Raw genomic sequence first — 57,671 nt, 5'->3', positions numbered from 1 at the left:
GCACGAATGACGATGGAAAACATCAATTATGCGCCGATGCTTTTCGAAGTGGCTGAGGAATTCTTTAACAGGGAAAAGTATAAAGCGGCGGCATTATTGTATGAATGCGTGGCTGAAAGTGAAAAGTTCCAGCATTCTGAAAGGCTTGCATTATGCCAATATCGGCTCTTTGTTATGGAGTTAAGTGACAATGTCGAAGCTAATCTAAAGCTGGCAGTATCTTTTGAGCATTATATTGATAGGTTAGAGGATGAATATCAATTAGACGCTTATAGAAAGCTTATTAATGTGAATATCTCTTTTCAGCGGTGGGACACGGTGGAAGTCCTGGCTAGAAAAATGGGTCATAAAGCAAGACTACAATATAAGAACAACTGTGAAATCGTAAATAAGGATAGCGGACAGGAAAAGCCCATAATTTTTTATATCCTCTATTCATTTCTAATTCAAGCGAGTATCCGTCGTGAAGCGGGGAACTTTGAGGAAGCATTAGATTATTTGTCCATGTATGAAAACCCGGATTGGATAAAGGCACCTTCCGAACAGGAAAAAATCGTTATCATTCAGTTTAAAGAATGGGCAACAGTGAATCGATATTTATACAGGTTAATGTCCGGAGACTCTGACGTTCTTTCTGAATATGTAAACTATGTTGAATCCAGACCAGATGAGATTTTTACTGCCTTGTGTAATATTGTTGTAGCAGCAAATCGACATCGCTTCAACATAGATCATATTTTGGAGCTATTTCAGGAGTATCAGACTTATAAACCACAAAGAAACCAACTTGGCAAGATAAGTGAGCAAGTGACGATGAACCAATACGCTCGCCTCCTTACAGAGCTAGGTATATACTATTTGAACTCCAAAAAATTTGATCGTGGTTTAGCTTTTATTGTGGATAGTTTGGAGTATTCAATAAGAATCAAAAGCGACAGAGGGATGCTGCGGTGCATGGGGATCTTCGAGCAGTTTCGTCAGTATTCTTCCCAGGAAATACAGAAACGGTACAATGATTTGATTAGCGATGTCCAAAAATTATCCGTGTATGCTTGGAGCCCTCAAGTGTGAGGGGAAATGCTCATCAATAGATTTTTCTGGGGGTGTTGTTACTTGGAAACGACAGCCACGATTCGCGGAGAAATAGCTAGATATTTGCAAGAGCACGGTCTGACGATTAATCAGTTTGCGAAAATATCAAAAATTAACAGTGGATCTTTAAGCGGCATACTCAATGGAAACCGTCCAATGTCAATGAATCAACTGGATCAGATCACCTCCTGTATTGGATTTAAGGAAGGTCACTTTTACGATAAATACATTTTTGAATGTATATTTCATGCTACTCCTGACTGGAGGCGACTAGGAGCTTTTCTTGAACGATGTGCAGAGTTAGATAAGCTGGATTGCTTACAATTAGCTGCTCGAATGGCAATGGAAAACATTACTTACGCACCGATGTTATTTGAAATGGCGGAATCATTCTATAACGAAAAAAAATATAACGCAGCCGCCGCGTTGTATGAATGTGTTGCTGAAAGTGAAAAGTTTCAACACTCTGAAAGGCTCGCCCTTTGTCACTACCGTCTCTTTTTACAAAGATTAAGTGATAATCAAGAATCTAATTGGCAGGCTGTTGTGTTATTTGAGCCGTACATTGAACGGTTGGATGAAGAGTATCAACTTGCAGCATATGTAGAGTTAATAAATGTCAGTGGTTCATTGGGTCAGTGGGATAAAGTGGATTATTTAGCTGTAAAAATGGGATCTAAAGCCATGACTAGATATCAGAATCAAAAAAATGAGTACCCAGGTAATCATCCATTAGTTTTTTATATCTTGTATTCATACTTAGCTCGAGAGAATAGTTATAGTGAACGTGGAGATTATGAACAAGCTTTGTCCTATATACGATTATACGAAAGTCCTGATTGGATAACGGACCCTAACGAAGATGAGTGTAGAGTCATAAAGCAGTTTAGTGAATGGGCTGAAGCCAATCGATACTTGCATTCCATATTGGCTGGAGAGTATAACGTTTTGCCTGATTATGTGAAATACATCGAATCAAGAGAAGATGAAATCTTTGTAGCACTGTGTCATATTGTACTCGCAGCAAATCGACACCGGCTCAATGTGGATGATATACTTGAACGTTTTAAAATGTATCTCACCTACAAACCTCAGAAAAACCAAATCAGCAACATTAATGTGCACGTCACATTAAATCGATACACCCGTCTCCTCGCCGAGTTAGGGATATACTATTTAAATGCTAAACAGTATGATTGGGGGTTATCCTACATCCTGGACAGCCTCGAGTACTCGATCAGAATCAAAAGTGATAACGGGATGCTGCGGTGCATGGGGATCTTCGAACAGTTTCGTCAGTACGCATCCGAGGAAATACAGAAACGTTATAATGAATTCATTCGCGATGTCCAAAAATTATCCGTGTACGCTTGGAGCCCGCTTGTGTAGGGCTCTATACGTGCGTCTACAGGTTAATGTACAACGCTGAATAGGCGACAGACTGGCCCTAAAAGCTGCCATGAAGCTTCCCGAGGCTATAGCCTAATATCCGGGTTTGTGATAAACTCGGATAAGTTTATTTTTACATATCGCTTGAAAGTAAGGAGTTCATGTCATGACATCAAGAACATCAATAGATCAAAACACAACTTCCGCCGGGCGCACATGGATGATGTTTGCAGGTATCATCCTGATTGCCATTAACCTGAGAGCGGCGATTACATCGGTCGGCCCGCTGATCGGGATCATCCGCGACGATACGGGAATCTCGAACACGTTGGCGGGTATGCTCACTACACTGCCGCTATTAGCCTTTGCTTTATTGTCGCCAATGGCACCGGCCATGGCTAAAAAATGGGGGCTGGAGACTACTCTTTTACTAAGTATGGTGGTGCTGACATTCGGCATCGGCATCCGCTCGATATCATCCCCTTATACGCTGTTAATCGGTACCGCATTTCTCGGAATGGCTATAGCCGTTGGGAACGTGCTGCTTCCAAGTTTAGTCAAGCGGGATTTCCCGCGGCATATCGGATTGATGACGGGGACGTACTCTGCCTCGATGAACCTGCTCGCCGCGATCGCATCCGGGATCAGCGTTCCGCTGGCTACCCAAGCTGGGCTTGGTTGGCAAGGGGCTCTATTAATCTGGGGTTCGTTATCCGTCTTGGCTCTGATCGTATGGATCATCCAGCGCCGGAGCTCCGGAAGAACCGCTGAGGTCAGTTCGGCTGCTACCAAACATCAGAGTGTGCTGAGGTCACCGCTTGCTTGGTATATTACTTTATTCATGGGTCTTCAATCGTTTACGTTCTACGTGAACATCTCATGGCTGCCCGAGATTCTAAGAAGCCAAGGCATGGATTATAGTGCCGCGGGCTGGATGCTCTCGATTCTCCAATTTGTCAGCCTGCCATTCTCCTTCATTATTCCTGTTCTGGCTGGCCGGAATCCCAATCAGCGTATGCTGGTGACGATCTCTGCCTTGTCTATGCTGACCGGATACGCAGGCTTGTTTTCTGGTCTGACTTCATTAAATCTGCTATGGGTGATGCTGGTAGGTATTTCAGGCGGGGCCAATTTCAGTTTATCCCTGATGTTCTTTACCCTTCGTACGAAATCGGCTCAAGAAGCTGCCGCTTTATCCGGTATGGCCCAGTCGCTGGGTTATTTATTGGCTGCAGTAGGTCCGTTGCTCATCGGTTTCCTGCATGATGCAACAGGGGGATGGAAGGTGCCTCTGGCGGTACTATCCGCCATTGTCGTTGTATTGTTCATTTTTGGTTTTGGCGCTGCGAAACCAGGGTATCTCTCCGTGCCGAACGAAACGAAGCCGGAGGCTTAACGTTATACCAGTCACATTATAGTGACGCATACATTCAATATGAACATAAGAGCGATCCATGGACATAAGTTCAGTTGGGTTGTTCTTTTTTTAGTACATGTACCGGAATTTCACACGATATCACTCAAAATTCTTTAGATTTTACATAGCGTTTACATAAATGGGTAGATTGATCATGAGAGTTTGGTATACTCTGAAATTTGATAAAGATGACCTGTATACTTAAGGGTTAACGGGTTTACGATTTCTATTACATGACACTAAGCATATGGGGAGCGATGAATATTGAATCCGGAGACAGACAAAGAACAAGTTCAAGTTCAAGTTGGCAATAGGCAGCCCTCTGGCAGGTGGCGTGCCCTCGGCGAAACCTGGTGGACCGCTCTGCAACTGGGGCTTACATCGTTTGGCGGACCGATCGCACATCTTGGATACTTCCACCAAACTTATGTGCGCCGCAAGCAATGGTTGGACGAAAAAAGCTATGCGGATCTGGTGGCCCTGGCCCAATTTCTTCCCGGACCCGCCAGCAGCCAGGTGGGTATTGGAGTTGGGATGATGCTAGCGGGCATCTGGGGCGGCATCGTCGCCTGGCTTGGCTTCACATTACCGTCCGTGCTCATGCTTATGATCTTCGCCTATTTGATGCAAACCTTCGATCCCGGCTCGGCAGGCTGGATTCAAGGGCTGAAAATTGTCGCAGTGGCCATCGTGGCGCAGGCGGTTCTGGGTATGGCAGGAAAGCTGGCCTCAGGCCCTGTAAGGGCTGCTATAGCTTTAATAGCCATGGCAGTCGTTCTGCTGTGGCAGAGTCCCATTTCTCAAGTGACGGTCATTGCTCTTGCCGGCATATCAGGACTGTGGTTGTTCAAGCGTCAAGCGAACGAAGAAGCAGCACCCGAGATAAAGATGCCGATCGGACGGAGAGCCGGACTCTTTTGCTTGGGCATGTTTGTTGTGTTATTAGTGGGTCTGCCGCTCCTTAAAGGGTTGACCGATAACGGTTGGGTAGCCATGGTGGACAGCTTCTACCGAGCCGGATCGCTTGTATTCGGCGGAGGGCACGTCGTTCTCCCACTGCTGGAGAATGAGACGGTGCTGAACGGCTGGATGTCTAAAGAGGATTTCCTGACGGGTTACGGAGCAACACAGGCAGTACCCGGTCCGTTATTTACTTTTGCCGCTTACCTCGGGGTCTTGATTCAGGGGATTCCTGGAGGTGTCGTGGCTACACTGGCTATCTTTTTGCCTGGATTTCTGCTTATCGTAGGGGCCATGCCTTTCTGGAACAGCATCCGCAGAAACCCTAAGCTGCAAGGCTTGCTGACAGGCATGAATGCGGCAGTGGTCGGGATTCTATTGGCTGCTCTGTACCATCCCATATGGACATCCTCCATCCACAGTCCGCTTGAATTTGTGATTGGTGCGGGGCTGTTCGGGATGCTGATGTTCTGGAAGAGCCCTCCGTGGCTTGTTGTGATTGCCGGTGCATTAGCCGGACAGCTTCTCCTGTGATTCATTGGTTTGGACCTCGGCGCTTTGTGCCGGGGTCTATTTGATTTTACAGGAGTAAATCACGGCAGATTGGTTAAATATTTAGGGTGTACCTCTCTTCTTGAAGTAGATCTTGAAGCAAAGAGTTCCTGCGTTTATTTCGATATAGAAATGAGTGGATAAACCTACATGTTGGATACCGAAGTGAAAGATTGCATTATCATTGGCGGCGGAATTGCAGGTCTGCAGGCGGCTATACAGCTGGGGCGGTATTCTGCCTACGATGTCCTGGTGATCGACCGGGGAACGGGGCGGTCCACCATTTGCAAGAGCTACCGCAATATCCTCGGATGGCCAGATGGGGTCTCTGGCGAAGAGCTCAGGGGGCGGGGGCGTCAGCAGGCGGAGTCTGTCGGCGTTACGTTTGCAGACGATGATATCCGGAAGGCGGAGCGGGATGAATCGGAGTATTTTGTGTTAACTGGTAAAGACGGAGTTCGGTACAGGACCAAAACCCTGCTGCTCGCAACAGGCGTGATGGACCGTTTTCCCCAGCTGCCAGGCCTGATGTCTACGCTGGGCACATCCGTCTTTGTATGCCCTGATTGCGATGGATATGAAATTCAGGATCGCAAGACCGTCGTGATGGGATCGGGCGATCCCGGTGCCAGTATGGCCGTGCTGCTATCGGAGCGGACGCAGGATATCATCTACATCAATCATGAGGGGGAGCCGGTTTCTTCCGAGCATATGTCCCAATTGGCGGATCTCGGGATTCCGTATATAGAGAAAAAGGTGTCGGAAATTCGCGAGGAGGGCGGCATCCTATCGGCCGTTGTGTTGGAGGATGGGAGCATCGTGCCTGCGGAGCGGGGGTTCATATCTTTTGGCGGGAATATGATCCATTCCGAATTGGCCGAGCAGCTGGGGGCAGAGCTGGAGCACAACCGTCATGTCAAGACCGATCCAAGGTCCAAAATGACGAGTGTCGAGTCACTTTGGGCCGCGGGTGACCTGGGCGTCCATTCCGAATTAACCACCGTGGCGATGGGGGAAGGCGCAATGGCTGCGATCTGGATTAACAAGACACTGAAGAAGATGACTAGCGGAGCCGTTACATGAGGTTATGAAAAGAGAACAGAACAATTCGAAAACTCGGTACGATCCAGTCGATGAAATAATATGAATAACCGCCTGATCAACACGGCAAGTCGTGAGAATGGCCGTGGGACTCAGGCGGGTTTTGTAGTCTTCTGAAAGAGTAAGCCGATCCGCGTTTACAGACCGAAGCGGGCGATATGTTCTTCGAGCCTATACTTATGCAGTAATTCGGTTTGCTTGGGACCGATCAGATCAAAATGCGGGTAAGGCAGACGGTAATGGATATATTCCGGATTAAGTCCGTTGGATACACACCAGTCTTCCAGGCGCTGGATGTTCGAGCAGCCTACTTTGGTTACGGTATTAAACTCCGGAAACCGCTTGTCGTACCAATAATGGGTCAAAAAAGCGATGTCTCCTTGTGCAACCTTCTGCTTCCATTGCTGCAATTCCTGTCTCGAGATGCCGAATGCCATGTTTGTCTCATCCTTATAAGTGTATTCATGCTTCTCATTATATCAGCATATACTTGACTGCACCTACTTGTTTTCCTAGGATGGCGCTGCCATAAACAAGCGTTACATTTTAACGTTGATCGGATGGATATCGAAGAGGGGGATACGATATGATACTGGAATCAGCGATTCTTTATATCAAACCGGGGCTGGCAAGCGAGTTTGAAAGTGCTTTTCGGGAAGCTTCCGGCGTTCTGTTATCGAAAAAGGGATATGTAAGCCATGAGCTTAACAAGTGCGTGGAGAACCGGGATGAATATATATTCCTCGTCCGCTGGAGCGGGATTAAGGATCACCTGATCGGCTTCCGCGGGCATCCGGACTATAAGCTATGGAATGCGTCTCTGGAGCCGTTTTATGCCCGGCCGCCTGAGGTTAAACATTATATCGATATCCGGATCGATCGTCGCGAGCTGAAGCGGAGCTGACCAAACTATTGATTCCAGAAAGCAGGACGGATTCGACTTCTTCCCAGGAAGAAAGGACGGCAGAATAAGATTTTTAAATATCGGATGATCCCGTCCATAGGGTGCACTTTCGGAAGCTGTCCTTGGACAGCTTCTTGCCGTATTTGAAAGGACGGGGGAGCCGAATATCCGGCAATTGATCTTATTTTGTCCCGAATAACAGGAATTATGGGATGTCATGACGAACTTTGTTGTAAAGTTAAACTACATAAGGAGTGGTTACAATTACTATAGATTATCATGGCGTTCGCCGTCTTGCCGACGACATTCGAGCAAACGTTTCCAAAGTTATGGTAGGTAAAGAGCAGCTGATTGACAGACTATTTATTGCCATGGTCACTTCTGGTCATGTTCTGTTGGAGGATGTGCCGGGCACAGGCAAGACATTGCTGGCCAAATCCATCTCGAAGTCGATTGATTGCACGTTTAAGAGAGTACAGTTCACGCCGGATTTGCTGCCGTCGGATCTGAGCGGCATCTACTTCTATAATCAACAATCCGCGACGTTTGAATTCCGTCCGGGTCCTCTGTTTACGAATATCCTTCTAGCCGATGAAATCAACCGGGCGACACCTCGTACGCAGTCCAGCTTATTGGAGTGCATGGAGGAACGCCAGATCAGCATTGACGGAGTAACCCATCAGCTGAAAGAGCCGTTTTTGGTGATCGCGACACAAAATCCGCTGGAACAGCAAGGAACGTTTCCACTGCCGGAGGCGCAGCTGGACCGCTTTCTGTTCAAACTGAATATGGGATACCCTAGCTCAGAGGAAAGCGTGAATATTCTGAAGCGATTTAAAGATGATCAACCCTTGGAGTCTCTAATGGCGATTGCAACGTCTGAGCGGATTGTACAAGCCAGGCATATTGTCAGCAAAGTACATGTCAGTGATGTGATATTATCCTATATCGTTGCGCTTTCCGAGCATTCAAGACGGGATGAGGCGGTTGCCTCGGGCGTAAGCCCAAGGGGCTGCCAAGCCTTATTGAAGGCGGTGCAAGTACAAGCCGTCCTGAAGGGCAGGGAGTTTGTTACCCCTGATGATGTGAAGGAATTGGCTGTGCCGACATGGGCGCATCGGCTGAAGCTTCGAGGGACGCTCCACAGCCGCGGCGGTGCGGCCGCAGCGGAAGAAGTGATCGAACGGCTGCTGCAGCAGGTTCCCGTACCGACAGAAGAAGGCATTTCGTCGTAGGGGGCGGATGGCGATGGGAGCCTATTGGATATTGTTAATCGCCGCTGTGGTCATCGTTGTGCAGGGCAAGATTTTCAAACGGACGGCACTCAAAAAGCTGAACTACAGCCGTTCCTTCAAGGTGTCGACCTGCTATGAGGGAGATTCCGTGGAATTAATCGAAATCATTGAGAACCGCAAAGCGCTGCCTGTGCCCTGGTTAAGGGTAGAATCCCAATTCCGCTCGGGGCTGGCATTTGATAATCAATTGAACCTGGATATCAGTGAGGGGCAATTCAATCAGAACCACAAGAGCTTCTTCAGTCTTCTGCCATGGACCAAGATCCTTCGCAGACATCGGATTACCGCTAAGCGCAGAGGTCTGTACAAGCTGGGTACGGTATCGATGACGACGGGGGATCTGGTCGGAATGGAGTCGATTGTCCAGAGCAAGACGTTGTCCGGCGGCATTATCGTGTACCCGATGCCGATGGATGTGTCGGATATGGCGCTCCCGGTCCAGACCTGGATGGGCGAAATGCTGGTTCGAAGATGGATCTTGGAGGATCCTTTCCTGATATCGGGCGTGCGCGAATATCGGGACGGCGATCCGCTGAAGGATATTCAATGGAAAGCGACCGCACGGACGGGCATCTTGCAGGTCCACAGGCGGGATACCACAGCGGACAGCCGACTCTTAATCTATCTGAATATAGAAGATCATGAGCAGATGTGGAGCAAAGCGACGCGGCCCGAGCCGATCGAGTATGGCATCCGTCTGGCAGCGGGTATTACAGCTCATTTATTATCGCAGGGCATGGAGATCGGAATGGGGACAAACGGAACGCTTGGCGAGGATTCAACCGATGAAGCATTCGTCCCGGTTGCAGGCGGCATGACACAGCAGCATCTAATATTTGAAATGCTGGCGAGACTGGAGCTTACCCGAAAGGCTTCTTTTCATGATTATTTGGCCTCTGAACTGTCCCGGCATGAAGAGGCTAGAGATATCCTCATTCTAAGTACTTACGTCAGCCCCAGGCTGGAAGAGATGTTTCAGCGTTTTCGGGACCATGGGCACACGATTCAGGTATTTCCTCTCGGTGAAGCGCCGTCTCCTGCGAAGGAGGTGTCTGCATGACCTCTCGAGACACTGGATTTATAAAAACGTTCTTGCAGGGATTCGTGGAATGCGTGCTCTATTTTCCGGTACTCTTTATTCCGGCATTCTATCTGCTGCCTGAATCGCACCGATGGGTATGGCCTGCCCTAGTATTAGGCGGGTACTTACTTGGCTACACAGGTGTGCGATGGTTCAAGCTGGACCGTCAGTTTAAGGCAACCTTATGGGCGTGCCTGGTTTCCATTACGGCAGCCATCGCATTTGTAGGCGTTGATATTACCCTTGCTTATTTCATCCCCCTTATATTTATTTCCAGTTATCGTGGCAGCCGAATGGAGCAGGCAAGCTGGAATCTGATGTTTCCGGGGACGTATTTCTTAATAGGATTGATTTTGTTCGGGGTCAGCAGTTTTATATTAAGTTTTATGGATTCATTCCAGGGTGGTATATCCTCTCTGACCTGGATGGGGGCAGCGGCGTTAGGATTGACTCTGTTGCTTGTCAATCGGCAGTTGGTGTTGGATGAAACACTGCCAGGCAACGATCAGCCCGTGTTGGAACGGCGGGTTCTGCGCTACAATCGCTGGTTTATCCTCGTATTGCTGCTTCTGGTTGCGGTGGTCGCTTTTTTGCCGCAGCTGCAGCAGTGGGTCTCTGATATGGCGAGAGGGATCGCTGCATGGATCTCCGGATGGTTCAGCCCCGGTGCAGAGCAGACTCCGGAACCGCCTTTGTCGTCGGAGCCTCCTCCCGAAATGTCGTTTCTTGATGAAGAAACCAAGCCGCCGAGCCCATGGATGAAGGTATTGGAGCAAGTGCTGATCTATGGCGTGTTCACCGTGATCGGGATCGGGATATTGTATCTTCTATTCAGGTTTGGCAAAGTACTGCCTAAGCTGTATAGAAGATTCTCTGCATGGATGAACAGGAGGATGAACAGACAGAACGTTCAGCCCTCGTTAGGTTATGAAGATGAAGTGGAGAATATTGAACACGACCCGGCATCCAAACGACTAAAACGGATGTTGTCCGGTATTCGTATCGGCGGAAAGTTTCGGGCGGGAGAAGGATCGGAGCATTTGAATGAGAAAATTCGCCGAATGTATCGGATGATACTTTCCCGAAGTATCAGGGAAGGCTATAATTGGAAAGCATCGCTAACGCCGCGGGAAACCGAAAGCGATCTTAAGGAATGGAACGGACGGAAGGATCGTATTCCACAATCCTTGATTGAGCTTTACGAGGAAGCCCGATATGGTAACCGTACCATTACGGAAGAAGAAGTTGAACGGATACAATTGGATAGGAAGCATACATGAGGAGTGAACATCTTGTCGGTACAAAAAAAAAGCAACGCTGTTATTCACTACGGAGATCCCGCGGTAACCGGGGGAGTCTCCGTCTTTGATAAGGAATTTGACAAGCTATTTTATTATGATGGAACGGATCTGGGTTTAACCTACCAACCTGAAGAGTCCACGTTTCGACTGTGGGCACCGACGGCTAGCGAGGCATACATTCTGCTGTATCCGGATTGGCAGTCAGCAGAAGCCCGTCGTTTCGCGATGACTCGTGATGTGAAGGGAACTTGGCTGCTGAAAGTAGGTGAGAATCTTCAAGGCATGTTCTACACCTACCAGGTACTCATCGGGGATCAATGGAACGAAGCTGTCGATCCCTATGCTGCTGCAGTAGGCGTCAATGGAGATCGTGCTTACATCTTGGACATGGCCTCGACCGATCCTAAGCACTGGACAGAAGACAAACCGCCGCTTCCTAGCCCTCTAGATGCCGTGATCTATGAGCTGCATGTTCGTGATTACACCATTCATCCGGACAGCGGAGTGAAGCATAGAGGCAAGTTTAAAGGTCTGGCGGAGACAGGTACCCGAGGTCCCGGAGGGATTCGTACAGGGCTTGATCATATTGTTGAGCTTGGGGCTACGCATGTAGAACTGCTCCCGATCTACGATTTTGCGACGGAAAGCGTGGATGAAACCAGGCTTCATGAGCCGCAGTACAATTGGGGATACGACCCGAAGAACTACAATGCTCCCGAGGGCTCTTATTCTACGGATCCGTATGTGCCGGAAGTTCGGATTCGTGAATTGAAGCAGTTGATTCAGACATTCCACGATCAAGGGCTACGGGTCATTATGGATGTGGTGTATAACCACGTATATGACGGGTATCTGATCAATTTCACGAAGCTGGTACCCGGATATTACCTGCGTTATACGAAGGACGGCAAATTTTCCAACGGATCCGGGTGCGGTAACGACACGGCATCCGAGCGTCCGATGATGCGGAAATTCATTGTGGAATCCGTTCTGCATTGGGTGAAGGAGTACCGGGTTGACGGTTTCCGATTTGACTTGATGGGATTGCTGGATGTGGAGACGATGAATGAAATCAGGACGCGCCTGGACGAGATTGATCCGTCGATCATCACGATCGGCGAAGGCTGGGTCATGAATACCGAGCTGGATGAGAAGAAGCGAGCGAATCAGCAGCAAGCAGCCATGATGCCTCGAATCGCGCATTTTAACGACGGTTTCCGTGATGCGGTTAAAGGAGATATTTTTCATTTTGAATATAAAGGCTTTGTGAGCGGCGGCAGTGGATTACTTCATAAAGTGAAGCAAGGCATCGTGGGCGGCATCCCGTATTCCAAAGATGTTAAGGCGTTTGCTTCTGAGCCGGATCAGTGCGTAAATTACGTGGAGTGCCATGATAACCATACCCTATGGGACAAAATTATGCTGTCGACCAAAGGGGAAAATGATGCGACACGTCGCGATATGCACCGGCTGTCATCGGCCATGATTCTAACCAGTCAAGGAATCCCTTTCCTGCACGCCGGTCAAGAGTATTACCGCTCCAAGAACGGAGTGGAGAACAGCTATAATGCTAGTGATGAAGTGAATCGGCTGGACTGGGGTATGGCATCGGAGCACCAGGATGGAGTGAAATACATTCAACGGCTCGTTCAGCTCCGGAAGAATCATCCGGCATTCAGATTGAGGGATGCCGCGTCGATTCGTAAGCATCTTCGGTTTGAACCATGTCCTGAGCATGCTGTCGCTTTCACGCTTCGTGATCATGCGGGCAGTGATCCAGAGAAACATATCTTTGTGCTCTATTATGCCGGACGGAAAGAGTCCTCCCTTGCTTTACCTGAGCTGGGCGAATGGAAGATTCTGCTTGGCGAAGAGCATATTACGCGTTTAACCCGGGATTCCCTTGTTGTAGAAGGGATCGGTGCGGTAATCTTATCCTGTTAAATCTATACCGGCAGCGAATATTACCAAGAAATGAATAATGCCTGATTCTATGATCATCTGATATGCTGATGGTATCAGATGATAGAATAGAATCGAGGCGTCCCTTTGAAGAAATATTTCCTGTCACTTTGTTTGCTGCTGTCATTTTCATCGTTTTTTGGCCATTTTCAGGCATCAGCGGCTCAAGCTCCAAGTCCGACCGATTTTCACGATATCTCGGCAAGCTTTGCCAAAGACGCGATCCAGCGTCTGGCCAAGAGAGGTATCGTAAGCGGGGATGGCACAGGAGCTTTTTTGCCGCGAAATCCGGTTACCCGGGCTGAATTTATTGCCATGATTGCCAGAATGCTCAAGATGGAACCCGTTCCAAATGATTTGTCCGCGTTTCGGGATGTTTCCAAATCCGCATGGTACTACGGCTGGATTCATGCAGGACTTAATCTATCCATTGTTGAGGGGAATGGTTACCGGTTCTACCCGAATGCTTCCATAACAAGGCAAGAGGCTGCCGTGATGGTGATTCGTGCTATGAAAGAAAATGGATACTACAACGGAAATACGACCAACTATTATACGGATTCTGCTTCCATCGCGGAATGGGCTTGGAATGCGGTGGGTAAAGCGACGGATACAGGCTGGCTGCAGGGAAGCAAGGGACAGTTCAGACCACAGGACGCAATCACCCGGGAAGAGACGGCAATGCTGCTGGACCGGGTCTTGCAGTCGGGAAATGTGCTGACCCAAATTAACCTTCAAACTCCTGCAAATGTTCATATGGGCTGGTTGTATAATGGTACGACCCAGCAATACATCACCTATGCCAAACGGGCCGGCTTGAATGTTCTGGTACCGCGCTGGTACTACATGGAGGCAAACGGTAAGGTGACGGACCATACCGACAAGGAGTTGTTGAATTGGGCTCGCAACAACAGTCGGCAGGTGTGGGCTATGGTGGGGAACCGCGGGAATGCGGAAGGAACTCACCAAGTACTGAGCAGCGCTCAGGCCCGGAAGTCTGTCGTTGATCGTATTGCAGCGAATGTATCCCGGTATCGATTGGACGGAATCAATATTGATTTTGAGAACGTCATGCCTCAGGACCGCCAGAATCTGACGGCCTTTATCACGCAATTATCCATAGAGATGAGGCGGCTCGGAGCCAAGCTATCCATCGATGTTTCACCTGATCTGAATACGGATTGGACGGCTGCATTCGATTACGCAACCCTTGGCACACAAGTGGACTATATGGTGCTCATGAGTTATGACCAGCACTGGGGCGGTTCACCCAAAGCGGGCTCCGTTTCCTCGCTCCCTTGGAGCGAATCCGGACTGAGCAAGCTGCTGACCCAAGTTCCGGCGAAGAAGAGCATCATCGCGTATCCGCTGTACACGAGAGATTGGAAGATCGCTTCGTCGGTATCCTCGCAGGACATCAGTTTGGCTGAGCAAGGACATCGCATTCGCCTGAACAAGGCTTCATTCACATGGAATGAGAGCGTGGCGCAGTATGAAGCAGCTTATAACAGCGGCGGCATTCCGCATCGCATATGGACCGAGGAATCACGCTCTTTATCGATGAAACATCTCATGGCCGCCAAATATCAGATTGCCGGTTATGCCTACTGGTATCCGGGCGCTGAGACGACGGACGTATGGCAGGCCATTCATAACGCGGAGCGTTATGCTTATTATTCGTTCCGGATCTAAACATCAGACATGTTGGAATTAAGACCAGCCTCGAAGAGTGAGGTTGGTCTTTTTTTTACTTGTAAAAGGGTCATTCCGTGATACAATAGTTGAAATTTAGATAGAATATATTTCCTGTAGGAGTGATCACATGACCGTTCATGCCGAGGAACGTTTGAAGCAGCTGGGTATCAGCCTGCCTAAAGCAGGCTCGCCAGCAGCCAAGTATGCCAACTATGTTATCGTTAACGGGTTGATGTATGTTTCAGGTAAGGGTCCCTCAGGACAGCCGAGAGGGAAGCTCGGAGAGCATTACACAACAGAGCAGGGGTATGAATATGCCCGTCTGACCGGGATTGAAGTTCTGGCCGTATTAAGAGAAGGGCTGGGATCACTTGATAAAGTGAAGCGCGTGGTCAAGGTGCAAGGCTTTGTTAACGCAACAACCGACTATGAGGAGCATCATAAGGTGTTGAATGGATTCTCGGACTTGATGCTTGAGGTATTCGGGGATCAAGGAATTCACGCCAGATCCGTATTCGGAGCCGTATCCTTACGGGATCAGCTGCCCGTCATTGTAGATTCGATCTTTCAAGTGGAGGAATAGGCATGGGACTCGTATTATATTGGTTATACGATAACGACAAGCCCATAGGATATGGTAAGCTGAGACATCGCTTGAATAACAATCTGCTAGAGCTAGGGGGACATATCGGGTATGTCATCCGGCCGTCGGAGCGAAGGAAAGGATATGGCACGCGGCTGCTGGCGGAGTTGGTCAAGAAAGCCAATGAGAAGAACATAAGCCGGGTCCTTCTGACCTGCGATGAAGCCAATCTGGCTTCCCGCAGCATCATTGAATCGAATCACGGTGAGTTAAGTTCCATTACGAACGGGACCTGTAAACTGGATTGAAACGGCTGCTGGGCACAACTAGGCCGAAGAAATGCCAAACAAATCATGTGCTTGGAGAGAAATAAGTAGAAGGAGAGGAGCGCTCCTCAATTTCTACTTATCTCTTCAACCAGTCGAACATTCGGTTGATCGCCGCTGCATGCTGCGGCGATGGGAAATGATGCCCAAGCCCTTCGTACAGATGGGCTTCCGGCTGGTGCCCCTGTTCTTGAAGCTTGTCCAGCATCCGGTAACTATGCTCCACCAGAACCTGCTCGTCCCGCGTCCCATGGACAAGCAGGACGGGACATCGGATACGGTCTGCATAATGGATCGGTGATCGAAGAAGATACTGCTCAGGTACTTTGGCAGGCGTTCCGCCAATGACGCGTTTCATCATTCTGCGCAGATCTATCCGTTCTTCGTAGGTTTGTGCCAGATCGGAGACGCCGCTCCAGAGAATCATTTTGGATACATGTGGTGACAGAGCGGCAGCCACGGCAGCATTGATTGCACCGCGGGAAAAGCCCAACAGATGAATACGACGGTTATCTATCCAGGAAATGCTCGATAGCCATTCAATTGCGGAGATCACATCCATCGTATCGGCACCGCCGAATTCATCCCTGCCCTCGCTGCCTTCATTCCCGCGATAGGCCGGAGCAAACACGGCATATCCTTGCGCAGCGAATTCTTCAACCCACTTCAACCTTACAGCGCCAACCCGTCCAATGCCGCCGCGGCAATACAGGACCAAAGGAAGCTTAGGCTCAATTACTGGCTTAGGTGGTTCGTGTGAAACAGGATCCAAGTTCAAGGAGCATGCCAGCGTGCCGGTTATTGTAACGCCGTGAATTACGTTGAACGCTTTGGACATCTCATGGGCGACCGAACGGGGCAGTTGCGGCGGCAGACCAAGATACCCCATGACATGCAATCCCTCTGAGACATAGTCAATATGATAGATCATCGATGTGCTTCCTCCCGTGCTTATATCATCATGTTGTATCGAATAAGGGCGCTATTATCTGATAGTTGGAATCAAGTAAGTATAGTATGTTCTTTCCGTTGAAATCAAGAATAGGATGTAAGAAATTACAATTTGCCAAACAGCTAAATATCTGATAAATTATTATCTCGGGCATATCCATTGCTCATTGTCATGGCGGTCGTGGCGAAGGGGTTAACGCACCGGATTGTGGCTCCGGCATTCGTGGGTTCAAGTCCCATCGATCGCCCTCAAAGTAAGTATACATAATGAGAAGGAGAGCCGAGAGGCTCTCTTTTTTCGTGGTTATCACCAAGCAGATATAGATGCCAGGTCCTTCATAAGATGATATAATAATGTGCAAATCGAGGTGAATGAACATGGCAAAAAAGAAACAAAAGTCCCCCTTGCCGCGAACCGAGGCTGCCGATAAACCCGCGACTTTAAAGGATATGCTGGACCCTCAAGTTCTGGCGAAGTTGAAGGCAACAACCGAATCCTTGAAAGCCAATGAAGCCGAGCGGCTTGAGAAGGAAAGGCAGGAACGGGAAGCTGTGCGCAAGGCTGAACAGAAGCGGCGCGACAATGATTTTGAATATTTACTGGAACATAGCGAGATGGATTGGAAAAAATACAAGTGACAGGCAGCGTTATGCTGTCTGTTTTTTTATTATCGCGGTCTGTCTTCTGTGATCGTACGGCGGGAACGGGAGATGTTGTTCTGTAACGCAGGACCTTTCAACTTACTTGGATCGGTTGTATAATAATGGAACCTATACATTGGACATACATACGGAGGAAGATGAAAGGATGGATATGGAGCATAGGCAGACTTTAATGATCGGGATTGGCGGAGGTTCGGGGAGCGGCAAGACAACGCTAAGTCTTAAGCTCAAGGAGAGGTTAAGCGAGTACCGGGTGGCGATCTTCCATATGGATAAATATTATAAGTCCATTAGACCCTTGGCCAAAGCGCCCTTCACCAATCAAATATTTGAGGATTTTAACCATCCGGATGCAGTCGATATCGAGCGTCTGACCGAGGATTATAATCACGCCGTCCATAATGGCAAATACGACATAATTGTCATTGAAGGATTTCTCCTGTATCAATTCGAATCCCTTCGGTACTCACTTGATTTGAAGCTGTTCGTAGATTGTCCCGCGGATGAAAGAATGCTTCGCAGAAACCGGTGGTTTATAGAAAAGGGGCATAGCGAGGAAAGTGTGCTTCAGGAATATTTGCAGCTTGTGAGATACAGGCACGATGAATATGTTGAGCCTACCCGTTGGCATGCGGATCTGGTGTTGAATAGTTCCCTGAAGGGAAATCATGGTTTTGAGGTTGTGACGGATTGGATTCTTGCCAGATTAGAGGAGAACACCCCCGCTTAGATAACCGGCGTGCTTGTACTCGGTATCCTGAACATTCTTGCAAGACCTTCCCATATTCATGTGAGGTGTTGATGTCATGCTGAAAGCGGGTTACAATAAGTAAGTTAGCATTAATGCTCGCTAGGAGGCGAAGAGAATGAAAGTGGAAATATGGTCGGATTTTATGTGTCCGTTCTGTTATATTGGTAAACGCCGTTTCGAATCGGCTTTGGAGCAATTCCCTAATAAAGATCAAGTTGAAGTGGTTTACCGCAGCTTTGAGCTTGATCCCGGTGCATCGTATAAAGCCGGGGTTTCCATGGACGAGATATTGGCATCCAAATACGGCATGAGTATCGAACAGGCCAAGGCTGCGAACGCCAACGTGACCCAGCAAGCGGCAAGCGTCGGGCTGACTTATCACATGGATCGCGTCATCCCGGCCAATTCGTTTGATGCACACCGCCTGGTTCATTTTGCATCCGGGCATGGTAAAATGAAAGAAATGACGGAGCTGTTGTTCCGTGCACACTTTACAGACGGCGAGAATCTTGGCGATAAGAATCGCTTGGCCGATCTGGCGGCTGAAGTCGGCCTTGACCGCAATTTGGCTGCGGCCGCGCTCGAGAGTGACGATTTCCAGTCCGAAGTAAGGGCAGACGAAGCAGCTGCAGCAAATTTGGGAATTCGGGGAGTGCCATTCTTCGTGCTGGGAGGCAAATACGCCGTGTCCGGTGCGCAGCCGTTGGAAGTGTTCACGGACGCTTTAGATAAAGCTTATCGTGAAGCGAATCCGCTGGTGATGGTGAATGATTCCGACAGCAGCGACGGCATGTGCGCCGATGGATCTTGCGATCTGCCGGGCAGCGCGAAATAAAACATACACAGCAAGTAAGAGCCCGAAGCATCAGTAAGCGATCTTCGGGCTCTATTTATCCAGTTAAGAATGCACTAGCTATAATACATAGGAGGCAATATGCGGCATCTTCCATCTGAGGAACTTATCGAACGAATTCAAGATTCGGAAACGGATTATATGTTGGATCGAATGAAAGCAATCGAAGGTCGGACCGGAAATCCCGAAGGGGTCGAAATGAAACGCTTCGGCCGTGCGCTGTGCTTATACAGCAAGACCATGCCTTGGCTTTCTTTTAACACGGTGAAAGGACTGCGTTCAGAGGATCTATATAACTTGGATGATATCATCGACTTTTATCAATCGAAGGAGCGCAAATTCCAGTTCGAAATCGTACCCGGCCTGGTAAATCAGGAATTCCTGGCTGCGCTTGCCGAACGCGGATTCTATCAATCTGCTTTTCATAATTCAATGTATATGAACCCGCAGGAGCTGGAGGGGGTGCAAGGTAATGGAATTGTGATCAGAGCAATAGACAAAGATGAATTTGAGGATTATGCTAAAGTTCATAGCCGTGGAACAGGATTGCCTGATCAAGGAATTCCATCTGTAGCCTCGAATAACCGTGTATTGTATTCACGGCCGGGATGGAGCTTCTATATGGCTTATGTAGAAGATGAGCCGGCTGCAGCTGGCGTTATGTACGTAAATCAATCGACAGCGTCACTAACATTTGCCGCAACACTCCCGGAGTATCGTAGACAAGGCTTGCAGCTGGAGCTGCTTCGCAGGAGAATACGGGAGGCGAAGCTTGCAGGGTGCGATCTTGTTGTCTCGCAGTGCGCTTTCTTATCACAGAGCCATCGTAACATGGTATCGGTCGGCATGAAGCTGGGCTATGTTCGGACGACGTGGACCGAGCGCTAACCTGTAAGTTCAGAGGAGTGAGGCAGGTGGAGACAGCTATGCAAGAAAACATGGATTTTCTTAACTTGGAATACTTACGTCTGGGCTCCGATAAACAGAAGCAAGCAGCCATGGTTATAGACGAGCTTAGACTATGGGATCATCTGAAACCCTATAACCCGATATTGGTGGGCACGATTCCTATCGGGATTGACATCGAATCAAGCGATCTCGATATCATATGCCATGTGACGGATTTTGCCTGCTTTGAACGAGAGCTCAAGACGCGTTATATCGAAGATGTTACGAATTTCACGTGCTCATCCCGTACCGTCAACAACGTGGATCGATCGGTAGCGCGATTTCGGTACAAAGGATGGGAATTCGAGGTTTTTGCACAGCCATTACCTTCAACGAGTCAGAATGGTTACCGTCATATGATTGTCGAATACAAGCTTTTGAAGCGGCTCGGTGAAACTGCAAGACAAGGGATTATCGAGCTGAAGAGGTCGGGTTATAAGACGGAGCCTGCCTTTGCGAAGCTGTTGCGTATCACGGGCGATCCTTATGATGAGCTGCTCCAGATATATCATTGGCCGGAGGATCGACTTGACGCCTATATTAAATCTTATATGGACAAGGAGAATGGATATGAGTGACAAACAGCAGCTGCTGAATGAGTATTCCGCGTGGATCGGCAAAGTGAGAGAGTTCGCGGTACAGGAAGAGGGATTCTGGAGCACCCCGATGGCAGAGGGGAAATGGACCGTACGTGATGTGGTGTGCCATATCATGCGGTGGGATGAGTATTTTTACAATGAAGCCATTTCCAAAATTTCCACAGGGGATGTTTTGACTGTCCGCCATATAGATTATGACACTTTCAATGAAGAGTCGAGGCAATATGCCAAGACGTTATCGACAGAAACGCTGGTGGATCAGACGATAGCCGCAAGGGAGAAACTGATTCGAGCGATCGAAGCCTTGCCTGAAGCGGCATACGAGATGCGGTATGCGGACGGGGACGGGCATCCCTTTGAGGTGACGCAATTTATGCGGGATTTCATCTGGCATGACAACCACCATCTGGCTCAGCTGAATCAGGTGCTTCAGGTCGGCTAGTCGGCAAACTTAGCAGAAATGGGTGAAGTCATTGATTGGCTACTTGGACATCATGTCTTACTTTACAGAGAGCAACCTGGAATGGTTATTGGACCAATTTAGAGCATTAGGCCCGCTGCCGGGCATCCTTCTGACGTTCCTGAAATCCTTCATTCCACCGATGCCCACGATCGTAATCGTGGGTGTGAATGCGGCGGTGTATGGGCTTTGGGCAGGGTTTCTTTACTCCTGGATCGGTATGGTGGCAGGATGTTTAACGACCTTTCTCATCGTGCGCAAAATATCCGGTACACCTCTGATCGAACGCTGGGCAAAAAAACCTAAAGTTCAGCGTGGTATGCGATGGATTCAGCGCAACGGTTTCAGTTACGTTTTCCTGCTTGGCATACTTCCCGTTGGACCGTTTGTCGCGGTCAATGTGGCCGCTGGGCTGGCCAGAATGAACCTGATGTCCTATTTGATGGCTGTCACCTTGGGCAAGGGCATTATGGTGTTCTGTGTCTCTTACATCGGTGCCAACCTGTCCGATTTTATTGCGGAACCTTTTAAATTGTTCGGAGTCCTTGCCTTCATCGTACTGTCCTTATGGGTCAGCCGGAAGCTGGATTCATACTTTATAAGAAAACAATCGGTACACGATCAACAAGCAGAGTTATGTCGGGGGCCAAGAACATAGTCCCATTGAAAGTCGCTAAAATAGCGGCTTTTTTGTTTTATCGGTAAAAGTTCTTGTCCCGAGTCAAGGACAAGAACTTGTACCGATTGCCGAAAAGGACAAGAACATGAGCCGATTACCGATTAGATTAGTATCTAACTATGTTTCCGTGCAATTTCATTAAGATATCGGGCAGTGCTCAATAGATATTCCCATTTTGTGGATGGTGAAGTAAACTTAATATGTATATCCTTCAGCTAATTTCAGCGGATTCCGGTAGTAGGAATTAACGTAGGAAACCGCCTTAAGGTGATTCGATCGGTTAATAAAGGAGATGCCTTACAGCTTGTCCGTGAGTAGAGAATCTCTTTGACAAGAATGCAATCAAGGTCTATACGAAGGATGGTCGAGAGATTGGATTCGTGGCGAAATATTGGGCATCTATCCTTGCCTATAAGATGGATGTCGGATTCTCCTATACGTTATCTTTGGATAAAGTTGAAGTCGAGAAAAAGGTTATTTACATCCAGGTGAAAACAATGCCTGCGTCAGTCGAGCTACTGAATGGTATACCGTTATTTAATAATCACAACAATAATACCACCTGAAGATTATTCTAAACAGACGTAACTATAATAACCGGTAACGTTAGTAATTTAATAAAACTTATTAATGTCGAGCAGGCTAAAGCAGCCTGCTCTTTTTACAATTATAACTGGTATTAAAACCGCTTTAGAGAGTTGGTGTAATGTTTTTAAAAAAACTGCACCTCCAACTGTTAGGTTATGTCTAACAATTGGGATGCAGTTCAATAATAATTCAGGCTCTTTTCAGTAAAAATAGCTAGAGGGCCTATTTATTGGATCCGTACAATACTTAAAGCACAATTTAAAGAAACATACTAATCAAAATCTGATGCTGTTATCAAGTACTTTGACAGTTCCATCCGTAATTGCTGATTTAAATAGTTGCTCTTTATATTGATTTATTAATGATGCTGTATCGGATGGTTCTTTTTGTAAAGAATTCTGTTCATTCAAAATCTTCTCAGCTAAATTTTGTTTAGATAAAAGCTTTTGGTATATAGCCGGGGCGACATTTTCCCAGTGCTCGTCCTCGGTGACTCCATAAGCTTCAATAAATTTTTTTTGTGTATCCTGTACTTCTTTTGACTGTTGATTTAACAACTCCCTCATTCTGTTTGCTTCAAGTTTTCCTTGTTCTAAAGTTGCTGATACACCTTCTTTTTCAGCTAATTGAAGGAACAATTCTTCTTTAATCATATGTTTAAGAATGTCAGAGTCAGTAAAGTTGGTTGTTGATTGGGATAGACTATTATGTTCCCTGTAGTTCAATACATCAGTAGTAGTTATTTCTCTTTGACCAACATGTACCAAAACACTTGTTTCTGTCTTATTATTAATTTCCGTATTTGTTTTAATACGGTTCAGCTCTGAAGTCAGTGGATCAATTGCAGAAGATGATATTGCACCAAATGTTAGGGCTCCTGTCAACAAAATGCCAAGAGAAATAATCATTTTTTTGTTGTTTTTCATTTATTAAACCCTCCTTTACCAAGTAAAATCAACCCATGCAGTATTATCGATTTGAAAAGATCCGAAGCCGCCATAAAATACTGTGGAGCCGCGTGCCGGAGCAGATGTTGAACTATACGTTTGGCTAGTATCATTATATTTACCGGAATATTCAAGTCCAGGCTGACCTATATATGAACCTTTTTTTGGTAAAGAGACATTACTACCACGTAGTTCTAGCGTTCCTGCTCCCCATGTTGCATTCGGATAAGCTAAGAATGCATTTTTATGAGTTGAGCTAATTAATTCCCTTCTAGTAGCAACCCAATTCGATCCTGAGGTGGTAGCATTAATTTGTGCGGTTGTTGTGACACTTACAGGGCTATAAACACGCGCTCCTGAATCATCGACGATCCAAATTGAGATCAAATCTGTGTCGGTTGCTGTAACTGCTTGAGGACGAATAGGATCAGCTGAGGCTACATTACCATTATTAGCGCTACCAATAAATAGTGTACCTACCAGTGATGTTACTGCTAAGAGTAACCCGATTTTTTTTCTCAATAGAATTACCTCCTTATTTAGAAATAAATTACGGCCCTCTATAACTATTTAACGCTCAAAAAACAGGAAGAATTTCGAAAAAAAGTAAAAAAGAACATGATATTGGAAATTATACAAAAGATATATTACAATAGGGACCGTGAGCTAAGGGATGGAATTGATTTAAACTATAGGAAAGAATAAAGGAGTGGCAAAATGAGAATCAATTCAAAAAAGTTACTGATCGGCGTTGTGATTCTAGTTGTCATAATTGTAGCTGTTATAATGTACTTTTCACAAAAAAACCTTTCATTTCAAAATGTAGTTTCGGAACAAATTTCAATATCTGAAATAAATGAAATCAAAATTACTCGAATATCGTCCGATACTTTAGAGCGTGAAGAAGTAACAATTAATGAAGAAGGCGATATAAGAAATATTATGAAGAACTTAAATACAATTAAATTGCTTAAAAAGCATAACCAATACATTCCAAATACAGACTATCGATATGATTTGATTATTCAAGTAAACCAAGAAGATAGGTTTGGTATCACTTTTCTAAACGAAAGTAACCTAGAGTTATATGATGCTAGAAATACTAGCAATCGAATTACAAGATATGAAATTATAAATGGTTATGATGTAACTGAACTAGCAGGTCATTTTGCAGAATAAAACAAACTAAGTTCAATAATTTTACTGGTAGAGATGCCTTTCTAAAAAGAATTCGATGATTTTCAAGCAATGATTTTGTGCGTAACGAAAAAACGCCAAACTATAAGGAATTCCACGTGTTTGGCGTTTTTACCGCTGATAATGATGATTTACGCAATTTTGCAGCAGCATTTATCTCCAATCAGAAATAACGTTTGTTCATCTAAACGATACCTGCGCAACATGAATTATAGCTATTGAGCCAAGAGGGGACCAGTCAAACGATTGGCCTAAGTTATCCAGTTTCAAAAGTTACAAGTAAAAGCCCGAAAATTTATGTTGTATGGAACATAAATTGTAAGACGATAACATACTCGCTTAATAGCCGAGTAGCTAAAAAATTGAATTTTTTAAAATCCGTTGATGATTAATTCCAACGGGTTTTTATTTTTTTGTTAAAACGATGATGGAAGCGGCAGCCGGCAAGTGATCGGCTGCTTGTTTGAAATTTAATTAGTTAGGCCCCATGAAATAGCCGGCTCCGTGATGGTTTTTTTAGGAGTGGTTAAATTGCTGATGCCGGTATTCGTTTGTCTCAAAATTATAGCAGGCGGTATGGGTACATCATGGCCATATCGCCCTTTTGCTTATCATGAGCTTGTTTTTGCTGTATAATGGAAAAATAGTAATATCAAAGCCAGCATGATTGAAAAGGAGCAAGCGTTATGACCAAATTGGCCTCATCCATTCTGGAAATGATTCGAATGATGATCATTATGATGATCTTTGTCATGGTTCTGGGCAACATAGAACATCAAATACTGAAGAGCTGGATACCCTGGAATGGACTATATTGGCTGTTCCTGTTCGCCGGGAATGTATTGTGGTTTCTTGTACTCTACCGGAATCGCCTGCAGTTCAGCGGCTGGTATCGTTCAGCCGCGACCCAGCACAAGCTGTCTAGAAATACGACGAGGATTGTCATGGCGATGGGCATGGTCCTTATCGGTGCGCCCATAATGATCACGTGGTTCATTGAAATAGTTTTAATCCATTGGTCATAGGTTAAAACGTTCGGATATAAAGGGGCAGTTCCAAAGGTGTATTGACCTTTGGAACTGCCCTTGTTTGATAATTACAGCCTTTTTCGTTTATACAACGTCACGAAGAGACAAGAGAGAAGCAGCAGTACGATTGATACGCCGGCGTACAAGGCCTCCTTGGCACTTCCTTGTTCCTCGGCAGCCCCGTTTGACCCCTCGCCCGGCCGGCCCATTCCTGGGCCTCCCTGCATTTGACCGCCAAACTCGCCGCCGAATCCGTTCCCCATCTGCCCCTGAGGGAAATCCTGCATCTGGCTTTGCCCATTCTGGCCGGGAGTCTGAGGCATGGTTGGTTGATTGTCATCGGAAGTGGGCTGCTCCGACGATTGGGTTTGATCTTCAGGGAGCTCCGCTGCATTTGGTGATGGTTCCGTAGTTACGGCTGGAGCAGCATCAATCGCTGTTTTTTCGTTGGAACTGCTAGTGCTCGATCCGACAGACGATACGACGGACAAGGAAGGTTCGTCCCCTTCAAGCGCGGTGTCAAGATCTCCTTCATCTTTGCTATTGGTAACGTCGGCGCTACTTCCCGACGCGTCGTCAGAAGAATCATGGGCAGCACTGTCGTTGTAGGCAGGCGTGTTCCCGCCAGAGATGCCTTCGGCCGGGGCATCGTTAGGGGGAAACGATCCGGCTCCATTCGTCTCGCCGCCAGGTCGCATGCCGCGACCACCGCCGGGACCCATACCGCCACCGCTGCCGCTTCCATCGCCAGCGGAGGGGAGCGTTCCATCCAGCTGCTGCTGGAGGTTATCCATTGATTTTTGAACGTATGAGGTGAGTGTCGGGATGGATTGCTCATACTCCTCATAGGAATAGAAAGGTCGTGGGTCTTGCTTTACGTGCTCGGAAATCAAGTCTTGTAATTGCGCAACTCGTTCATTGAACGTTTCCTGCTGCATGTAGCCCTCCAGCATCTCCGAGAGGATGGCGTGATAGCGTTCCTTATATTCGTCAACCTCGAGCAGCTTGGCAATCAGGGGCCGTTCCGCCAAAGCCCCCTGGGTTGGCTCGTCAATGAGGATGCTGGAGCCCCCAAGCCCCCCGAATGCCATATTATAATCCCAAGGGAGGACGGAGAAAATGCCGTTGTTCTCATATAAATAATAGTTCTGTTTGTTCGATCCCAGATAACTGTCCATATTGGAGGCAACCACGTTCAAGGCAACGTACTTGAGCACATTATCGACATCCAGCACCTTCTCATAATCGGTGCCGTTATTAAGCTCATCCAGCATGTCGATCAATATATCGTCATTGGATGATTTGGATTTCATGACAAGCCCGGTGTAGGAATCGGGATCATTGCCAAGCCACGTCAGATCGCTGCCTGCCCCGGTCATTTCTGCCTTGTACAACGCGCCGTAGGAATTATTGAAATGACGCTGCAGATAGGAGTCGCCAATCTGTTCAATCGCGAGGTAGAACCCCCATAATTCATCGTTAACATATACGTTGACGTAGGAAAAGCCGGGCGTCGGCAGTCCTACGGAATCCGCCAGCTCGTAGGTCAGGAATTCCCGCATATACGAGGCGTCGCTGTAGTTGTTGTTCAGATTGATTTTGCTGATTCCATTCAAGGTCTGATTAAGGTATTCGTCAAAGGATATTTTGAAGCTGTAGCGGTCGGAGTCCGAATTCACCACGCTGCGCAGGCTTAAATTGCCTTTGGTGCGAATGCCGACATGATCAAATTGCATGCCGTTGTAATTGACGGATGCTTCTTTATATTCTTCAGCGCTGGCGTTGTCCAGCATATCCTGAAAATCAGCTTCGTCAATCGTGATTTTTACATCAATAACCTTATCTTTCGGAAAAACCGTTGAATCCATTTGCTGCTCCTGCTGAGCATCGCTCTCGGTGCTGCTTACCGTCCCGGCGGCCGTGGGTGTCCACTCGCAGCCTGAGATTAGTAGGATAATGGCCATCACGAGGAACAGTTGGCCCGTCATTCTTTTTTTTATCATCTCTGACCACCGCCTGACTTAGGATACATAGTCGCCACTGTAACTGATCAGAACCGCGTTATGAACACCTGGCAACTGGGACAGCTTGTTCACGAACTGGCCTTCGGCGTCGCGCAGCCTTACTTCCAGTGTCAGCTCGATGCTGCCTGGGGTCACGGTTTTTTGCTTCAGATTATAACGCTTCACGGCTTGACCGATTTGCTCTTTTACGGCTTGCTCGCTCTGTTCATTCTCGCAATGAATCACGAGCAGATAAGGCGTATCCACCGTTGCTTTTTTAATGAAGAAGAACAGGATCAGACCGACTACGATGGAGCCCATGGCAGCCAGCGTGTAGAACCCGGCTCCGGTTACGATCCCGGCAACTGCGGCCCAGAACAGGAAGATCAGATCGGTTGGGTCCTTGATGGGCGTACGGAAACGGACAATGGAGAGTGCGCCGACCATACCGAGTGAGAGCACGAGATTGGAGTTAATGGCTATGATGACAACGGCCGTGATCATGGTCATCCCGATCAGAGACACGTTAAAGCTTTTGGAATACAGCACGCCGCTGAAGACTCTTTTATAGAGCAGATAGATGAATAACCCGATAACAAAGGCAACGGCCAGCGTAATCAGAATTTTGGCGATGCTGATATCGGATACGAAATTTTCCATCACGGATTTTTTGACGATATCCGAAAAATTGGTGGTGCTCGTATTGCTTGAAGTCGATGTGGTATTCATGAATTATTGATCCTCCCATGTGTTATATTTCAGAAATTTACGGCACATCACGTATTTGGAGGCCGATTGACGGCCCAGTCCTTCCAGCTGCAGTGCGATTTTGATGTAATCCGGGATGTATTCGTCATATTTGACCTCGAGTATAATCAGATTCTCATCGATCGCCCGGATGGGCAGGAGATTCCGATTGAACAGATCCGTGGAGTGCAGGCCGGTTCGAAGCTCCTTGTCAAACGTAATTCGGACATTTCCGTTGGCGCAGACATACGGCTCGCGGACATAATCGACAATGACCTTGGGCCGCAGCAGCTTATGCTTCATCTCGTGATACAGCTCCATCATCAATGGCTTGTCCGGCTGATAGAGACATTCGTATTGACCGGCCATGATCTGATCGGCCATCTCCCTTGTGAGCGGCTCCTTCAGCTTGGCAATGTAATCCCGGAATTTGATTTTTTTCTCAAAATGAATGGTGCTGTCGGTTACGTTGTAGATACGGATGCGGTATTTGACCCGGTCCCGAACCCCAGCCAGCTTCTCGTATAAGGCTTTGTTGTTGATATCGTCAAAGTACAAGCTTCGAATGTGATATTCCCCGCCGGGGCCTGCGTGCTGATCGTAGGTCACCAGATTTCTTAATCGTTGACGGATGATTCGGTACTGGTGAATATTCACAAAAAACTTAAGCTCGTTCCGGTATTTCAATGGGGTTGTCATGATTCCACCTCGTTTCTCTCTATCATTCGTGTGCTTGATTGCTTACGAAATCTATCCTATCAATCGTTCCTGATAGCTTTCTTAAATACGGCTGAATGTAAACTGAATGTTTTCGCTATGTAAAAATCGAAGTGTCGAAGCAGGATGAATTTCATGATTCGATGGATCCGACTTGTTCGCTGAAGGCAAGCTAAGAGGTCCCGCTGCTGTAACAATTGTGGTAGGATGAAATTATATTCGCGAAGAGAATGGACGATGCGTCATGATATATTATGTGGTAGCGCTTTGGAGCGCGGCGGCTGTGCTGCTGTTCAATCAGCCACGGAGCGAGGTGAACCGCTGGGCGGCTTTCTTTCTGTGGAGCGCAGGAATCGGCGGCTTGACAGATTTGCTTGTGCCTGCGGGGTTTATCGCGGGGCGGTACGAGCCGTGGATTCAATTTCTCAACCATACGTTGACACCGTACGGCGTGTTAATATTTTGCATGGTGTATACCCGGAGGCCCGAGGATCATAAGAGAATGCGCGATTTCAAATTAGGTTTGTTTCTGCCGGTGCTCGCGATGCTGGCCCAGGTGTTTTTGACGGAAGCTTACCGAATTCATTATGGCTGGTTATTCGTGTGGACGGTTCCCTATTATGTGGCCGCATGTGCCTTGCTAATTCGCGCGTTGTCGCTCGAGATGAATCCGCAAAAACGCAAAGGCATGTGGATCACCACCTGGATTATGGTGCCTACCCTGCTCGGCGTGATGCTGCTGATTAATGTGGGAAATCTGATCTCGCCCGGTTATGATTCATTCCGGTACGTGTTCCTGTTCATTCTGTATTCGCTGGGCGTTGCCGTCATTTGTACCTTTGTGTACGGCGTCCTGGGTGTACGCCTGAAATTCGAGCGCGATCCGCTGGATCGCACGATGCAGGCCGTCAGCTCGGGGACATCGATGCTGAATCATACCATTAAGAACGAGATCGGGAAGATTGCGATGAGCACGGAAAATGTAAAGCGGCTGCTGCCACAGGACAACGGCGTTGCCATCGAACAGCTTGAAGTCATAGCGAATTCATCCGAGCATCTGCTTGCCATGGTGGGACGCATGCAGCAGCAGATGAAGGCGTTTAAGCTGGTGGAACAGCCAGTCCGCGTGGATCAGCTGCTTGCAGAACTGCAGCTCCGCGAGCAGGATCTGCTGCGCAGGCATGGCGTCGAATTGAACGTAATCTGCCGCCAGCGGCCGTGGCTGCTCGCAGATACCGTCCATTTGAAGGAAGCGATCAGCAATCTCATTCGCAACAGCGTGGAGGCAATGCCTGAGGGTGGGCTGATTACGATAACGATAACGGCTGACCGCAAAGGAGCGGCGATTACCGTTAAAGATAACGGGACCGGCATTCCAAGAGCGCAGCAGGAGCTTGTGTTTGAACCTTTTTACAGTACCAAGGGCAACAATAAAGATAACTTCGGGCTTGGTTTGTCGTATGTTTATAACGTGATGAAGAAAAGCGGTGGTTCCGTAAGTCTGGAGAGCCGCGAATCGGTTGGTACGGAGATTTCGTTATATTTTCCGCGTAGTAAAATCATTCGTTTATCCGGGAGGGAAGAAGCTTGAACCGCATACAAATCTTCTTGGTAGAGGATGATCCGGATTGGGTTAAATCGATGACCGTTTTTCTGAATGCGCAGGAAGACATGATCGTTGTCGGCACGGCCGAGTCGCCCGAACAAGCGATTGCGATGGCGCAAATTCTCTCCTTTGACATCGTGCTAATGGATATTCAGCTGACTGCAGGCCGACTTGACGGGATATACACAGCCGCGGAAATTCTTGAGCGTAAACCGCAGGCCAAGGTCATCATGCTGACCTCGCTGGGGGACGAGCTGGTGATCATGCAATCCTTTACGGCTGGAGCCGTCAATTATATTGAGAAGCCGAGGTTTAAGGAGCTTCCGGCAGCGATCCGAAGCGCCGTGCTTCATCCGGGGTCGATGGAGGTGCTGCTCAAGGAATTTGCCCGCCTCAAGCGCGAAGAGCAGCTTCGCGGCTTAACGCCTGCGGAGCGTGAGGTGTTTGATCTGTTGGATGAAGGGTACACCCATTCCCAAATGGAGCAGAAACTGTTCAAAACCGAGAGCACGCTCAAGAACCAGATCAATAAAATTTTAAAAAAGCTCGGGGTAAGAAGCAGCAAGGAAGCCGTGGAGAAGGTCCGCCGGAAAGGGATTGTAAGAGAGAACGACAACTAGCACAGGTGCGGATTAAGACTGGATCATATCGAAGGATCGGAAGAGGTACTACGAAACGTAGTACCTCTTCTTGGTATGTTCTACAAAAGTGAGGTCTAACGGCGAGTCCCCGGCGGCTGTAAAATGACTTGTAGATAGAGAGGTGTCCGGCTTTAGAAACTAGGGGACATCCCGAGGGGAGCTAAGCGCATGAAGAGAAATCCGATCTATGTTGAACTCGATATCCAGACGGATATGGATAAACTGTGGACGTTGACGCAAAAGCCTGAGCTGCATCAACAGTGGGATCTGCGATTTTCCGAGATTCATTATGTACCGGAGGCTGATTCGAATATTCAGCGGTTTTTATATAAAACCCGCATTGGGTTCGGACTGGAAGTGACAGGGGCGGGAGCCACGAAAACGGCTGTTCACCCGAAGACGGGGAAACGGATCTCGGTGCTGCGATTCGGCTCGGATCAGCGCAGCTCCCTCATTCGGGAGGGAAGCGGCTATTGGAAGTATGCGGACAAGGGGAGCGGGGGCATACGTTTCTCTACCCAATACGATTACAAAACGCGGTTCGGCCTGGCGGGCGCCTGGTTTGACCGTTTGTTGTTCCGGCCTTTATTCGGCCTGGCGACGGCTTGGAGCTTTGATGTGCTGCGATTGTGGGCAGAGAAGGATATTCCGCCCTCGGTAACGATCCGGAAGGCATTCATCCATGCCTTGAGCGTGATGATGCTGGTCGTTCTATGGTGTTATGAGGGGCTGGTACCGAAGCTGTTGTTCCCGGAAGCCGGGGAGCTTGATCTGTTGAGGCAGTCGGGCTTGGCTGGAGAGCTGGAGGGGGTGGTACTAACCCTACTCGGCATTGCCGAGATCGGGTTCGGCTTATTGACGCTGCTCTTTCACAAGAGTCGGTTGTGGTACAGGCTGCTGATGAGCTTGCTTGCGATCTTGATGCTTGGCGCATGGATAACAGACCCTCAGTTAATGAAGGCCCCGTTCAATCCGTTAACGCTTAGTGGATCCATGATGGGGTTTTGCTTGATGGCTTCGCTGTCCGCTGCAGATTTACCAAGCGCCTACCGCCCGGCACGAAAACCCGTCCCCGGGGATAAATCCCGCAAAAAAGGAGGGGAAAGACGTGACCTCGATCTATGAACAAGCGCTAGGCTCGCAATTTCAAATGCTCCATCCCAAAATTCGGGAGCGGTTCGGGTTTGACAGCAAGGATCACATCGCTTCGATTGGCGAAGGCGTCATGGAAGAGATCTGGTACGCGCCTTGGGCTGCACTGCCTCTCTATATCGGCACGATGCGGCATATTATGTTTCCGAATCGAGGGAAAGGGATCCCGTTTCGGATTGAGAATTATGCTTATCGTGACGAATGGGGAAGAGAAACGGTTACTTGGTGTCGCAGCTTTGATTTTCCGGGTGTCCAAAGGCGGTTTGATGCCACGATGATCTATAGTACGCAGCGGAGCCGAGTTGTGGATTATTTAGGGAATAAACAGCACTTGGCGGTCGATCTCCGGATAGCCGCGGGGGAGAGCGGCGGCATTTGCATTCAATCGGGGGAGCAGAGATTTTATGAGGGGCTCTTGCAGTTTCGATTTCCCCGGTGGTTCACCGGAACAGCCGATGTAAACGAATGGTATGATGACGGGAATCAACGATACCGGATATCCGTTGAGGTGCGCAATCCGATATTGGGGCCTGTCTTCCGGTATAAGGGAAGTTTCCAGGCCCGGACCATTGCTGTAGCCGATGGAGCTGTTCCGCTCCATGTGAAACCTCTGCGGGTTGAGGCTAGAGAGTAGCGGCGGTATCGGAGGAGGAGAGACTGCTGCTCTTGCGCTCACGGAACATTCGGTAGTATAGAAACGAAGATACAACATAAAGCGTTCCGGTAATGCAAAATGTGATCGCATACCCCCAATAGCTGCCGTAAGTGGTGACGAGTTTGGATTGTACGGGTCCCATGGTGGCCCAGCCCAGCATGAAGGCCGTTTGCGTAACCGAATTGGCGATTCCTCTTCGGTGATCCGGTACACGGTCAATCAGAATCGAGGATTGTATCGGATTGGCGGCATTCATCAAGGCTTGGCGGAACAGGAAGCCGACCGATGCAATGAGGAGTACGTTCGTGAACCCGGTTAACAGCAGGAAGGGCAAGGATAGGACTTGAAAGAGCACAACGGCCCTGACGGCTCCCACCCGATTTACCAGCGTTGGTCCGATCAGCATCGATACAATCGTCATGACTTGTCCGAGTGATATCAGAATGCCGACTGCCGATAACGATACCGAGAAGCGGTTGGTAAAGTACAAATTCAAATAAGGCACGACAAGCCCTGAGCCCAGGCCGATTAATAATTGGGCAAGCGCGAACTGCCCGATGATTTTGTAATCCCCCAAACCGGAGGCGTTTACTGCTCTTCCTGCCTGAGCCGGTTGATGATCAGGAAGCGGTGCATCCAGTGCCTGTATGTCTTCGGCCTTCTGATCGGCTGTGAATAAGAGCGGGATAAATGCCGCCAAGGTAGCCAGGCCGCCTATGAATAGCGCGGTTTTCAAGCTGCCGACCTTATTCATACCAACGGCCTGCAGGGCATCCGCCAAGAATCCGCCTCCCATGCTGCCGAGCACTTGAGAAGCAAGGACAAGCGAGGCGTGAATGCTGAAGATCCGCATGCGAGCCGATTTCGCCGTGTTTTCCGCTAGAAAGGGGATAGCCAGCACCTGAAAAAAGGATGCGAACAGACCGGTATATACCGCAAGACCAAGCAAGCTGAACTCGCTCTCCAGAAAAGAGCGCGCGATCAGCCCCGCACCGCTTAACAATGCCCCCAGGACGAGGATTCGCTTACGGCTGCCGCGGTCTCCGATCAGGCCAATCGGAATGAACATTAATGCCGTTGCCAGGGATTGAATACTGACCACTGTTCCATTCATGGAGTCATTATACCCAAGACCTTGTATGTACAAATTGTAGAGCACGCTAAACATGCCGGTACCGATCTGATACAGCACGTTGGCTAGAAAAAACAGCTTGATGTTGCGCGGCCAAGAACGCATTTCTTTTGCCGACTGTTGGATGAAACTCATGATGATACCCCCTAAATTTTACAGCAGCAACCTCTATTCTAGCAGGTTCTACAGAAGGGAGGAAGAAATAATATATCGAAATGAAGTGTGATTGACATGCTATAGACAAAAATATAAAATGTCTATATAAATTACTAAATGAAAAGTGGTGTTTGCATTGGATCCGAACGAGCGTTTCTGGAATGCTTCTATAGATGAACTTAAGCAAGGTTATATCGACGAAGGTCCCGTATGGGTATGCCTCCTGTGCGGCAAGACGATCGAGAAAGGGATCATCTATCCGGACCAGGATGTGTTATATGAGTCAGAACGATACATGACCATTCATATCCGCCGGGAGCATGGCTCCGTATTTCAGTATCTGTCAGGGCTCGATAAGAAGCTGACTGGATTAACCGAGCATCAGAATCGATTGCTGCAGCTCTTCTATCAAGGCATGAACGATAAAGAGGTGCAACAGGAGCTCGGCATAGGCAGTGCTTCGACGATTCGCAATCACCGGTTTGCCTTGAAGGAGAAGGAAAGACAGTCCAAAGTTCTGCTGACTTTAATGGAGCTGCTGAAGGAAAAGGATGACCATGCACCGGCATTTGTGGAGATTCCCAAGCGGGCCAAGATGGTGGATGAGCGCTACAATGTCACCGAAGAAGAGCGGCAAGCGATCCTGGCCAAGGTGTTTCCTGAAGGGACCGATGGTCCGCTGAAGACATTTAAGCTCAAAGAGAAGCAGAAGTACGTCGTGTTGCGAGAAATCGCAGCTCGTTTTCAACCGGACGTCAAATATACGGAGCAAGAAATCAACGATACGATCGGGAGGGACCATCCCGATTATGTGACGATTCGCCGGTATTTGATTGAATATGGTTTTTTGGATCGCAAGGATGATGGAAGCGAGTACTGGTTAACGACGTAAACGCTAAGATTAGGAGGGTTTAACGCGATGAATCGCAGACAGGAACTAAATCAAATGTATAAGGAAATCAAGATCGAAGCAGGCGTGTATCAAATTCGAAACACAAAGAACGGCAAAGTGTTTGTGGCCGGAACGAATAACTTGAAGACCATGAACGGCAAACGATTCGAGCTGCAGATGGGAACGAGCTACAATAAGACGCTTCAGCGGGAATGGAATGAGTATGGCGAGGATGCTTTTGTCTTCGAGATTCTGGAGACCATAGAACCGAAGCAGGATCCGTTCTATGATCTGAAGGACGCGGTCAGCAAACGGGAGGCATATTGGATTGAACAGCTGGAACCTTTTGGAGAAAAGGGGTATAACGCAGAGCGAAAATAAGGCTTTTGTGTGGCGAACCGATGTGCAGCCATGAAATCACAATCCTTTCGTTTGCAATACGCTGTAAGGGTAAGATATGATGAATTTAGCGGCTTTAATCGCTTCCTTTCCTACTTCTTACTACACGAAAGCGAGACGTGAACACGATAATGAGATCCATAGCATGGGTAACCGACAGCACGAGTACGATCGATCCTGACTTCGCCAAGGAAAATCATATTTATATTGTACCTTTGAGGTTGATACTTGGACAGGAGGAGTACAGGGAAGGAATTGATATTTCGGCTGAGGCCTTTTATGAAAGAATGAAAGATGAACCGAAAGTCAGCAGTTCACAGCCTCCAATCGGTGAATTCATCGAATTATATGAATCCTTGAAAGTGAAGTATGATGATATCATCGCCATTCACTGTTCATCCGAGCTCAGCGGTACCTTGAATTCATCTATGCAGGCGGCAGAGATTGCCGAGGTACCCGTGGTTGGCATCGATTCCCAAGCGGGAGCGTTTCCGGTACGTGAAATGATCATGTCCGGGATTCACTGGCATAGCCAGGGGGATACCGTGCAGGTGATAAAAGATAAAATCCAGTCCATGGTACAAAATATGTCGTTCTACCTTATTCCGGCAAGTCTGCACCGGCTTCATAGCAGCGGCCGGGTATCCGGCACCCAGCTTCTTCTCAGCAACCTGCTCCGCATTCATTTGCTGCTCCGTTTTGATGAAGGCAAGGTCATTGTGGAAGAGAAAATCCGGACGTTCAAGAAGGCCAAGTCACGAATGCTGGAGCTTATGAAAATGGATTTGCAGAAAATTAAAAAGGTCTGCATCATGCACGCGAACAACGTAGAAGAGGCCGAGGAGATCCAGAAGGAAATCAGCGGAGCCCATCCGGCGTTGAAAACGGAAATCATGACCTTTATTCCCGTTGCGGGTATTCATGCCGGCGAAGGCACCATTGCCATGGCGTGGATTAAATATCATCCTGCATATTCCTAGTTATAGTACAGATCCTGCCTGCAGATACTATCTGCAGGCTTTTGCTTGTGATTCGATTCGATATGATCTTTGATGGTTGTATATGTAGTAGGAGATGGTTCCAAGGAAAGGAATGACGTGAATATGAAGGTGATTATCACGCAAGCTGAAGCGATGCAAAAGAATATATGGGATGATATTATGCTGATGTTCGGAAGAACGGATGAGGATGAAGTGTGGGACACAGAGCAGTTTATATTAACAGAGGAGCAAGCCCGTAAGCTCGGCTTGCTTAAATAGGCGAAGAAGGGTCGCTATTGACGCGGCTCTTTTGTACTTCAAGCGGGCAGCTTCAGCTGGTTTGGACTGTATGGAAATCATGTTATGATGGAAGGACTCTATGGAACAGAGGACGAATATATGTAGTGTGAATTTGAAGGAAGGTGACAATGTTGAGGCGTAAGACAAAATGGATGTGCTTAACGATGCTGGTTGTCATCTTGCTATTGGCTGTGACAGGTTGTCGGGGCGGAGCCGAACCGGGCAACCCCGGGGACAACGGACAAGGAGCTTCGCCGTCGGAGGAAATACAGGAGCCGCAGACCCCGTCTCCAGCTGATGAAGACGGGACTCCGGGTCCATCTGGCAGCTCGGACAACAAAGGCGAGGAAGGGGATCTGCCCGAGAACGGGACTGAAGATGCGGTAACGGAGCTTCTGAATAGCATGACCGTCAAGGAGAAGATCGGTCAGTTGGTGCTGGTTGGAATCGAAGGGACTACCATGGATGATACCTCGCGCAGATTGCTGGAGGATTACCATGTAGGCGGTATAATCCTTTTTAAGGATAATATCGAGAACGCCAAGCAGTCGGCAGACCTGCTGAATGAGCTGAAAAAAGCAAATGCTGCGAATCCGGTTCCGCTCTGGCTGAGCATTGATGAGGAGGGCGGACGGGTTACCCGTTTTCCTGATGAATACGTGAAGCTGCCGTCAAGTGGTAAAATTGGGAGGAGCGATGATCTTACGCTGACCAAGCAAGTTGGCGGTCTTATCGCGCAGAAGGTGTCGGGAGTCGGAATCAATATGGTTTTTGCCCCGGTGCTGGATATTGATAGCAACCCGAACAATCCGGTCATCGGCGATCGATCCTTTGGCACAACGGCCGAAACCGTAAGCACGCATGGAATCGCCTCAATGAAGGGGATACAGGAGAATGGTGTCGTTCCTGTAGTGAAGCATTTCCCTGGGCATGGCGATACTTCGGTCGATTCCCATCTTGGGCTGCCCGTTGTTGACCATGATCTGAAGCGACTGCATGAATTGGAGCTGGTACCGTTTCAACAAGCGATTGATGAAGGAGCCGATGTGGTCATGGTTGCGCATCTTCTGATGAAGAGCATCGATCCGGATACGCCATCCTCCTATTCGAAACCCGTTATCAACGATTTGTTAAGGGAAGAAATGGGGTTTAAGGGTGTCGTTATTACGGATGATATGACAATGGGGGCGATTTCCGGCAGCACAGACGTAGGAGAGGCTTCCGTGAAGTCCGTCGTAGCAGGGAGCAACATGATTCTGATCGGACATGAATATGCATTGGAAGAAGCCGTCATTCAGGCATTAACCGGGGCTGCCCATAGCGGCGTGATCCCGGAGGAGATGCTGAACGACCGGGTGAGGGCAACGCTTGAACTAAAGCACAAATATCAGCTGAGCGATGAGCCCGTGAAGGCTCCCGATGTGAAATCTCTGAATCAAGAAACGAAAGCGGTACTAGATCAGCTTAAGTAAACGTAGCATATGTAGTGTAAGAAGATGAAGCATATAAAAACCCGATCTCAGCCTGAGATCGGGTGAACAGAACTAGAATATATTAGAAGTTGATATAGTGTGAAAAATATGCTAGAATGAAGGATAAATAACTATTGGCTTAATGTCATAATAACCTAATGCTAGATTAGCATGAAAATATGGGATTGTCAACAGGGGGGCATAGAATGGAGAACCGTCAAAGTGCGGATTTTGCATTGGAACGAGAGGTTACGGAAACAGAGAAAGCGGCTAATTCTCCGACAGAGGATTTTTCGGTTCATGACGATCTCTCACTTCCACCAGGCATCAAGATTAGCGATCCGGTTCGCATGTACCTGAAAGAAATCGGTCGTGTTCCCCTCCTTACAGCCGATGAAGAAGTGGAACTGTCCAAACGAATAGAGGAGGGAGATGAAGAAGCGAAACGCCGTCTGGCCGAAGCGAATCTTCGTCTCGTTGTAAGTATAGCAAGACGCTATGCTGGCCGGGGAATGCAGTTCCTGGATCTGATACAGGAAGGCAATATGGGCCTGATCAAAGCGGTGGAGAAGTTCGACTACTCCAAGGGATTTAAGTTTAGTACGTATGCCACTTGGTGGATTCGCCAGGCGATTACCCGCTCGATTGCTGACCAAGCAAGAACCATCCGGATTCCGGTGCATATGGTAGAGACGATTAATAAGCTCGTACGTGTCTCCAGGCAGCTCCTTCAGGAGCTGGGACGCGAACCGACACCGGAAGAAATCGGTAAAGAGATGGATATCTCGCCGGAAAAAGTACGTGAGATCCAGAAGGTATCCCAAGAACCTGTGTCTCTGGAAACGCCGGTCGGCGAGGAAAGCGACTCCAACCTGGGTGATTTCATTGAGGATCAGGACGCATTGGCGCCGGCAGATGCCGCAGCGTTTGAGCTGCTGAAGGAACAGCTGGAGGAAGTGCTGGATACGCTCACCGAGCGTGAAGAGAATGTGCTCCGGCTGCGCTTTGGACTTGAGGATGGACGGACCCGCACCCTGGAGGAAGTAGGCCAGGTATTCGGCGTTACGCGTGAACGCATTCGGCAGATCGAGGCGAAGGCGCTTCGTAAATTGCGTCATCCGAGCCGCAGCAAACGTCTCAAGGATTTCCTTGAATAAATCCTGGGGGACAAATAAAGAGATGATGAATGAATCCTTGGTTACGGTCTACGGGCTGTAATCCAGGGATTTTTTGCTATTTCGCCAGGAGTCTGCTCCAGATTGACACCACCTAAGCAGTTGGATCATAATGATGTAACATCCCCACATTTAGTAAGGAATGTTGTGCCTAATGTGAAGAATAGGGAGTGACATGTCTACGATGACTTTACATACATCTGCTATTGACCGATTGTGCAAGCGCAATGTGGAGCTGTCTGCTTTTTCGACGTATGGGATCGGCGGCTCAGCCAATTATCTGGCCATGCCTGAAACGGCAAATGACCTGGCGGATCTCCTGCAGGACTGCAGGAAACGCGGGATGCCATGGTACATCTTTGGAATGGGCTCCAATATTCTGTTTCCGGATGAACCGAAACATGACCTGGTGTTTATATCGCTCAAAAACCTGGTGGAGCTGCGGGTGTCGGGCGATAAATGGTACGTTTCATCCGGCGCGCCGATGTCGTTGTTGTCCTTGATGGGGTTAATGGGTGGAACGGATTTGCTTGATTTTACTTTTTTGCTGCCAGGCTGCGTAGGGGCCGGCATCTATATGAACGCTAAATATAATGCACGTCAAATCTGCGATATTCTGGACACCGTCTATTATATCGATACGACGGATCCGAACTTAAAGGTACGGTCCATTCCCGTAGCGGACTGTTTATTTGCATACAAGCAATCCATCTTCCAGCAGCATCCGTGGATCATAGTAGGGGCCGATCTTAATATTCCGGTCAGTTCGGAGGAACAGATCAGCATGACGTCTGAACTTCTCACGGAGTGGAAGACTCGCGGAAGCCATCCATCCTCATTGCCATCGTTCTTCTCATTCTTTCTGGGCGAGGTGCACGCGCTGGCAGGAAGGGGAATAGAGACGCCACAGTCGATGCTTGACATCATCAAGTACCGGACGAGTAAACGCCATTTCGACTACCCGTCCTGCGGTTCCGTATTCAAAAATAATTATGATTATGGAGTAGCCGTCGGCTCGCTCGTGGATCAGCTGAATATGAAAGGAACCGAATATGGCGGCGCGATCATCTCTCCGCATCACGGCAACATGATTCTGAACCAGAAGCATGCGAAGGCAACGGATATCCTCTACTTGATGAATCTGATCTCGGAGTCGATTAACAACCATTTTGGATTCGTTCCGGAACCGGAAATTGTATTGGTATAAACACGGTCTGAAAATAATCTCTGTAAAGGAATTGGAATAAGTAGAATTTAACGATATAATCAGATAGGTGATCATCTGTTTATTGATATAAACGATGAAATTTATGTTGCGAGAGGGGCATTATATATGGCAAAAACATTAATTTTTGGACACAAAAATCCGGATACGGACACAATCTGCTCTGCTATTGCTTATGCTGATTTGAAGAACCAGCTCGGCCTTTCCACCGAGCCCGTACGTCTTGGAGACGTTAACGGTGAAACGCAATATGCGCTTGATTACTTTAGGGTCGAAGCTCCTCGTTTCGTTGAGACGGTTGCAAACGAAGCCCAAGACGTTATCCTCGTGGACCATAACGAGCGTCAGCAAAGCGCAAGCGACATTGATCAGGTTCGCGTGATTGAGGTTATCGATCATCACCGCATCGCGAATTTTGAGACAAGCCACCCATTATACTACCGTGCGGAGCCTGTCGGCTGCACAGCTACCATTCTGAACAAGATCTACAAGGAAAAAGGTATCGCCGTTCGCAAAGAAATTGCTGGCCTGATGCTGTCCGCCATCATTTCGGACTCCCTGTTGTTCAAATCCCCAACCTGCACAGACGAAGATATCGCAGCAGCTCGCGAGCTGGCTGAGATCGCTGGCGTGGATGCAGACAGCTATGGGTTGGAGATGCTCAAGGCAGGCGCCGATCTGAGCGACAAAACCATCGCACAATTGATCTCCCTGGACGCCAAGGAATTCCAAATGGGCGGAGCCAAAGTGGAAATCGCACAGGTTAACGCGGTGGATACCAATGATGTATTGTCCCGCCAAGCCGAACTCGAAGATGCAATTCAAGCGATTATTGCCGACAAAAAACTGGACCTGTTCGTCTTCGTAGTGACAGATATTCTGAACAACGATTCGATCGCTCTTGCACTCGGTAAAGAGTCCAAGGCCGTTGAGAAAGCCTACAATGTGTCCCTGTCGGAGAACAAGGCTCTTCTTAAAGGCGTGGTTTCCCGCAAATCGCAGATTGTTCCTGTCCTGACCGAAGCATTCAATCAATAATATTTGTGTGAATCTAAACAAGCCTGACCATCGACTGAGGAATCAGCGGGGAGGGCTTGTTTTTTATTTGGGATGTTTCCCGGTTCGACATAGCGTACGATCCTTCATCGTCCCGTATTTAAGCGCTTCCGAAGATTGAAATATTGTAATGAATTTACATCAAATTGACATCCATTTTACCTAGTGGGTCCTTATAATAAAGTTATGAATGATAAAATACATATACGTTTCAAATATCCAGGAATTGGGTTACTAATATTTAATGCGCGATAAGCCGGGTTGGGTTCACGAGCTGAATCCATTTAATAGAAGATGAAGAGGGAGCGATGAGAAGATGAAGAAGTCGGCTTGGAAATTGGGAGCAATGATGCTGCTGGTACTGATCATGATGACAACCGTTGGCGTAGCCTCAGGCAACAATTATGAGCCGGTTCCGAAAGCTTCGAATCAGGAAGCTGTCTATATTAACGGGCTTGAGATCAGAGACGGCAAGGTCTATCTGCAAGTAGATCCGATTGAATGGTACGAGGGCGAGGAAGCGAATCAGGTATTCCGCGAACGGGAGCAGGACCCTGAGATGACGGAAGCACCGGATGGTTATTATATCGTAAATGATACGGAAGAACAGATTGAACTTCCTGTGGCAGATGATGCCGAAGTGCTGCTTCAGTTGTACGATCATACCGGAAGGTATGAGGATGCTCAGATTTCCTGGAACCAGATGGTGAGCCTGGACAAATTCACGAATATCTACGAAAAGGATGATATCGTAGACATGAAATGGTTTCCATTTCATATCACCGTCGAAGATGGCGTCGTAGTGAAGATGATCCAGCAATACGTGCCTTAAATGGATGTTAAATAGAATAAACGGACGATAAAGAGCCGCTTCATGGGTTATTCCTAACCGATGGAGCGGCTCTTGTGTTTAGAGATAAGAAAGTATAAACATCCGAGGCTTAGCATCCTTATCTCGCAAGATTAACTTCCGCATAAATGCGGTCTGTCTACTGGGAAAGTACGTCGATAGACGTTTTTCGTTTTCAATGACAAAAGGTTATGCGTTAAGCGGGCACTTTACCGGCTGTGTTTCATCGGTTTGAGTTTACCATTCACCACATCGCTCACGAACGGAGCAATTCTGGATTTGCGCTCCTCGTATTCTTCCTTCGTCAGCTTGCCTTCGGTCAACTTCTGATCCAGGCGCTTCGTGAGTGCCTGGACTTGTTGATCAATGACGGACTGGACGGGCACGTCTTGCTCCTTCGCGATCTGTGCCAGCGATTTTCCGGATTGGAGCGACTGCTTGAGTGCTTCCGGCGTCGTCTTCAGAAGTTTGGCCAGTTCGTCGCTATCCGAGATCAGCCGGCCATGACGATGATGCATCCGCTGCTTCTGCCACCCGCCTTTGGCATCAAGCAGCTTGTCCGCGGCAGCGGAGTAATCGATGGATTTGCCCAGCTGCTTCGGATGCGAGGAGATTTTATCCTTCAACAGCTCAACGATCTTGGCTTTTACGGCCTCTCTGGATACACCTTGTTCCTTGGCTATTTCCGCGAGTGTCGAGGTTTTGAGTTTATCTCGAAGAACTTGCGGTTCCAGCTTCAGAAATTCGGAGATTGCCTTGAACATATGACCGGGTTTATGTTGCCCGCGTTCGTCCTGGGAAGAAGGAACAGCCGATGATTCTGTTTGCTGTCCGATCGGTTCCGCCGAGACCGAGACGGGAAGATAAGCGAGGCCCATGACTACAGCGATGGCGACAAGCACCAGCCGCTTCACTGACTTCAAGTGGGTTGTCATTGTTGTTTACCGCCTTTCTTGATGTTGGTCTTACAGTCCATCATTCTTTCCCGCTAAACTGAATTCATCCTTAAAATAACCTTAAAATAGGATGAAAATACATAAATTTCATATCATGCGATGAAAATTGACCATTCTATGAAACTATCGACTCTTCTCTGCTAATATGGTATCATGGAGTCTTGATAACGTACTAAAGCGAAAAAGCAGTATTTGCATCTGATGCGAATTCCTTTGCATCCAGAATATAGCTGCGTTTAATGTCTACAAGGGGGATTTTTTGGTGAAAAAGATAGCATCAGTATTAGCAGGTTTCATGCTGTTATTAACCGTAGTCGGCTGTTCAAGCTCAGCAAGCGGCGGCAATGAGCTGGTTGTCGGGATCGATGACAAGTTCGCGCCCATGGGCTTTCGTGACGAGAGCAATGAAATTGTCGGCTTTGATATCGATTATGCCCGTGCAGCCGCTGAGAAGATGGGCAAGGAAGTCAAGTTCCAGCCGATTGACTGGAAATCGAAGGAGTCCGAACTTAGCAGCGGCCGCATTGACTTGATATGGAACGGCTATACCATCACCGATGAACGCAAGGAGAAAGTGTTGTTCACCAAGCCTTATCTGGAGAACAGTCAGGTCGTCGCCGTGCTGGCTGATTCGGATATAACTTCGATCAGCGATTTGGCAGGCAAAGAGATCGGTTTGCAGTCGCTGTCCTCGGCTGCCGATGCGTTAAGCGCCAACGAGATTCACACGCAAGTGAAGAAGATCAACGAATTCCCTGACAATATGCTGGCTCTGAGCGATTTGAAGAATGGACGCGTAGAGGCTGTGGTCATAGACGAAGTGGTGATGAAATACTTCATGTCCAAGGAAGAGGGAATATACAAGATTCTCGAGGAATCTCTGGCACCGGAGCAGTACGGGATCGGGGTTAAAAAAGGCAACGAGGAGCTGCTTCAAAGCCTGCAAAAAGCACTGGACGAAATGAATGCCGATGGTACGGCAGCCAAGATTTCCGAGAAATGGTTTGGCGAAAACAAAGTGTTGAAGTAAGACGTTCCACAAGGATGGTTATTCATCCTTCCATAGGTATTCCAACAAACCGGACTTTGACCAAAGGCTCCGGTTTTGTGTTCCCTGCCTTGGGTCTACGATATTTTGAAGAACTTCAAGCAACTCAAGAAGTTTTTCCATTAGGAGTTAAGCGTATATGAGTATGGATTACATTGTTCAAATCGGCAAACCGATGCTGGAGGGTGCACAGACAACGATACTGTTGTTTTTAATTGCTATCGTGGTCTCCATCCCGCTCGGGTTTGTGTTCACGTTAATGGTTCGAAGCGCAATCAAGCCGCTGGCTTGGTTGGCCAATGCCTATATTTATGTGTTTCGTGGTACCCCGCTGCTGCTGCAGCTGTTGTTCTTTTGTTTCGGGCTCCCAGTGCTGCCGGTGATCGGAGAGTATCTCGTTCTGGACCGTTTTGTAGCCGCAAGTTTGGCATTTGTGCTGAACTATGCCGCTTATTTTGCGGAAATCTTTCGGGGAGGCCTCTTGGCGATTGACAAGGGTCAATATGAAGCGTCCAAGGTGCTGGGCCTGAACCGCTGGCAAACGACCACGAGAGTGATTCTGCCCCAAATGTTTCGCGTAGCCCTGCCGGCGGTATCCAACGAATCCATTACGCTGGTAAAAGATACGGCGCTGCTGTATGCCGTAGCGGTTCCGGAGTTACTGCACTTCGCCTATACGGCGGTCAATCGCGATGTTACGATTATGCCGTTTTTCATTGCGGGCGTAATATACCTGCTAATGACCCTCGTGTTAACCATGTTATTTAAGTTTCTGGAACGCCGATTTAAATATGAATAGAAGGACTGTCGTGTAATGGCAATTATCGAAGTAACCCATGTAAAAAAATCCTTCGGCCAGCTGGACGTGCTGAAGGACGTCAGCTTTGAGATTCAGAAGAATGAAGTGATTGCCGTCATCGGACCTTCCGGATCGGGGAAGAGCACCATGTTCCGGAGTCTGGTGCATCTGGAGGAGATTAATGGCGGATCGATCAAGCTGCAGGATCAATATCTCGTGAAGGATGGCGTATATGCCAGCCCGCCGGGGATCAAAGCGATCACATCCCGGATGGGCATGGTATTCCAGCATTTCAACCTGTTTCCTCATCTCACGGTACAGGAGAATCTGGGACTGGCACCTAAACATGTGAAGAAACAGTCAAAGGAAGAAGTCAGGTTAAACAGCGCCGCTCTGCTGAAGAAGGTCGGTTTATCTGATAAAGCAGATGTATACCCCGGGAATCTGTCGGGCGGACAGAAACAGCGTGTGGCCATTGCGAGAGCACTGATGATGAATCCGGACATCATGCTGTTTGACGAACCGACATCGGCGCTGGATCCCGAGCTGACCGGCGAGGTGCTGGCGGTTATTAAGCAGCTGGCCGAGGAGCATATGACGATGGTGATCGTCACGCATGAGATGAGTTTTGCCAAAGAAGTGGCGGACCGAATTATCTTCATGGATAACGGACAGGTCGTCGAATCCGGCACGCCTGATCAAATATTTAATCAACCGAAGGCAGAGCGAACCCGGGAATTTTTAATCCGGGCGACGCGTTGAAGAGAGACTGGCTCAGAGCCCGATCGGAAGATCGGCTTGGGCCGGTCTTTTTTTTGGTGAAAAATAAGGCTATTTCGTGAAAGCGTTTAAATTACGGGTTGACGGAATCCGGTTTGGCCGATATCATTGTTTTAAAGATTATTAAACTGTTTCATATAAACATCTATAAAACAACGGTGAGGAGCGGAATAAGTCATGAGTCATGTTATTACCATTCATTCGGATTTATCCAAAGGCAAGATCAACCGCAATATTTATGGTCATTTTTCCGAACATCTGGGTCGCTGCATTTATGAGGGCATATGGGTTGGAGAGGATTCACCGATTCCGAATACGGAGGGGATCCGCAATGATGTACTGGAGGCGCTGAAACAGCTTAACATACCGGTGCTGCGCTGGCCTGGCGGTTGTTTTGCCGACGAGTACCACTGGAAGGACGGCGTCGGTCCACGAGAGAATCGGAAGCAGATGGTCAATACGCACTGGGGCGGCGTTGTGGAGAACAACCATTTTGGCACCCACGAATTCCTCCGTCTTTGCGAGCTTCTGGGTTGTGAACCATACATATCGGGCAATGTCGGCAGCGGCACCGTGCAGGAAATGTCGGAATGGGTTGAATATATGACCTTTGATGGCGTGTCGCCGATGGCCGCATGGCGCCAGGAGAATGGCCGCGAGAAGCCATGGAATGTAAAATATTTTGGCGTCGGGAACGAGAACTGGGGCTGCGGCGGCAATATGCGGCCGGAGTATTATGCGGATCTGTACAGACGCTATCAGACTTATGTTCGCAACTATGGCGATAACAAGATTTACAAGATTGCCTGCGGACCGAACGTGGATGATTACCGCTGGATGGAAACCGTGATGAGAGAAGCACATCCTTTCATGGATGCCATCAGTCTTCACTATTACACGATTCCTGGCGAATTCTGGACAGGCAAAGGCGCTGCTACCGGATTCAGCGAACAGGATTGGTTTACCACGATGAAGAAGGCGCTTCATATGGATGAATTGATTACGAGACATTCGGCAATCATGGACCAGTATGATCCTAACAAGCGGATCGGCCTCATTGTAGATGAGTGGGGGACCTGGTTTGACGTAGAGCCTGGCACCAATCCGGGCTTCCTGTATCAGCAGAATACGATCCGTGATGCTCTGGTGGCGGGTTTAACGCTGAATATCTTCCACGAGCATAATGATCGGGTGGTCATGGCGAACATTGCGCAGATTGTCAATGTGCTGCAGTCCGTCATTTTAACCGAAGGCGAGAAAATGATTCTTACTCCGACTTATCATGTGTTCGATATGTATAAAGTTCATCAGGACGCAGAACGTTTGGCTACCAACTACAGCGGCGCTGATTATGAGATGGACGGCGAGAAGATTCCGCAAGTATCCGTAACGGCCTCGAAGGATCAAGCCGGCAAGATCCATGTGAGTCTGTGTAATGTAAGTCATGCGGAGCAAAGTGACGTGACGATTCAGCTTCGGGGATTAAGCGGAGCGGTGTCCAAGATCGTAGGCCAGCAGCTAGCCTCCGATTCGCTGGACGCTCACAACACCTTTGAATCGCCGGAGACTTTGAAGCCGGCTGATTTCCATGCTTTTGAACAGGAAGGCGACGTTCTGCGTGCCAAGCTGGCACCAATGTCCGTTACCGTCCTCGAGATTACGGCAGGATAAACGAAGGGGATGTCGGATAATCGGTGCAAAGGTTGTCATGACGATTACCGGGTTAACGAGGAACAAATTACGCGCGTCCTATCTTCTCCAATGTTTACGTCTGACCGTTGCGTGCCGGATGGTGAGTATGATGCCCGTCTGCGTGCGTGCTTCTCTTGTCCAAAGCTGCACAGGGACACGACATGCACGCTGTGCGGCTGCATCGTACAGATCACTGCAAAGCTGAAAGACAAGCGATGTCCTTATCCGGGGCAGGACCGTTGGTCGGTTGCCCATAGCGCTTCATAGCCGAGTTATAGTAAGTCTGCTCTCATGGATGGATCATGGGAGCAGGCTTTTTTTAGTATGGGGGAACTTCCGTTATCTTTACAGAAACTCTCAACCTATGTTATGACTATTAGAAAAAAGATCAGCAGAACAGGGTGTGGACATGAAACGAGGAGGCTTTCTATACTACTGGACCGCGCATTCAAGCATTTCGCTTGCAGGCGTTGTCTACATCATGGTACTGACTACCTTTATGTATCAAGAATCCGGATCGGCCTTTATTGCCGCGTTATTCCCGCTGTTTAACGCAGTCGCACGGTTAGTCGCCGGCCTTACGGCTCCGCTTGTGATGGAGAAATTCGGCTTCTCCAAGCTTCTGGTGAGGCTTCAAGTCATGAAAGCCCTGTTGTTAACCGCATTGGTTATCGCATTTCCCTATATATCATCTCAGGTTTCCGTGCTGTGTATGTTTATCTTGTTCATTGCTTTTACCGAAGGATGGGGAAACCCGCTCATTCAGTCCATGGTTCCGAGAGTAGTTGCACCTGACCGGCTGGTTAAGGCTAACAGCTCTCTATCCGTGACCAGTCAATCCTTGCAGATTGCAGGATATACCTTCACGGGCTTTCTCGTTGTACAGTTTGGACATATGCCGACGTTAATCATGAGCTGCGTACTCATCTGGGTATCCGTGTTGTGCCTTTGGATCGCAGCACGCTCCATGAAGGAGAAGGAACCGGCTGCGGCGGGAGGAGCGAAACCAGGCTGGGAAGTGATTCGTGAAGGCTGGTTCTACCTGTGGCGAAATCCGACATTAAGAATCGTCACGATGATGGATATGATTGAAGGGATCGCGGGAACCATCTGGGTGGGGGCGATCACGCTGGTGTATGTCAAGGAAGTGCTGCATCAAGGCGAAGCTTGGTGGGGATTCATTAATGCCAGTTATTATATAGGCGCCATTGCGGGTGGGCTGCTGATGCTGCTCCTGTCTTCCTTTATCCAGAAAAATCTGATTCCATGCATGGCCGCAGGATCAGCGGTGTTCAGTTTGCTTACCCTGTGGTATGGCCTAAACAGTATCCCGATCATGGCATTGATCCTATGCATTTCAATGGGACCAGCCTATCAGCTGCGGGATGTGGCGCAGCAAACCGCGCTCCAATCCAGTGTGGATCAAGAGCTGCTGCCGAAAATCTACGCTTCGCGTGATATTTTGCTGTCCACGGTAACGAGTTTATCGATTGCGTTCATGGGTCTAATTGCGGATACACTCGGCATTCGCATGGTGTACATTGCAGGCTCCATCTGTATTGCGATATCCGCAGGGTTGTCGTTCGCGCTTCTGAGACTGCAGAGGAAATCGGCTATAGCGGCCGAAAAGGGCGGTAGCAGCTTTTCATAACATGTAAAAAAAAAGAGCCGTACCATTGGATCAGGATCTTGGGAGACTGATCGTCAGGTGCAGCTCTTTTTAAGATAGCAGAACGTATAAACTTCGGAGGATGTGCTGCCTGATATCGCAAGAAAAACTACCGTTAAACGCGGTCTGACTTCTTAGAGAGTACGTCGTTGGACGTTTTTCTTTTCGCCTGGATTACCGGCGAACCTTTGCGTATCCTTTAGGCTTTGTTTTTCTTGCCAAACAACGAATCGACCGAGAGCAGGCTGCTGCCGCTAAGGGCAAGATGAACGGCCATAGCCAGCAAGGCAATATCCAATTCATAGCCACCCAGGAAGCCCATGCCGAGCTTGGCCTGAAAAATAGCTACGACAAGCACAACGCCAAGAACAAGGGAAGCAATTCTCGTTCCCAAACCGATAATCAATGCAATACCACCCACAATTTCGATAATGGCCACAACGGTCGCCATGAATGCGGGGATTCCCAAACTGGCGAAAAAGCCCTCGATGTTGCCGATGCCGCTCTGGAATTTATCCAAACCGTGAGCCAAAAAGATGACGCCCAGAATAACCCGAATAATGAAAGTACCCATAGAAGAATAGCTACGCATGAATGGTAACAGCTCCTTATTTTTAAGTGGTTATCAACTAACTTTTATATAGCTGAAACTATAGAATGTATCATACTCAATTATGCTTTTGATTGTCAAGTAACTTACTAAAAATAATCAGGTTCCCCGATTCAGTGTCTGGGACGGTATTCTGTCGGCGACTGCCCGGTCCAGCGGCGGAATTGCCTTGAAAAATGGCTGGCTGAGCGAAAGCCGAGTTTGTCGGCAATCGCCGTCATTGGCAGATGGGTCGTGACCAGCAGCTCTTTGGCTAGGGTGAGCTTTTGTCGGCTGATATATTGTCTTGGCGATATTCCGTAAACTTGGCGAAACAACTTGCTGCATTGGCTGCGGCTTAAATTCAGCTCTTTGGATACGGCTGCGACAGAGATCTCATCTGTGAGCCCTGATGACAGCTTCTCTTCAATGGCATGCGCCGCATCGGCTGCAAGCAAGGAAGACGGCTTGTGGGAGCCTGATACTGCCTGTGTCAATGAAGGCAGCTCGACCTCATCCTGCACCTTCAGGAGAGAAAGCACATCGTGGATGATGAGCAATGTGTAGGATTGGAGCAGCAGTCTGTCTTCAAAAGTGAGATTGTATTCAGCCCTCGGGTTCTCAGGTTGAAGCGAATGGGCTTCCGGCTGACTGCGTCGAACGATTCCCTCCAGCTCTTGAACGTATGCCTTCAGATTGCTGTGCGCGCTTTCCTGCTGGAGAATGTGGCGGTAAGGGGCAGCGGATAATGAGCTTCGAATTTCCTGATCATCGAGATCAAAATGAACATTAAAGTATCCATATGGCCCGTTGGCCAGATTCGTGGTTTGATGGGGGACTCCGGATTTGATCAGAAGCCATTCTCCTTGCCGCAGCGTAAAAGACTCCCGATGAATTTCCTGCAGGACCTCGCCTTCCAGACAGTACAGCAGCTCAAACAGGTGATGATGATGCCTCGGATAACTCCAGCCGGGCGGCTGGGAATCAAAATGGCATCCCGTTACTTGAAGCGTGTGAATTATATTGGGAAAGCGAAAAGCGGTATCCATAATGGTCATGCTCCTTTTGCTTCGAAAATTCCAATGATTATGCCATATATTGTATCATAATAGGTTCTTCTCGATTCTGAATATTCGGCACAAAAGGTATAAAGAATGCTCCATTTGGAGATTGAGCAGCACGAGCTTTTGATAGATGATGACAATAGCAAGCAAAATGATACGAGCAGGGAGGAAACAGGAAATGAAAGCTCAATTGAAAGCGGTTAATCAACAGTTCGTGCTCGGGGATGAGCCGATCCAGATTCTGTCGGGTGCCGTACATTATTTTCGGATCGTACCGGAGTATTGGGAAGACAGACTAATGAAGCTGAAAAGTTGTGGATTAAACACCGTGGAAACCTATATACCCTGGAATTTGCACGAACCCAAGGAAGGACAATTTACGTTTGATGGCATTGCCGACTTGGAAAGATTCGTCCAAATCGCCGGTGATCTCGGGCTGCATGTGATCCTTCGGCCAAGCCCTTACATATGCGCAGAATGGGAATTTGGCGGGCTGCCGTCCTGGCTGCTGCAGTATCCAGATATCCATCTGCGATGCATGGATCCGTTGTATCTGGAGAAGGTTGACCATTATTATGATGAACTGATTCCGCGGCTGGTTCCGTTATTAACCTCCAATGGAGGCCCGGTGATTGCAATGCAAATCGAGAACGAGTACGGGAGCTACGGAAATGATACGGCATATCTGGAATACTTGAAGGATGGCTTGATCAAGCGGGGCGTAGATGTATTGCTGTTCACCTCGGATGGTCCCACCGACGGGATGCTGCAAGGGGGAACCGTTCCAGGCGTGCTTGCCACCGTTAATTTTGGTTCAAGAACGGAGGAGGCATTTGCCAAACTGCGGGAATATCGGGCCGAAGACCCTCTGATGTGCATGGAATACTGGAATGGATGGTTTGATCATTGGCTGAAACCTCATCATACCCGGGACGCGGAAGATGCTGCCGCCGTATTCAAAGAGATGCTGGACTTGAATGCATCCGTGAACTTCTACATGTTTCATGGTGGAACAAATTTCGGATTTTATAACGGGGCGAATTATCACGAGAAGTATGAGCCGACGATCACCAGCTATGATTATGATGCCCCACTCTCAGAGTGCGGGGATGTAACAGCTAAGTACGAGGCTATTCGCAGCACGATTGCGAAGCATCAGGGAAAAGAGCTTTCTGATTTTCCAAGTTTGCCTCAGCCCGTCAAGAAAAAAAGCTATGGCTCGGTTCGCATGACGCATTATGCCGACTTGCTGGAGCATCTGCCGACGCTATCCGAGGCGGTGAAACGTACAACACCTGTACCGATGGAACTGCTGGGTCAAAGCTATGGCTTCATCGTTTATGCAACGGATATTTCCGGACCTCGCCAGGGAGAGTCGTTGCATCTGCAAGAGGTGCATGACCGGGCACAGGTATTCCTGGACGGTAAGTATCAGGGGACGGTTGAACGCTGGAATCCCCAAGCCCTCCAGTTCGATGTTCCGGCAGCCGGCGCCAAGCTTGAGATCGTTGTTGAGAATATGGGGCGTATCAATTACGGCCCGAAGCTGAAGGACTATAAAGGAATCACTGAGGGAGTCCGGATGAACAACCAGTTCCTGTATGACTGGAGCATCTATCCTGTGCCGCTTGACAATCCCAATGCGGCACCGTTTCAACCGCTTACGGGTCCGTTTGAACAGCAGGATCGCCCTACCTTTTATCGGGGTGAATTCTCGGTGGATGACATTGGAGATACATTTATCCGCTTGGACGGATGGGGAAAAGGGGTTGTTTGGGTCAATGGCTTCAACCTGGGGCGTTACTGGGAACAAGGACCGCAAGCAGCGCTTTACCTGCCTGGACCCCTGCTGAAGCAGGGCCGCAATGAAATCTTGGTGTTTGAGCTGCATCATACCGAAACAGCAAGCATCGAACTTGTTGATCAACCCGACTTGGGTTAATTAGGGTGTGGGTAGGCAAACGATCATAATCAATAAAAGGGAGCCCTCTTGTACTTATAAGAGGGCTCCCTTAGTGTTCAATGAATCATAGGATTAGACCAACTGCTTACGGACTTTTAAATAACGGTACAGAAGGATGCCAAAGAGCGAGCATAGGATGGCACACAATCCGATGAAACCATAACCCGCCTGAAGCCCGCGCAGCAGCCCGAGCTCTGTTCCGCTGCCGTACATTTGCTTGAAGCCGTTCGTGATCGCTCCGATCGCGTAATTGCCGATAACGCTGCCGATTCCCATCATGGTGACGATGAACGTAATCGCGGTGTCGCTCTCTTTCGGATATCTTTTGGCAATGAGCGCCATGACCGTCGGATAAATCGGAGCAATTCCAATGCCTGCTGCCGCGAACAGGAACGCATAGGATTCTCCGCCAAAGATTGCAATAAACGTGCATACGCCAGTCAACGCGGACAGGATGATGATGGACAGCGTGAAGCCGATCCGGTCCGTTATCGGGCCGAGCAGCAGGCGTGCTGCCGAGAAGCAGAGGAAGAAGGCGGACAGCATCCCGGCAGCAGCCGTAGGTTCCCATTTGTACGATTTTTCAAGAAAGTTTACGAGCCAACCGCCAACTGCCATCTCCGATACGACACCGAAGGATAGAATCATGACGACCAGCCACAGTGCAGGATCTTTAACTAACAACTTAAGCGGGGTTCGTTCCGTTTCGGATAGATCGTCCCCGGGAAACTTGCTCATGAGTGCCGGGATCATTGGCAGCACGGATAACATCAGCATGGCCAGATACATGCCCCGCCAGTCCAGCGTGTAATTAAACACGGTTACGGTCATGAGGCCGGATGCAATCATCGGTGCCACAGTTGAGCTGATTCCGTAGAAGAAATGGGACAGGTTCATCATCGTGCCTGTGTTTCGCACAAAGATCCGGGCAGCCAATATGGCGAGGCCGATCTCCAGCATACCGTTTCCAATGTACATAAAGAAATAGGATGCGGTAAACATCGGGTAGCTGTGCGACAGGAAGATCAACACACCCGAGATAGCCATCGAACCGAAGGCGGCCATACTGACCCACTTGATCCCGATCTTCCGCGTTAACAGCGCAGTGAAAGAGCAGGCAATCAAGTACCCGAGCGCGTTCAGGGATAGCAAGGTGCCGATCTGCATTTCATCCAGGTGGAAATCGAATTGGATCCTTGGAATGGCGGGTCCCTTAATGTTTTCCGATATTCCAAATATGATAAAGCCCAGAAAGATGGTTGCCAGATGAAGGGTGTAGTCTTTGCTGAATTTAGGTTTTGCTTTCGTTTGAAGGTCTGTATTCACGGTTATTCCCCAATCGTCATCGTTGAATTTTACATTGCACTTGTATCGGATATCATCATATCCAGAGCAAGCCGCTGCAGGCCGGCTATATAGTCATGCTCCCACTCGCGAAGCAGCATTTCGGGCAGATGGCGCTCGGGTACGTAGGCGGAAGCCCGGTCTTTAATGGAGAGCAGGGTGGAGGGCAGGAGGTTATGCTCACACCACAGAATGGCATCCGGATTGAGAATCGCGGTGAAGGCGGCGCTTAATCGGCTTAACGCATCAATTTGCTCCTCATCCGGCTCGATAAGACTGCTCATGACGGCACTTTTACGCTCCAATACATCTTGAAAATTGTTGTCTTTGCTCATCGGTACATAACCGATCTCACCCGTAAAGAACGACTTGCCCCGAACGACGTTTCCATTGATCAGCAGCCCCGCCCCCGGTCCATTGTGTCCGAAATACACGTATACAAGAGAAGCCTCCTCCGTACGGCTCAGATTCTGATAGCCAAGCACGGCCGCATTCATGTCATTCTCCACGATGACAGGAATGGAGAACAGGTTCTCCAGGTAAGATTTGAGGTCGTAATCCTGGAATGTCCCGTACAACGGCACGTGAAAAACGACGCCATCACGAACCGCAGCCGGCATGCCGACCGCAATCGAGCGGATTTTCGGATAACGGTGGATCCAGCTTCTTAGCTGGGAAGCCAGCGCTTCCGGTCCAAGCTGGAGTATGCCGTCTTCAGTTTGTCGTTCGACCAGATCGCCGTTCCAGTTAAAAATGGTGTATACGCTCCGCTCCTTCTCATAATAAACGGCGAGACCCAGCATATAGTCCGGGTTAAAAGCGTAGCGGTTTGCACGTCTCCCGCCGCTGGACTCATCCAGCCCGAGCAGGGTAACTTCGCCTTCCTGCGCCATCTGTTCCAGCACTTTGCTCACCGTTGGAAAGCTGATGCCGAGCCTGTCACTAAGCTCCGCTTTGGTTCCGCTGCCGAGCTCCAGTAGGGAAGCGCGGAGCGCGCGCCGCACGGCGTATTTCATGGATTGCGGTGTGGGTAAAGGTTCTTTGCGCGTATCCATCACCACTCCCCTTCCTTTTTAAATAGGTTTAATAAGTATCTGGTGAAGATTATTGCACATCTGAAATAAGGGTGCAAGAACAATTTTGCTGGTTAAGACGGTTGACAACTGCAAGACTCCATGAGAAAATGTACGCGCGTACATAAATTGCAGGAGGCTTGATGAATATCGCTAGTCGTAAAGAGGTAGCACAGCTTGCCGGCGTTTCGGAAGCGACGGTATCCCGTGTATTGAACGGGGTCGGACCTATCAAGGAAGAGACCAAGCAGCGGGTGCTGGAAGCGGCGGATCGGCTTGGGTATACCCCGAGTGCGCTTGCCCGAAGTTTTGCCCGCCGAAGAAGCGGTAACCTGGGCGTTGTCATGCCCTACCTGCCGAAAGCCCGCATCTTCTCCGCTTATTATTTTTCCGAAATATTAAGCGGCATTGGCAGTAAGGCGCTGGAAAGCCAATATGACCTATTGATGCTGTTCCGTGAGCCCGGCGGTTCAATGGACTACTTGAATCTGTTCCGCACCCAGAAGGTAGACGCTTGCATTATTCTTGGTGCCCGGGATGATGAAGGCGAACGTGCGGCCATCAAACAGCTGAGCGAAGCGGATCACCCTTATTGCCTGATTAATCAATACTTTGACGGCGAGGCGTTTCACGTTATGGATGCCGATCATGTGGATGGCAGCTATCAAGCCGTTCATCACTTGACGCAGCAGGGATTTCGGAACATTGCTTTTCTTAATGGGCCGCCTCAGTATTCCAACAGCCGCGATCGGTTGAAGGGGTACAGCCGGGCACTGAATGAAGCGGGAATCGTGCTGGATGAAACTTTGCTGTTCGAAGGTAACTTCAGCCGCAAAAGCGGTTATGCCGCTGCCGAGCAGGTCGCCGGGAAGCTGGACTGTATTGAAGCCGTATTTGCCGCCAATGACCGCATGGCGATTGGACTTCAGCAGGGGCTGCGTGCGCTAGGCATTTCAGAGGAGCGAATGCCTGCTTTTGTCGGGTATGACGATTCGGAAGCCGCCGAGCTGTGCACGCCGCCGCTTACCAGCGTGAGGGTTCCGTTCTATGAACTGGGATGCCTTGCAGCGGATCATGTGCTTCGTATGCTGGACGCCTCCGATCTGCCAGAAGGCAGCGAAACGAACGCAGTGCTCCATCGCCAGCTGCCAACTCGCCTGGTAATCCGTGCATCTTCGCTTCATCGAAATGAATAACTCTTATTTAAGGAGGAATGAAGGATGAAACAATTACGTGTCGGCATGATTGGTTATAAATTTATGGGGAAAGCCCACAGCAATGCTTACCGGAGCCTGCCGATGTTTTTCCCGGAGGCGCTGAAGCCTGAAATGGTGGCGATCTGCGGCCGCAATGTGTCGGCCGTGCAAGCAGCTGCGGATCAATTGGGCTGGAGTGAAAGCGTTACCGATTGGAAGGAGCTTGTCAATCGGGAAGATATCGATCTGATCGATATCAACGCCCCAAGCGATGCCCATAAGGAGATTGCCATTGCCGCGGCGAAGGCGGGGAAGCATATATTTTGCGAGAAGCCGCTTGCCTTGACCTTGGCGGATGCCAGAGAGATGCTGCAGGCGGCGGAAGAAGCGGGAGTTACCCATATGGTTGGGTTTAATTATAGATTTTCGCCAGCTGTAAGACTGGCCAAGAAGCTGGTTGAGAGTGGAAGATTGGGTCAGATTTATCATTTCCGTGCTTGGTTTTTGCAGGATTGGATCATGGACCCGCAATTCCCGCTGGTATGGAGATTGCAGAAGGAAGTGGCCGGATCCGGATCGCATGGGGATCTTGGTGCCCACCTGATCGATCTCGCGCATTATCTGGTCGGTGATATGCAGGAAGTGATCGGAATGAGCGAGACCTTTATCAAGGAGCGTCCCATTGCCAGCGAGATGACCGGGTTAAGCGCAAAAGGAAGCACAGGCGGTCCCATGGGGAAAGTGACGGTAGATGACGCCACGTTGTTCATGACCCGCTTCGAGAACGGGGCGCTTGGCAGCTTTGAGGCGACGCGCTTTGCCGCAGGGCACCGCAGCACCAATTCCTTTGAGATCAACGGCAGCTTGGGCAGCGTCAAATTCGATTTTGAACGAATGAATGAGCTGGAGGTTTACTTTACGTCCGACGATGAGGATGTTCAGGGCTTCCGCCGCGTACTGGCAACCGATCCCGTTCACGATTATATGGAGGCATGGTGGCCGCCGGGACATACGATCG

Annotated in this window: 57 protein-coding genes, 1 tRNA gene and 1 pseudogene (2 of these 59 only partly in view); 46 read left to right on the top strand and 13 right to left on the bottom strand. The window is 48.6% G+C overall.

What is annotated here, in order from left to right; translation table 11 throughout:
* The 5 genes from AC0VZ8_RS20625 to AC0VZ8_RS20605 all read left to right on the top strand — a co-directional run.
* Window positions 1-1,071, top strand: partial view of a helix-turn-helix domain-containing protein gene (locus AC0VZ8_RS20625; RefSeq protein WP_475484256.1) — the 3' portion only. 309 nt of this gene lie to the left of the window's left edge; the window shows 1,071 of its 1,380 coding nt (coding positions 310-1,380); its start codon lies beyond the left edge, outside the window; its stop codon occupies window positions 1,069-1,071.
* Window positions 1,072-1,113: 42 nt separating this feature from the next.
* A complete protein-coding gene (locus AC0VZ8_RS20620) occupies window positions 1,114-2,481 on the top strand; it encodes a helix-turn-helix domain-containing protein (protein WP_475484255.1) in 1,368 nt (455 codons plus the stop codon).
* A gap of 166 nt (window positions 2,482-2,647) precedes the next feature.
* The gene (locus AC0VZ8_RS20615) at window positions 2,648-3,877 is read left to right on the top strand and encodes a CynX/NimT family MFS transporter (protein ID WP_475484254.1); all 1,230 of its coding nucleotides are present in this window, start codon (window positions 2,648-2,650) and stop codon (window positions 3,875-3,877) included.
* Between the two features lie 285 nt (window positions 3,878-4,162).
* Window positions 4,163-5,392: a chromate transporter gene (locus AC0VZ8_RS20610; protein ID WP_475484253.1), complete on the top strand. Its 1,230-nt coding sequence runs from the start codon at window positions 4,163-4,165 to the stop codon at window positions 5,390-5,392.
* 168 nt (window positions 5,393-5,560) lie between these two features.
* On the top strand, window positions 5,561-6,493 hold the full coding sequence (locus AC0VZ8_RS20605) for an NAD(P)/FAD-dependent oxidoreductase (protein WP_475484252.1): 933 nt from the start codon (window positions 5,561-5,563) through the stop codon (window positions 6,491-6,493).
* A 155-nt stretch (window positions 6,494-6,648) separates the two neighbouring features.
* Here the strand turns inward: AC0VZ8_RS20605 and AC0VZ8_RS20600 are convergent, their stop codons facing one another.
* Complete coding sequence (locus AC0VZ8_RS20600; RefSeq protein WP_475484251.1) at window positions 6,649-6,948, bottom strand: hypothetical protein; 300 nt, start codon at window positions 6,946-6,948, stop codon at window positions 6,649-6,651.
* Window positions 6,949-7,097: 149 nt separating this feature from the next.
* Between AC0VZ8_RS20600 and AC0VZ8_RS20595 the strand changes: the two genes are divergently transcribed.
* The 8 genes from AC0VZ8_RS20595 (at window position 7,098) to AC0VZ8_RS20560 (ending at window position 15,640) form a co-directional block, all read left to right on the top strand.
* On the top strand, window positions 7,098-7,415 hold the full coding sequence (locus AC0VZ8_RS20595; protein WP_475484250.1) for an antibiotic biosynthesis monooxygenase family protein: 318 nt from the start codon (window positions 7,098-7,100) through the stop codon (window positions 7,413-7,415).
* 254 nt (window positions 7,416-7,669) lie between these two features.
* On the top strand, window positions 7,670-8,650 hold the full coding sequence (locus AC0VZ8_RS20590) for an AAA family ATPase (protein ID WP_071220250.1): 981 nt from the start codon (window positions 7,670-7,672) through the stop codon (window positions 8,648-8,650).
* A gap of 13 nt (window positions 8,651-8,663) precedes the next feature.
* The gene (locus AC0VZ8_RS20585) at window positions 8,664-9,770 is read left to right on the top strand and encodes a DUF58 domain-containing protein (protein WP_194543458.1); all 1,107 of its coding nucleotides are present in this window, start codon (window positions 8,664-8,666) and stop codon (window positions 9,768-9,770) included.
* Entirely contained in the window at window positions 9,767-11,071 is a 1,305-nt protein-coding gene (locus AC0VZ8_RS20580) for a DUF4129 domain-containing protein (protein ID WP_475484249.1), read from the top strand. The genes AC0VZ8_RS20585 and AC0VZ8_RS20580 overlap by 4 nt, the downstream gene beginning before the upstream one ends.
* A 12-nt stretch (window positions 11,072-11,083) precedes the next feature.
* Window positions 11,084-13,036, top strand: coding sequence for a type I pullulanase (gene pulA, locus AC0VZ8_RS20575; protein WP_475484248.1), 1,953 nt, complete (start codon window positions 11,084-11,086; stop codon window positions 13,034-13,036).
* A 105-nt stretch (window positions 13,037-13,141) separates the two neighbouring features.
* On the top strand, window positions 13,142-14,746 hold the full coding sequence (locus tag AC0VZ8_RS20570; protein WP_071220254.1) for an S-layer homology domain-containing protein: 1,605 nt from the start codon (window positions 13,142-13,144) through the stop codon (window positions 14,744-14,746).
* Window positions 14,747-14,876: 130 nt separating this feature from the next.
* Window positions 14,877-15,332, top strand: coding sequence for a RidA family protein (locus AC0VZ8_RS20565; protein WP_071220255.1), 456 nt, complete (start codon window positions 14,877-14,879; stop codon window positions 15,330-15,332).
* A gap of 2 nt (window positions 15,333-15,334) precedes the next feature.
* Complete coding sequence (locus tag AC0VZ8_RS20560) at window positions 15,335-15,640, top strand: GNAT family N-acetyltransferase (RefSeq protein WP_475484247.1); 306 nt, start codon at window positions 15,335-15,337, stop codon at window positions 15,638-15,640.
* A gap of 97 nt (window positions 15,641-15,737) precedes the next feature.
* Here AC0VZ8_RS20560 and AC0VZ8_RS20555 read toward each other — a convergent pair whose 3' ends face one another.
* Window positions 15,738-16,589: an alpha/beta hydrolase family protein gene (locus tag AC0VZ8_RS20555; protein WP_475484246.1), complete on the bottom strand. Its 852-nt coding sequence runs from the start codon at window positions 16,587-16,589 to the stop codon at window positions 15,738-15,740.
* A gap of 195 nt (window positions 16,590-16,784) precedes the next feature.
* On the opposite strand from AC0VZ8_RS20555, the gene AC0VZ8_RS20550 reads away from it, so the two are divergent.
* The 9 genes from AC0VZ8_RS20550 (at window position 16,785) to AC0VZ8_RS20510 (ending at window position 22,128) form a co-directional block, all read left to right on the top strand.
* A tRNA-His gene (locus tag AC0VZ8_RS20550) sits at window positions 16,785-16,857 on the top strand.
* 130 nt (window positions 16,858-16,987) lie between these two features.
* The gene (locus tag AC0VZ8_RS20545; RefSeq protein WP_071220257.1) at window positions 16,988-17,248 is read left to right on the top strand and encodes a YqkE family protein; all 261 of its coding nucleotides are present in this window, start codon (window positions 16,988-16,990) and stop codon (window positions 17,246-17,248) included.
* Between the two features lie 169 nt (window positions 17,249-17,417).
* The gene (locus AC0VZ8_RS20540) at window positions 17,418-18,002 is read left to right on the top strand and encodes a uridine kinase family protein (protein WP_475484245.1); all 585 of its coding nucleotides are present in this window, start codon (window positions 17,418-17,420) and stop codon (window positions 18,000-18,002) included.
* A 136-nt stretch (window positions 18,003-18,138) separates the two neighbouring features.
* Window positions 18,139-18,858, top strand: coding sequence for a DsbA family oxidoreductase (locus tag AC0VZ8_RS20535; RefSeq protein WP_475484244.1), 720 nt, complete (start codon window positions 18,139-18,141; stop codon window positions 18,856-18,858).
* Window positions 18,859-18,957: 99 nt separating this feature from the next.
* A complete protein-coding gene (locus tag AC0VZ8_RS20530; protein ID WP_475484243.1) occupies window positions 18,958-19,764 on the top strand; it encodes a GNAT family N-acetyltransferase in 807 nt (268 codons plus the stop codon).
* 38 nt (window positions 19,765-19,802) lie between these two features.
* Window positions 19,803-20,402 carry a DUF4269 domain-containing protein gene (locus AC0VZ8_RS20525; protein WP_475484242.1) on the top strand — a complete coding sequence of 200 codons (600 nt, stop codon included), beginning with the start codon at window positions 19,803-19,805 and terminating at the stop codon, window positions 20,400-20,402.
* Window positions 20,395-20,865 carry a DinB family protein gene (locus AC0VZ8_RS20520; RefSeq protein WP_475484241.1) on the top strand — a complete coding sequence of 157 codons (471 nt, stop codon included), beginning with the start codon at window positions 20,395-20,397 and terminating at the stop codon, window positions 20,863-20,865. Before AC0VZ8_RS20525 ends, AC0VZ8_RS20520 begins: the two co-directional genes overlap by 8 nt.
* A gap of 52 nt (window positions 20,866-20,917) precedes the next feature.
* Window positions 20,918-21,541, top strand: a complete 624-nt coding sequence (locus AC0VZ8_RS20515; RefSeq protein ID WP_220684677.1) for a TVP38/TMEM64 family protein — start codon at window positions 20,918-20,920, stop codon at window positions 21,539-21,541.
* 362 nt (window positions 21,542-21,903) lie between these two features.
* Window positions 21,904-22,128 (top strand): hypothetical protein, encoded by a 225-nt coding sequence (locus tag AC0VZ8_RS20510; protein ID WP_475487731.1) that lies wholly within the window; start codon window positions 21,904-21,906, stop codon window positions 22,126-22,128.
* Between the two features lie 297 nt (window positions 22,129-22,425).
* Here the strand turns inward: AC0VZ8_RS20510 and AC0VZ8_RS20505 are convergent, their stop codons facing one another.
* Window positions 22,426-23,076, bottom strand: a complete 651-nt coding sequence (locus AC0VZ8_RS20505; protein WP_475484240.1) for a peptidylprolyl isomerase — start codon at window positions 23,074-23,076, stop codon at window positions 22,426-22,428.
* A 15-nt stretch (window positions 23,077-23,091) separates the two neighbouring features.
* Window positions 23,092-23,619, bottom strand: a complete 528-nt coding sequence (locus AC0VZ8_RS20500) for a hypothetical protein (RefSeq protein ID WP_220684679.1) — start codon at window positions 23,617-23,619, stop codon at window positions 23,092-23,094.
* A 195-nt stretch (window positions 23,620-23,814) separates the two neighbouring features.
* Between AC0VZ8_RS20500 and AC0VZ8_RS20495 the strand changes: the two genes are divergently transcribed.
* Together AC0VZ8_RS20495 and AC0VZ8_RS20490 are read left to right on the top strand one after the other, a co-directional pair.
* On the top strand, window positions 23,815-24,276 hold the full coding sequence (locus tag AC0VZ8_RS20495) for a hypothetical protein (protein WP_475484239.1): 462 nt from the start codon (window positions 23,815-23,817) through the stop codon (window positions 24,274-24,276).
* 704 nt (window positions 24,277-24,980) lie between these two features.
* Window positions 24,981-25,319, top strand: a complete 339-nt coding sequence (locus AC0VZ8_RS20490; RefSeq protein ID WP_260065334.1) for a hypothetical protein — start codon at window positions 24,981-24,983, stop codon at window positions 25,317-25,319.
* Between the two features lie 71 nt (window positions 25,320-25,390).
* On the opposite strand, the gene AC0VZ8_RS20485 is transcribed toward AC0VZ8_RS20490, so the two are convergent.
* Genes AC0VZ8_RS20485 through AC0VZ8_RS20475 form a run of 3 tightly spaced genes read right to left on the bottom strand, consistent with a single transcriptional unit; the run spans window position 25,391 to window position 28,771 of the window.
* On the bottom strand, window positions 25,391-27,325 hold the full coding sequence (locus tag AC0VZ8_RS20485) for a CotH kinase family protein (RefSeq protein ID WP_475484238.1): 1,935 nt from the start codon (window positions 27,323-27,325) through the stop codon (window positions 25,391-25,393).
* A gap of 18 nt (window positions 27,326-27,343) precedes the next feature.
* Entirely contained in the window at window positions 27,344-28,054 is a 711-nt protein-coding gene (locus AC0VZ8_RS20480) for a DUF4956 domain-containing protein (protein WP_071220264.1), read from the bottom strand.
* Between the two features lie 3 nt (window positions 28,055-28,057).
* Window positions 28,058-28,771, bottom strand: coding sequence for a polyphosphate polymerase domain-containing protein (locus AC0VZ8_RS20475; RefSeq protein ID WP_475484237.1), 714 nt, complete (start codon window positions 28,769-28,771; stop codon window positions 28,058-28,060).
* Window positions 28,772-29,033: 262 nt separating this feature from the next.
* Between AC0VZ8_RS20475 and AC0VZ8_RS20470 the strand changes: the two genes are divergently transcribed.
* The 4 genes from AC0VZ8_RS20470 to AC0VZ8_RS20455 all read left to right on the top strand — a co-directional run bounded on the left by AC0VZ8_RS20470 (window position 29,034) and on the right by AC0VZ8_RS20455 (window position 32,822).
* The gene (locus AC0VZ8_RS20470; protein WP_475484236.1) at window positions 29,034-30,380 is read left to right on the top strand and encodes a sensor histidine kinase; all 1,347 of its coding nucleotides are present in this window, start codon (window positions 29,034-29,036) and stop codon (window positions 30,378-30,380) included.
* Complete coding sequence (locus AC0VZ8_RS20465; protein WP_071220267.1) at window positions 30,377-31,015, top strand: response regulator transcription factor; 639 nt, start codon at window positions 30,377-30,379, stop codon at window positions 31,013-31,015. Before AC0VZ8_RS20470 ends, AC0VZ8_RS20465 begins: the two co-directional genes overlap by 4 nt.
* A gap of 189 nt (window positions 31,016-31,204) precedes the next feature.
* On the top strand, window positions 31,205-32,161 hold the full coding sequence (locus AC0VZ8_RS20460; protein WP_071220268.1) for a DoxX-like family protein: 957 nt from the start codon (window positions 31,205-31,207) through the stop codon (window positions 32,159-32,161).
* A complete protein-coding gene (locus tag AC0VZ8_RS20455; protein WP_475484235.1) occupies window positions 32,145-32,822 on the top strand; it encodes a DUF4166 domain-containing protein in 678 nt (225 codons plus the stop codon). Before AC0VZ8_RS20460 ends, AC0VZ8_RS20455 begins: the two co-directional genes overlap by 17 nt.
* Here the strand turns inward: AC0VZ8_RS20455 and AC0VZ8_RS20450 are convergent.
* A complete protein-coding gene (locus AC0VZ8_RS20450; RefSeq protein ID WP_475484234.1) occupies window positions 32,812-34,110 on the bottom strand; it encodes an MFS transporter in 1,299 nt (432 codons plus the stop codon). The genes AC0VZ8_RS20455 and AC0VZ8_RS20450 overlap by 11 nt on opposite strands.
* 157 nt (window positions 34,111-34,267) lie before the next feature.
* On the opposite strand from AC0VZ8_RS20450, the gene AC0VZ8_RS20445 reads away from it, so the two are divergent.
* The 9 genes and pseudogenes from AC0VZ8_RS20445 (at window position 34,268) to AC0VZ8_RS20405 (ending at window position 42,462) form a co-directional block, all read left to right on the top strand.
* Window positions 34,268-35,023, top strand: coding sequence for a DUF2087 domain-containing protein (locus AC0VZ8_RS20445; RefSeq protein WP_071220271.1), 756 nt, complete (start codon window positions 34,268-34,270; stop codon window positions 35,021-35,023).
* Window positions 35,024-35,050: 27 nt separating this feature from the next.
* Complete coding sequence (locus AC0VZ8_RS20440; RefSeq protein ID WP_076322047.1) at window positions 35,051-35,404, top strand: GIY-YIG nuclease family protein; 354 nt, start codon at window positions 35,051-35,053, stop codon at window positions 35,402-35,404.
* A gap of 149 nt (window positions 35,405-35,553) precedes the next feature.
* A complete protein-coding gene (locus AC0VZ8_RS20435; RefSeq protein ID WP_260065362.1) occupies window positions 35,554-36,402 on the top strand; it encodes a DegV family protein in 849 nt (282 codons plus the stop codon).
* Window positions 36,403-36,519: 117 nt separating this feature from the next.
* Window positions 36,520-36,681 carry a hypothetical protein gene (locus tag AC0VZ8_RS20430; protein ID WP_181469803.1) on the top strand — a complete coding sequence of 54 codons (162 nt, stop codon included), beginning with the start codon at window positions 36,520-36,522 and terminating at the stop codon, window positions 36,679-36,681.
* Between the two features lie 149 nt (window positions 36,682-36,830).
* Window positions 36,831-38,174 carry a beta-N-acetylhexosaminidase gene (gene nagZ / locus AC0VZ8_RS20425; RefSeq protein ID WP_475484233.1) on the top strand — a complete coding sequence of 448 codons (1,344 nt, stop codon included), beginning with the start codon at window positions 36,831-36,833 and terminating at the stop codon, window positions 38,172-38,174.
* A gap of 287 nt (window positions 38,175-38,461) precedes the next feature.
* Window positions 38,462-39,331 (top strand): annotated as a pseudogene (gene rpoD, locus AC0VZ8_RS20420) (RNA polymerase sigma factor RpoD); the annotation flags it as partial.
* A gap of 202 nt (window positions 39,332-39,533) precedes the next feature.
* Window positions 39,534-40,556 carry a UDP-N-acetylmuramate dehydrogenase gene (locus AC0VZ8_RS20415; RefSeq protein ID WP_475484232.1) on the top strand — a complete coding sequence of 341 codons (1,023 nt, stop codon included), beginning with the start codon at window positions 39,534-39,536 and terminating at the stop codon, window positions 40,554-40,556.
* A 126-nt stretch (window positions 40,557-40,682) separates the two neighbouring features.
* A complete protein-coding gene (locus tag AC0VZ8_RS20410; protein ID WP_475484231.1) occupies window positions 40,683-41,612 on the top strand; it encodes a manganese-dependent inorganic pyrophosphatase in 930 nt (309 codons plus the stop codon).
* A gap of 334 nt (window positions 41,613-41,946) precedes the next feature.
* Window positions 41,947-42,462, top strand: a complete 516-nt coding sequence (locus AC0VZ8_RS20405) for a hypothetical protein (RefSeq protein WP_113058790.1) — start codon at window positions 41,947-41,949, stop codon at window positions 42,460-42,462.
* Between the two features lie 227 nt (window positions 42,463-42,689).
* Here AC0VZ8_RS20405 and AC0VZ8_RS20400 read toward each other — a convergent pair whose 3' ends face one another.
* The gene (locus AC0VZ8_RS20400; protein WP_475484230.1) at window positions 42,690-43,415 is read right to left on the bottom strand and encodes a hypothetical protein; all 726 of its coding nucleotides are present in this window, start codon (window positions 43,413-43,415) and stop codon (window positions 42,690-42,692) included.
* 283 nt (window positions 43,416-43,698) lie between these two features.
* Between AC0VZ8_RS20400 and AC0VZ8_RS20395 the strand changes: the two genes are divergently transcribed.
* The 6 genes from AC0VZ8_RS20395 (at window position 43,699) to AC0VZ8_RS20370 (ending at window position 49,406) form a co-directional block, all read left to right on the top strand.
* A complete protein-coding gene (locus tag AC0VZ8_RS20395) occupies window positions 43,699-44,466 on the top strand; it encodes an amino acid ABC transporter substrate-binding protein (protein WP_127592358.1) in 768 nt (255 codons plus the stop codon).
* A gap of 157 nt (window positions 44,467-44,623) precedes the next feature.
* A complete protein-coding gene (locus AC0VZ8_RS20390; RefSeq protein WP_071220281.1) occupies window positions 44,624-45,283 on the top strand; it encodes an amino acid ABC transporter permease in 660 nt (219 codons plus the stop codon).
* Window positions 45,284-45,298: 15 nt separating this feature from the next.
* Complete coding sequence (locus AC0VZ8_RS20385) at window positions 45,299-46,045, top strand: amino acid ABC transporter ATP-binding protein (RefSeq protein WP_475484229.1); 747 nt, start codon at window positions 45,299-45,301, stop codon at window positions 46,043-46,045.
* Between the two features lie 195 nt (window positions 46,046-46,240).
* On the top strand, window positions 46,241-47,734 hold the full coding sequence (locus AC0VZ8_RS20380; RefSeq protein ID WP_260065371.1) for an alpha-N-arabinofuranosidase: 1,494 nt from the start codon (window positions 46,241-46,243) through the stop codon (window positions 47,732-47,734).
* Window positions 47,735-47,743: 9 nt separating this feature from the next.
* On the top strand, window positions 47,744-48,022 hold the full coding sequence (locus tag AC0VZ8_RS20375) for a DUF6171 family protein (RefSeq protein WP_475484228.1): 279 nt from the start codon (window positions 47,744-47,746) through the stop codon (window positions 48,020-48,022).
* Between the two features lie 142 nt (window positions 48,023-48,164).
* Window positions 48,165-49,406, top strand: a complete 1,242-nt coding sequence (locus AC0VZ8_RS20370) for an MFS transporter (RefSeq protein ID WP_475484227.1) — start codon at window positions 48,165-48,167, stop codon at window positions 49,404-49,406.
* Between the two features lie 217 nt (window positions 49,407-49,623).
* Here AC0VZ8_RS20370 and AC0VZ8_RS20365 read toward each other — a convergent pair whose 3' ends face one another.
* Together AC0VZ8_RS20365 and AC0VZ8_RS20360 are read right to left on the bottom strand one after the other, a co-directional pair.
* Window positions 49,624-50,016 carry a DoxX family protein gene (locus tag AC0VZ8_RS20365; protein ID WP_194543428.1) on the bottom strand — a complete coding sequence of 131 codons (393 nt, stop codon included), beginning with the start codon at window positions 50,014-50,016 and terminating at the stop codon, window positions 49,624-49,626.
* A 131-nt stretch (window positions 50,017-50,147) separates the two neighbouring features.
* Window positions 50,148-51,062 (bottom strand): AraC family transcriptional regulator, encoded by a 915-nt coding sequence (locus AC0VZ8_RS20360; RefSeq protein WP_475484226.1) that lies wholly within the window; start codon window positions 51,060-51,062, stop codon window positions 50,148-50,150.
* A 193-nt stretch (window positions 51,063-51,255) separates the two neighbouring features.
* Between AC0VZ8_RS20360 and AC0VZ8_RS20355 the strand changes: the two genes are divergently transcribed.
* Window positions 51,256-53,019, top strand: a complete 1,764-nt coding sequence (locus AC0VZ8_RS20355; protein ID WP_475484225.1) for a glycoside hydrolase family 35 protein — start codon at window positions 51,256-51,258, stop codon at window positions 53,017-53,019.
* Between the two features lie 93 nt (window positions 53,020-53,112).
* On the opposite strand, the gene AC0VZ8_RS20350 is transcribed toward AC0VZ8_RS20355, so the two are convergent.
* Together AC0VZ8_RS20350 and AC0VZ8_RS20345 are read right to left on the bottom strand one after the other, a co-directional pair.
* Window positions 53,113-54,366 carry an MFS transporter gene (locus AC0VZ8_RS20350; protein WP_071220288.1) on the bottom strand — a complete coding sequence of 418 codons (1,254 nt, stop codon included), beginning with the start codon at window positions 54,364-54,366 and terminating at the stop codon, window positions 53,113-53,115.
* 29 nt (window positions 54,367-54,395) lie between these two features.
* On the bottom strand, window positions 54,396-55,439 hold the full coding sequence (locus tag AC0VZ8_RS20345) for an ROK family transcriptional regulator (protein WP_071220289.1): 1,044 nt from the start codon (window positions 55,437-55,439) through the stop codon (window positions 54,396-54,398).
* A 161-nt stretch (window positions 55,440-55,600) separates the two neighbouring features.
* On the opposite strand from AC0VZ8_RS20345, the gene AC0VZ8_RS20340 reads away from it, so the two are divergent.
* Both AC0VZ8_RS20340 and AC0VZ8_RS20335 read left to right on the top strand, forming a co-directional pair.
* Window positions 55,601-56,653 carry a LacI family DNA-binding transcriptional regulator gene (locus AC0VZ8_RS20340; RefSeq protein ID WP_071220290.1) on the top strand — a complete coding sequence of 351 codons (1,053 nt, stop codon included), beginning with the start codon at window positions 55,601-55,603 and terminating at the stop codon, window positions 56,651-56,653.
* 24 nt (window positions 56,654-56,677) lie between these two features.
* Window positions 56,678-57,671 carry the 5' portion of a Gfo/Idh/MocA family protein gene (locus AC0VZ8_RS20335; protein ID WP_071220291.1) on the top strand. 167 nt of this gene lie beyond the right edge of the window, so the window shows 994 of its 1,161 coding nt (coding positions 1-994); its start codon is at window positions 56,678-56,680; its stop codon lies off the right edge, out of view.

Source organism: Paenibacillus sp. QJM3NY_38, from assembly GCF_056173265.1.
Note: the sequence above shows the minus strand (reverse complement) of the source record. Positions and strands in the feature narration are given on the sequence as shown.

Coding starts and splice junctions, on each gene's coding strand:
- AC0VZ8_RS20450 (WP_475484234.1), bottom strand. CDS start 34,110: ATGAGTTTCATCCAACAGTCGGCAAAAGAAATGCGTTCTTGGCCGCGC.
- AC0VZ8_RS20515 (WP_220684677.1), top strand. CDS start 20,918: ATGTCTTACTTTACAGAGAGCAACCTGGAATGGTTATTGGACCAATTT.
- AC0VZ8_RS20390 (WP_071220281.1), top strand. CDS start 44,624: ATGAGTATGGATTACATTGTTCAAATCGGCAAACCGATGCTGGAGGGT.
- AC0VZ8_RS20520 (WP_475484241.1), top strand. CDS start 20,395: ATGAGTGACAAACAGCAGCTGCTGAATGAGTATTCCGCGTGGATCGGC.
- AC0VZ8_RS20605 (WP_475484252.1), top strand. CDS start 5,561: ATGTTGGATACCGAAGTGAAAGATTGCATTATCATTGGCGGCGGAATT.
- AC0VZ8_RS20540 (WP_475484245.1), top strand. CDS start 17,418: ATGGATATGGAGCATAGGCAGACTTTAATGATCGGGATTGGCGGAGGT.
- AC0VZ8_RS20360 (WP_475484226.1), bottom strand. CDS start 51,062: ATGGATACCGCTTTTCGCTTTCCCAATATAATTCACACGCTTCAAGTA.
- AC0VZ8_RS20375 (WP_475484228.1), top strand. CDS start 47,744: ATGTCGGATAATCGGTGCAAAGGTTGTCATGACGATTACCGGGTTAAC.
- AC0VZ8_RS20485 (WP_475484238.1), bottom strand. CDS start 27,325: ATGATAAAAAAAAGAATGACGGGCCAACTGTTCCTCGTGATGGCCATT.
- AC0VZ8_RS20365 (WP_194543428.1), bottom strand. CDS start 50,016: ATGCGTAGCTATTCTTCTATGGGTACTTTCATTATTCGGGTTATTCTG.
- AC0VZ8_RS20530 (WP_475484243.1), top strand. CDS start 18,958: ATGCGGCATCTTCCATCTGAGGAACTTATCGAACGAATTCAAGATTCG.
- AC0VZ8_RS20410 (WP_475484231.1), top strand. CDS start 40,683: ATGGCAAAAACATTAATTTTTGGACACAAAAATCCGGATACGGACACA.
- AC0VZ8_RS20580 (WP_475484249.1), top strand. CDS start 9,767: ATGACCTCTCGAGACACTGGATTTATAAAAACGTTCTTGCAGGGATTC.
- AC0VZ8_RS20440 (WP_076322047.1), top strand. CDS start 35,051: ATGAATCGCAGACAGGAACTAAATCAAATGTATAAGGAAATCAAGATC.
- AC0VZ8_RS20545 (WP_071220257.1), top strand. CDS start 16,988: ATGGCAAAAAAGAAACAAAAGTCCCCCTTGCCGCGAACCGAGGCTGCC.
- nagZ (WP_475484233.1), top strand. CDS start 36,831: ATGTTGAGGCGTAAGACAAAATGGATGTGCTTAACGATGCTGGTTGTC.
- AC0VZ8_RS20340 (WP_071220290.1), top strand. CDS start 55,601: ATGAATATCGCTAGTCGTAAAGAGGTAGCACAGCTTGCCGGCGTTTCG.
- AC0VZ8_RS20385 (WP_475484229.1), top strand. CDS start 45,299: ATGGCAATTATCGAAGTAACCCATGTAAAAAAATCCTTCGGCCAGCTG.
- AC0VZ8_RS20435 (WP_260065362.1), top strand. CDS start 35,554: ATGAGATCCATAGCATGGGTAACCGACAGCACGAGTACGATCGATCCT.
- AC0VZ8_RS20380 (WP_260065371.1), top strand. CDS start 46,241: ATGAGTCATGTTATTACCATTCATTCGGATTTATCCAAAGGCAAGATC.
- AC0VZ8_RS20490 (WP_260065334.1), top strand. CDS start 24,981: ATGACCAAATTGGCCTCATCCATTCTGGAAATGATTCGAATGATGATC.
- AC0VZ8_RS20525 (WP_475484242.1), top strand. CDS start 19,803: ATGCAAGAAAACATGGATTTTCTTAACTTGGAATACTTACGTCTGGGC.
- AC0VZ8_RS20555 (WP_475484246.1), bottom strand. CDS start 16,589: ATGATCTATCATATTGACTATGTCTCAGAGGGATTGCATGTCATGGGG.
- AC0VZ8_RS20480 (WP_071220264.1), bottom strand. CDS start 28,054: ATGAATACCACATCGACTTCAAGCAATACGAGCACCACCAATTTTTCG.
- AC0VZ8_RS20470 (WP_475484236.1), top strand. CDS start 29,034: ATGATATATTATGTGGTAGCGCTTTGGAGCGCGGCGGCTGTGCTGCTG.
- AC0VZ8_RS20415 (WP_475484232.1), top strand. CDS start 39,534: ATGACTTTACATACATCTGCTATTGACCGATTGTGCAAGCGCAATGTG.
- AC0VZ8_RS20535 (WP_475484244.1), top strand. CDS start 18,139: ATGAAAGTGGAAATATGGTCGGATTTTATGTGTCCGTTCTGTTATATT.
- AC0VZ8_RS20495 (WP_475484239.1), top strand. CDS start 23,815: ATGAGAATCAATTCAAAAAAGTTACTGATCGGCGTTGTGATTCTAGTT.
- AC0VZ8_RS20475 (WP_475484237.1), bottom strand. CDS start 28,771: ATGACAACCCCATTGAAATACCGGAACGAGCTTAAGTTTTTTGTGAAT.
- AC0VZ8_RS20405 (WP_113058790.1), top strand. CDS start 41,947: ATGAAGAAGTCGGCTTGGAAATTGGGAGCAATGATGCTGCTGGTACTG.
- AC0VZ8_RS20345 (WP_071220289.1), bottom strand. CDS start 55,439: ATGGATACGCGCAAAGAACCTTTACCCACACCGCAATCCATGAAATAC.
- AC0VZ8_RS20560 (WP_475484247.1), top strand. CDS start 15,335: ATGGGACTCGTATTATATTGGTTATACGATAACGACAAGCCCATAGGA.
- AC0VZ8_RS20595 (WP_475484250.1), top strand. CDS start 7,098: ATGATACTGGAATCAGCGATTCTTTATATCAAACCGGGGCTGGCAAGC.
- AC0VZ8_RS20370 (WP_475484227.1), top strand. CDS start 48,165: ATGAAACGAGGAGGCTTTCTATACTACTGGACCGCGCATTCAAGCATT.
- AC0VZ8_RS20600 (WP_475484251.1), bottom strand. CDS start 6,948: ATGGCATTCGGCATCTCGAGACAGGAATTGCAGCAATGGAAGCAGAAG.
- AC0VZ8_RS20400 (WP_475484230.1), bottom strand. CDS start 43,415: ATGACAACCCACTTGAAGTCAGTGAAGCGGCTGGTGCTTGTCGCCATC.
- AC0VZ8_RS20585 (WP_194543458.1), top strand. CDS start 8,664: ATGGGAGCCTATTGGATATTGTTAATCGCCGCTGTGGTCATCGTTGTG.
- AC0VZ8_RS20505 (WP_475484240.1), bottom strand. CDS start 23,076: ATGAAAAACAACAAAAAAATGATTATTTCTCTTGGCATTTTGTTGACA.
- AC0VZ8_RS20355 (WP_475484225.1), top strand. CDS start 51,256: ATGAAAGCTCAATTGAAAGCGGTTAATCAACAGTTCGTGCTCGGGGAT.
- AC0VZ8_RS20615 (WP_475484254.1), top strand. CDS start 2,648: ATGACATCAAGAACATCAATAGATCAAAACACAACTTCCGCCGGGCGC.
- AC0VZ8_RS20565 (WP_071220255.1), top strand. CDS start 14,877: ATGACCGTTCATGCCGAGGAACGTTTGAAGCAGCTGGGTATCAGCCTG.
- AC0VZ8_RS20460 (WP_071220268.1), top strand. CDS start 31,205: ATGAAGAGAAATCCGATCTATGTTGAACTCGATATCCAGACGGATATG.